The sequence below is a fragment of the Actinosynnema sp. NPDC023794 genome (assembly GCF_040639675.1).
Taxonomy (GTDB): domain Bacteria; phylum Actinomycetota; class Actinomycetes; order Mycobacteriales; family Pseudonocardiaceae; genus Actinosynnema; species Actinosynnema luteola.
In genome coordinates this window covers 38,103-95,773 of sequence record NZ_JBFAFR010000027.1, presented here as the reverse complement: position 1 = coordinate 95,773, position 57,671 = coordinate 38,103, and the positions used below count along the sequence as shown (strand labels likewise).

The 57,671-nt window shown below is 71.2% G+C and carries 50 protein-coding genes and 2 pseudogenes (1 of these 52 only partly in view); 27 read left to right on the top strand and 25 right to left on the bottom strand.

The window, feature by feature from the left end; genetic code table 11:
• The 7 genes from AB0H12_RS35345 to AB0H12_RS35315 all read left to right on the top strand — a co-directional run.
• Positions 1-438 carry the end of an MMPL family transporter gene (locus AB0H12_RS35345; protein ID WP_499628754.1) on the top strand. The gene continues 1,683 nt to the left of window position 1, outside the view, so the window shows 438 of its 2,121 coding nt (coding positions 1,684-2,121); the start codon falls outside the window, past its left edge; it ends in the stop codon at positions 436-438.
• Between the two features lie 44 nt (positions 439-482).
• Positions 483-2,222 (top strand): glycoside hydrolase family 13 protein, encoded by a 1,740-nt coding sequence (locus AB0H12_RS35340; protein WP_499628753.1) that lies wholly within the window; start codon positions 483-485, stop codon positions 2,220-2,222.
• A 581-nt stretch (positions 2,223-2,803) separates the two neighbouring features.
• Positions 2,804-3,085, top strand: a complete 282-nt coding sequence (locus tag AB0H12_RS35335) for a hypothetical protein (protein WP_499628752.1) — start codon at positions 2,804-2,806, stop codon at positions 3,083-3,085.
• Positions 3,082-3,513: an SgcJ/EcaC family oxidoreductase gene (locus tag AB0H12_RS35330; protein WP_499628751.1), complete on the top strand. Its 432-nt coding sequence runs from the start codon at positions 3,082-3,084 to the stop codon at positions 3,511-3,513. The genes AB0H12_RS35335 and AB0H12_RS35330 overlap by 4 nt, the downstream gene beginning before the upstream one ends.
• Positions 3,514-3,729: 216 nt before the next feature.
• Complete coding sequence (locus tag AB0H12_RS35325; RefSeq protein WP_499628750.1) at positions 3,730-5,145, top strand: FAD-dependent oxidoreductase; 1,416 nt, start codon at positions 3,730-3,732, stop codon at positions 5,143-5,145.
• Entirely contained in the window at positions 5,142-5,285 is a 144-nt protein-coding gene (locus AB0H12_RS35320) for a hypothetical protein (protein WP_499628749.1), read from the top strand. Before AB0H12_RS35325 ends, AB0H12_RS35320 begins: the two co-directional genes overlap by 4 nt.
• A 45-nt stretch (positions 5,286-5,330) precedes the next feature.
• The gene (locus tag AB0H12_RS35315; RefSeq protein ID WP_499628748.1) at positions 5,331-5,480 is read left to right on the top strand and encodes a hypothetical protein; all 150 of its coding nucleotides are present in this window, start codon (positions 5,331-5,333) and stop codon (positions 5,478-5,480) included.
• Positions 5,481-5,692: 212 nt separating this feature from the next.
• Here the strand turns inward: AB0H12_RS35315 and AB0H12_RS35310 are convergent, their stop codons facing one another.
• Positions 5,693-6,853 carry an epoxide hydrolase family protein gene (locus tag AB0H12_RS35310; RefSeq protein ID WP_499628747.1) on the bottom strand — a complete coding sequence of 387 codons (1,161 nt, stop codon included), beginning with the start codon at positions 6,851-6,853 and terminating at the stop codon, positions 5,693-5,695.
• A 563-nt stretch (positions 6,854-7,416) separates the two neighbouring features.
• Between AB0H12_RS35310 and AB0H12_RS35305 the strand changes: the two genes are divergently transcribed.
• From AB0H12_RS35305 to AB0H12_RS35285, 5 genes are all read left to right on the top strand, one after another.
• A complete protein-coding gene (locus tag AB0H12_RS35305) occupies positions 7,417-8,595 on the top strand; it encodes an acyl-CoA dehydrogenase family protein (RefSeq protein WP_499628746.1) in 1,179 nt (392 codons plus the stop codon).
• A gap of 449 nt (positions 8,596-9,044) precedes the next feature.
• Positions 9,045-10,427, top strand: coding sequence for an aminotransferase family protein (locus AB0H12_RS35300; protein ID WP_499628745.1), 1,383 nt, complete (start codon positions 9,045-9,047; stop codon positions 10,425-10,427).
• Positions 10,428-10,480: 53 nt separating this feature from the next.
• A complete protein-coding gene (locus tag AB0H12_RS35295; RefSeq protein WP_499628744.1) occupies positions 10,481-12,070 on the top strand; it encodes a GMC family oxidoreductase in 1,590 nt (529 codons plus the stop codon).
• Positions 12,071-12,161: 91 nt separating this feature from the next.
• The gene (locus AB0H12_RS35290; RefSeq protein WP_499628743.1) at positions 12,162-12,362 is read left to right on the top strand and encodes an alpha/beta fold hydrolase; all 201 of its coding nucleotides are present in this window, start codon (positions 12,162-12,164) and stop codon (positions 12,360-12,362) included.
• Entirely contained in the window at positions 12,359-13,540 is a 1,182-nt protein-coding gene (locus AB0H12_RS35285; protein ID WP_499628742.1) for an epoxide hydrolase family protein, read from the top strand. Before AB0H12_RS35290 ends, AB0H12_RS35285 begins: the two co-directional genes overlap by 4 nt.
• Before the next feature lie 403 nt (positions 13,541-13,943).
• Here AB0H12_RS35285 and AB0H12_RS35280 read toward each other — a convergent pair whose 3' ends face one another.
• Entirely contained in the window at positions 13,944-15,329 is a 1,386-nt protein-coding gene (locus AB0H12_RS35280) for an FAD-dependent oxidoreductase (RefSeq protein ID WP_499628741.1), read from the bottom strand.
• A gap of 319 nt (positions 15,330-15,648) precedes the next feature.
• Here AB0H12_RS35280 and AB0H12_RS35275 point away from each other — a divergent pair, with 319 nt between their 5' ends.
• The 3 genes from AB0H12_RS35275 (at position 15,649) to AB0H12_RS35265 (ending at position 18,110) form a co-directional block, all read left to right on the top strand.
• On the top strand, positions 15,649-15,924 hold the full coding sequence (locus tag AB0H12_RS35275; protein WP_499628740.1) for a hypothetical protein: 276 nt from the start codon (positions 15,649-15,651) through the stop codon (positions 15,922-15,924).
• A 179-nt stretch (positions 15,925-16,103) separates the two neighbouring features.
• The gene (locus AB0H12_RS35270; protein WP_499628739.1) at positions 16,104-17,330 is read left to right on the top strand and encodes a glycosyltransferase; all 1,227 of its coding nucleotides are present in this window, start codon (positions 16,104-16,106) and stop codon (positions 17,328-17,330) included.
• Positions 17,331-17,369: 39 nt separating this feature from the next.
• Entirely contained in the window at positions 17,370-18,110 is a 741-nt protein-coding gene (locus AB0H12_RS35265) for a VOC family protein (RefSeq protein WP_499628738.1), read from the top strand.
• 282 nt (positions 18,111-18,392) lie between these two features.
• Here the strand turns inward: AB0H12_RS35265 and AB0H12_RS35260 are convergent, their stop codons facing one another.
• On the bottom strand, positions 18,393-19,376 hold the full coding sequence (locus tag AB0H12_RS35260; protein ID WP_499628737.1) for a cyclase family protein: 984 nt from the start codon (positions 19,374-19,376) through the stop codon (positions 18,393-18,395).
• Positions 19,377-19,518: 142 nt separating this feature from the next.
• Here AB0H12_RS35260 and AB0H12_RS35255 point away from each other — a divergent pair, with 142 nt between their 5' ends.
• Entirely contained in the window at positions 19,519-19,857 is a 339-nt protein-coding gene (locus AB0H12_RS35255) for a YciI family protein (RefSeq protein WP_499628736.1), read from the top strand.
• Between the two features lie 51 nt (positions 19,858-19,908).
• On the opposite strand, the gene AB0H12_RS35250 is transcribed toward AB0H12_RS35255, so the two are convergent.
• The 3 genes from AB0H12_RS35250 to AB0H12_RS35240 form a co-directional block, all read right to left on the bottom strand.
• Positions 19,909-21,693 carry an ABC transporter ATP-binding protein gene (locus tag AB0H12_RS35250; protein WP_499628735.1) on the bottom strand — a complete coding sequence of 595 codons (1,785 nt, stop codon included), beginning with the start codon at positions 21,691-21,693 and terminating at the stop codon, positions 19,909-19,911.
• Complete coding sequence (locus tag AB0H12_RS35245) at positions 21,690-23,564, bottom strand: ABC transporter ATP-binding protein (RefSeq protein ID WP_499628734.1); 1,875 nt, start codon at positions 23,562-23,564, stop codon at positions 21,690-21,692. The genes AB0H12_RS35250 and AB0H12_RS35245 overlap by 4 nt, the downstream gene beginning before the upstream one ends.
• Positions 23,565-23,746: 182 nt before the next feature.
• On the bottom strand, positions 23,747-25,012 hold the full coding sequence (locus tag AB0H12_RS35240; protein WP_499628733.1) for an RNA polymerase sigma factor: 1,266 nt from the start codon (positions 25,010-25,012) through the stop codon (positions 23,747-23,749).
• Between the two features lie 487 nt (positions 25,013-25,499).
• On the opposite strand from AB0H12_RS35240, the gene AB0H12_RS35235 reads away from it, so the two are divergent.
• Positions 25,500-25,820, top strand: coding sequence for a hypothetical protein (locus AB0H12_RS35235; RefSeq protein ID WP_499628732.1), 321 nt, complete (start codon positions 25,500-25,502; stop codon positions 25,818-25,820).
• A 60-nt stretch (positions 25,821-25,880) separates the two neighbouring features.
• On the top strand, positions 25,881-27,416 hold the full coding sequence (locus AB0H12_RS35230) for an APC family permease (RefSeq protein WP_499628731.1): 1,536 nt from the start codon (positions 25,881-25,883) through the stop codon (positions 27,414-27,416).
• Between the two features lie 136 nt (positions 27,417-27,552).
• Here AB0H12_RS35230 and AB0H12_RS35225 read toward each other — a convergent pair whose 3' ends face one another.
• The 4 genes and pseudogenes from AB0H12_RS35225 to AB0H12_RS35210 all read right to left on the bottom strand — a co-directional run bounded on the left by AB0H12_RS35225 (position 27,553) and on the right by AB0H12_RS35210 (position 30,075).
• A complete protein-coding gene (locus tag AB0H12_RS35225) occupies positions 27,553-28,044 on the bottom strand; it encodes a hypothetical protein (RefSeq protein ID WP_499628730.1) in 492 nt (163 codons plus the stop codon).
• Positions 28,045-28,182: 138 nt separating this feature from the next.
• Positions 28,183-28,848, bottom strand: coding sequence for an RNA polymerase sigma factor (locus tag AB0H12_RS35220; protein WP_499628729.1), 666 nt, complete (start codon positions 28,846-28,848; stop codon positions 28,183-28,185).
• 628 nt (positions 28,849-29,476) lie between these two features.
• Positions 29,477-29,824, bottom strand: a pseudogene (locus AB0H12_RS35215) (DUF8189 domain-containing protein); the annotation flags it as partial.
• Positions 29,731-30,075: a hypothetical protein gene (locus tag AB0H12_RS35210; protein WP_499628728.1), complete on the bottom strand. Its 345-nt coding sequence runs from the start codon at positions 30,073-30,075 to the stop codon at positions 29,731-29,733. The gene AB0H12_RS35210 and the pseudogene AB0H12_RS35215, both read right to left, overlap by 94 nt.
• Before the next feature lie 303 nt (positions 30,076-30,378).
• On the opposite strand from AB0H12_RS35210, the gene AB0H12_RS35205 reads away from it, so the two are divergent.
• Together AB0H12_RS35205 and AB0H12_RS35200 are read left to right on the top strand one after the other, a co-directional pair.
• Positions 30,379-31,353 carry a hypothetical protein gene (locus tag AB0H12_RS35205; RefSeq protein ID WP_499628727.1) on the top strand — a complete coding sequence of 325 codons (975 nt, stop codon included), beginning with the start codon at positions 30,379-30,381 and terminating at the stop codon, positions 31,351-31,353.
• A gap of 96 nt (positions 31,354-31,449) precedes the next feature.
• Positions 31,450-33,786: an ATP-binding protein gene (locus tag AB0H12_RS35200; protein WP_499628726.1), complete on the top strand. Its 2,337-nt coding sequence runs from the start codon at positions 31,450-31,452 to the stop codon at positions 33,784-33,786.
• Between the two features lie 386 nt (positions 33,787-34,172).
• On the opposite strand, the gene AB0H12_RS35195 is transcribed toward AB0H12_RS35200, so the two are convergent.
• Entirely contained in the window at positions 34,173-35,042 is an 870-nt protein-coding gene (locus AB0H12_RS35195) for a helix-turn-helix transcriptional regulator (protein ID WP_499628725.1), read from the bottom strand.
• Positions 35,043-35,168: 126 nt separating this feature from the next.
• On the opposite strand from AB0H12_RS35195, the gene AB0H12_RS35190 reads away from it, so the two are divergent.
• Entirely contained in the window at positions 35,169-36,074 is a 906-nt protein-coding gene (locus AB0H12_RS35190; RefSeq protein WP_499628724.1) for an oxidoreductase, read from the top strand.
• 147 nt (positions 36,075-36,221) lie between these two features.
• Here the strand turns inward: AB0H12_RS35190 and AB0H12_RS35185 are convergent, their stop codons facing one another.
• From AB0H12_RS35185 to AB0H12_RS35145, 9 genes and pseudogenes are all read right to left on the bottom strand, one after another.
• Positions 36,222-36,866: a hypothetical protein gene (locus AB0H12_RS35185; RefSeq protein ID WP_499628723.1), complete on the bottom strand. Its 645-nt coding sequence runs from the start codon at positions 36,864-36,866 to the stop codon at positions 36,222-36,224.
• 124 nt (positions 36,867-36,990) lie between these two features.
• Positions 36,991-37,578, bottom strand: a complete 588-nt coding sequence (locus AB0H12_RS35180) for a DinB family protein (protein WP_499628722.1) — start codon at positions 37,576-37,578, stop codon at positions 36,991-36,993.
• Positions 37,579-37,664: 86 nt separating this feature from the next.
• Positions 37,665-39,437: an arginine--tRNA ligase gene (gene argS, locus AB0H12_RS35175; protein ID WP_499628721.1), complete on the bottom strand. Its 1,773-nt coding sequence runs from the start codon at positions 39,435-39,437 to the stop codon at positions 37,665-37,667.
• A gap of 94 nt (positions 39,438-39,531) precedes the next feature.
• Positions 39,532-39,696: pseudogene (locus tag AB0H12_RS35170) on the bottom strand (hypothetical protein); the annotation flags it as partial.
• Positions 39,697-40,303: 607 nt separating this feature from the next.
• Positions 40,304-41,356, bottom strand: a complete 1,053-nt coding sequence (locus tag AB0H12_RS35165) for a medium chain dehydrogenase/reductase family protein (RefSeq protein ID WP_499628720.1) — start codon at positions 41,354-41,356, stop codon at positions 40,304-40,306.
• A 98-nt stretch (positions 41,357-41,454) separates the two neighbouring features.
• A complete protein-coding gene (locus AB0H12_RS35160) occupies positions 41,455-42,513 on the bottom strand; it encodes an ABC transporter ATP-binding protein (RefSeq protein ID WP_499628719.1) in 1,059 nt (352 codons plus the stop codon).
• Positions 42,510-43,316 carry a molybdate ABC transporter permease subunit gene (modB, locus tag AB0H12_RS35155; protein ID WP_499628718.1) on the bottom strand — a complete coding sequence of 269 codons (807 nt, stop codon included), beginning with the start codon at positions 43,314-43,316 and terminating at the stop codon, positions 42,510-42,512. The genes AB0H12_RS35160 and modB overlap by 4 nt, the downstream gene beginning before the upstream one ends.
• Positions 43,313-44,053 (bottom strand): molybdate ABC transporter substrate-binding protein, encoded by a 741-nt coding sequence (modA, locus tag AB0H12_RS35150; protein WP_499628717.1) that lies wholly within the window; start codon positions 44,051-44,053, stop codon positions 43,313-43,315. Before modA ends, modB begins: the two co-directional genes overlap by 4 nt.
• Positions 44,053-44,451 carry a TOBE domain-containing protein gene (locus AB0H12_RS35145; protein WP_499628716.1) on the bottom strand — a complete coding sequence of 133 codons (399 nt, stop codon included), beginning with the start codon at positions 44,449-44,451 and terminating at the stop codon, positions 44,053-44,055. Before AB0H12_RS35145 ends, modA begins: the two co-directional genes overlap by 1 nt.
• Positions 44,452-44,759: 308 nt before the next feature.
• Here AB0H12_RS35145 and AB0H12_RS35140 point away from each other — a divergent pair, with 308 nt between their 5' ends.
• Positions 44,760-45,011, top strand: coding sequence for a hypothetical protein (locus tag AB0H12_RS35140; protein ID WP_499628715.1), 252 nt, complete (start codon positions 44,760-44,762; stop codon positions 45,009-45,011).
• Here the strand turns inward: AB0H12_RS35140 and AB0H12_RS35135 are convergent.
• From AB0H12_RS35135 to AB0H12_RS35120, 4 genes are all read right to left on the bottom strand, one after another.
• Entirely contained in the window at positions 45,008-45,919 is a 912-nt protein-coding gene (locus AB0H12_RS35135) for an NAD-dependent epimerase/dehydratase family protein (protein ID WP_499628714.1), read from the bottom strand. The genes AB0H12_RS35140 and AB0H12_RS35135 overlap by 4 nt on opposite strands.
• Before the next feature lie 21 nt (positions 45,920-45,940).
• Positions 45,941-46,762 carry a tyrosinase family protein gene (locus AB0H12_RS35130; protein WP_499628713.1) on the bottom strand — a complete coding sequence of 274 codons (822 nt, stop codon included), beginning with the start codon at positions 46,760-46,762 and terminating at the stop codon, positions 45,941-45,943.
• Between the two features lie 34 nt (positions 46,763-46,796).
• Complete coding sequence (locus tag AB0H12_RS35125; RefSeq protein ID WP_499628712.1) at positions 46,797-47,225, bottom strand: tyrosinase family oxidase copper chaperone; 429 nt, start codon at positions 47,223-47,225, stop codon at positions 46,797-46,799.
• Between the two features lie 203 nt (positions 47,226-47,428).
• Positions 47,429-48,601, bottom strand: a complete 1,173-nt coding sequence (locus tag AB0H12_RS35120) for a metallophosphoesterase (RefSeq protein ID WP_499628711.1) — start codon at positions 48,599-48,601, stop codon at positions 47,429-47,431.
• A 106-nt stretch (positions 48,602-48,707) separates the two neighbouring features.
• Between AB0H12_RS35120 and AB0H12_RS35115 the strand changes: the two genes are divergently transcribed.
• Together AB0H12_RS35115 and AB0H12_RS35110 are read left to right on the top strand one after the other, a co-directional pair.
• On the top strand, positions 48,708-48,902 hold the full coding sequence (locus AB0H12_RS35115; protein WP_499628710.1) for a hypothetical protein: 195 nt from the start codon (positions 48,708-48,710) through the stop codon (positions 48,900-48,902).
• 150 nt (positions 48,903-49,052) lie between these two features.
• Positions 49,053-51,194, top strand: coding sequence for a putative bifunctional diguanylate cyclase/phosphodiesterase (locus AB0H12_RS35110; RefSeq protein WP_499628709.1), 2,142 nt, complete (start codon positions 49,053-49,055; stop codon positions 51,192-51,194).
• 157 nt (positions 51,195-51,351) lie between these two features.
• Here AB0H12_RS35110 and AB0H12_RS35105 read toward each other — a convergent pair whose 3' ends face one another.
• Entirely contained in the window at positions 51,352-52,008 is a 657-nt protein-coding gene (locus AB0H12_RS35105) for a thiaminase II/PqqC family protein (protein WP_499628708.1), read from the bottom strand.
• A gap of 280 nt (positions 52,009-52,288) precedes the next feature.
• Here AB0H12_RS35105 and AB0H12_RS35100 point away from each other — a divergent pair, with 280 nt between their 5' ends.
• The 3 genes from AB0H12_RS35100 to AB0H12_RS35090 all read left to right on the top strand — a co-directional run.
• Complete coding sequence (locus AB0H12_RS35100) at positions 52,289-54,349, top strand: diguanylate cyclase (protein ID WP_499628707.1); 2,061 nt, start codon at positions 52,289-52,291, stop codon at positions 54,347-54,349.
• Positions 54,350-54,353: 4 nt separating this feature from the next.
• Positions 54,354-54,812 carry a pyridoxamine 5'-phosphate oxidase family protein gene (locus AB0H12_RS35095; RefSeq protein ID WP_499628706.1) on the top strand — a complete coding sequence of 153 codons (459 nt, stop codon included), beginning with the start codon at positions 54,354-54,356 and terminating at the stop codon, positions 54,810-54,812.
• Positions 54,813-55,037: 225 nt separating this feature from the next.
• The coding region (locus AB0H12_RS35090; RefSeq protein WP_499628705.1) for a discoidin domain-containing protein at positions 55,038-57,671 on the top strand (2,634 nt) is incomplete at its 3' end.

The following is a 57,671-nucleotide window of genomic DNA, read 5'->3' as shown; positions in this document are numbered from 1 at the left end:
ACCATCGGGGTGGCGGCGCTGGTGTTCAACGACCTGTTCGGGTTCGCCGACGCCGACCCGAGCCTGCCCGTGCTCGCCTTCGTGTTCATCGCCGCCCTGGGCACCGACTACAACATCTTCCTGATGCACCGGATCAGGGAAGAAGCCGCCGGGGAGGGCGCCCGGGAAGGCGCCCGGCGCGGTCTGACGCTGGTCGGCGGGGTGATCGTGTCCGCGGGCGTGGTGCTGGCCGCCACGTTCGCCGCCCTGGCCGTGCTGCCGCTGGTCGGCCTGGTCCAGATGGCGTTCCTGGTGTCGTTCGGCGTGCTGCTGGACACCCTGCTCGTGCGGTCCCTGCTGGTGCCCGCCCTGACCGTCCACATCGGACCGAGGTTCTGGTGGCCGGGGCGTGCGTCCGGACGGGGGACGGCGGTGTCGGGTGCGGCGCCGCGCGGGTAGTGGTGGACTGGGACGACGTCCGACGAACCAGGTGAGGATGGAACATGGCTCTGGAGCAGGCCCGGGCAACGACCCCGACCACGGCGCCGTGGTGGACCTCGGCGGTGGTGTACCAGGTGTACCCGCGCAGCTTCGCCGACTCGAACGGTGACGGCGTCGGTGACCTGGCGGGACTCGCGTCGCGCCTGGACCACCTGGAACGGCTCGGCGTGGACGTGATCTGGCTGTCGCCGGTGTACGCCTCCCCGCAGGCGGACAACGGCTACGACATCTCGGACTACCAGGCGATCGACCCGGTGTTCGGCACGTTGGCGGACTTCGACGCGTTGTTGGCGCAGGTCCACGCCCGGGGGATGAAGCTGGTGATGGACCTGGTGGTCAACCACACCTCCGACGAGCACCCGTGGTTCGTGCAGTCCCGGTCGTCGCGCGACAACCCCAAGCGGGACTGGTACTGGTGGCGTCCGCCCCGCGACGGTTTCGAAGCCGGTCAGCCGGGCGCGGAGCCGACGAACTGGGGGTCGTTCTTCTCGGGCCCCGCGTGGACGCTGGACGAGGCCACGGGCGAGTACTACCTGCACCTGTTCGACCGCAAGCAGCCGGACCTGAACTGGGAGAACCCCGAGGTCAGGGAAGCCGTGTACGAGATGATGCGGTGGTGGCTGGACCGGGGCGTGGACGGCTTCCGGATGGACGTCATCAACCTCATCTCCAAGGACCCCGACCTGCCCGACGGCGCCACCACCGGCGTCGGCGGCCTCGGCGACGGGTTCCCGCACGTCGCCACCCGCCCCGGCGTGCACGACTTCCTGCGCGAGATGAACCGCGAGGTGTTCGGAGGACGGGCCGGCGAGTTCCTGACCGTGGGGGAGATGCCGGGCGTGACGTGGGAGCAGGCCCGGCTGTTCACCGACCCGGCGCGGGGCGAGGTGGACATGGTGTTCCAGTTCGAGCACGTCTGGCTCGACCAGGGGCCGGGCGGGAAGTTCGACCCGAAGCCGCTGGACCTGCGCGACCTGAAGGCGTCGCTGGGCCGCTGGCAGACGGCGTTGGCGGAGGTGGGCTGGAACAGCCTCTACTGGAACAACCACGACCAGCCCCGCGTGGTGTCGAGGTTCGGTGACGACGGCGAGCACTGGCGCGAGTCGGCGACCGCGCTGGCGACCGTGCTGCACCTGCACCGGGGCACGCCCTACGTCTACCAGGGCGAGGAACTGGGCATGACGAACGCGCCGTTCGCCGGCGTGCACGAGATGCGCGACGTCGAATCGCTCAACCACTACCGCCAGTCCGTCGCCGCCGGCGCCGACCCCGAATCGGTGCTGCGCGGTCTGCGCGCGATGGGCCGCGACAACGCCCGCACCCCCGTGCAGTGGGACGCCACCCCCAACGCCGGCTTCACCACCGGCGAACCGTGGCTCGCCGTGAACCCCAACCACACCTGGCTCAACGCCCAGACCCAGTACGACGATCCCCGCTCCGTCTTCAACCACTACCGCGAGCTCATCCGGCTGCGCCACGAACTCCCCGTCGTGGCCCTCGGCGACTTCCGCATGCTCCTGCCCGACCACCCGCACGTCTACGCCTACGAACGCACCCTGGACGACACCCGCCTGCTCGTCGTGGCCAACCTCGGCGGCACACCGCAGACCGCCGAACTGGACCGCGAGTGGTCCGCCGCCGACGTCGTCCTGACCAACACCGGCGAGGCGCCGATCTCGCCCGGGCGGGTGGACCTCCGGCCGTGGGAGGTGCTGGTCCTCACCCGGTCACCCGCGGCCTGATCGCGCGGATCGCGGGGAAGCCGCCCGGCAAGTTCGTTTCCGCCGACAGGCCTCCTGCCGGGCGATCACAATCGCCTCGCCCGCCGGTCGGCAGCGCGACGGAGGGGACGGTGGAGGCGTCGGACGTGCCACGCGCGGTGGCCGCGAGCGCCTCCACGTCCGCCGCGCTCGGTCTGGCGGTCGACGACACGGTCGTCCTCCAGGCCTCGAACACGCTCGCCCTGCGCCTGCTGCCGTGTGACGTGCCGGCCCGGGTGGCGCACCAGGTCGCGCGGTTCGAGACCGACCTCGCACAGCGGAGAACAGCGACCTGCCGGCCGTCCACCACCGCTCGGGTCACGTGTGCCGCGACGGTCACCTGTTCCGCGGCAACGTTCCGAACGCGAAGTTCCGCACTGGGAGTTCAAGGACGCGAAGAAGACCGAAAGCGCCGGCCCGAATCGCCGCTTCCTCCTACGAAGTCGTCGTGGGCCGAGCTGTGAAGAACCTTCCTCGCCGCTCGCGACCCGGTCGCCGAGGCGAGAATCGTGATCCGAGATGCCCGCCGACGCACCCGCGGTGACGGCTGCTGAAGTTCCGTCTTGCGCAGCCTGCACGTGGTCGAGGAACGCGGCGAGGAGCCGCCGCCTGATCAGGTCGGCCTAGGAGGCGTGGCGCGCTGCCTCGCTCGGCGCCGTTCCCGCGGCGACGCGCTGCCGCGCGGCTTCAAGGCGCGCGGCCCGTCGTTCCGCGCGGTCCGCGTTCGACTCCCGGTCGAGCATCCTCCGAGAAGACTTCCCCCCAGCCTGTGGGAAAGATGGTCGGTGTGGGCACACCGTGACCCGCACGAGACGATGGCCATCGTCGAAAGCGAGCAACAATGAGCACCACATCACCAGACGCCACCGAAGCCGCCGCGGCCGAGCAGGCACTGATCGCGGGCGTTCCCGCGCGCATGGTCGCGGCCTGGGCCGCACACGACGCGGACGCGTTCGCCGACCTGTTCACCGAGGACGGCGCCCTGATCCTGCCCGGGGTGTACAAGAAGGGTCGCGCCGAGATCCGTGAGTTCATGGCGCACGCGTACGAGACCCACTACAAGGACACCACTGTCACCGGCCGGCTGATCGACATGACGCGACTGGCCCCAGGCGCCGTCGCGGTGCTGACCGTCGGGGGCGTGCTGCCAAAGGGCGAGTCCGAGTTGTCGGCGGAGAACGCCATCCGTGCTTCGTGGATCCTCGTCAAGCGGGACGGCGACTGGAAACTCGCCGTCTACCAGAACTGCCCGCGGGACACAGAGACCTCCTGACGGGCGTCCACAAGAGCGTTGTGGCCCTGAAGAACGACATCCGTGTGCGTATCAAAGGAGAACTGTCGTCCCGGTTCAACCAGGACGGTGCGTGAGTGCTCCTGGACCGTTCGGTGCGTCGGGCACCTCGGCAATCCAAGAGAAGCTCGGCGTGACAGGTGACTGTGACTCTTACCCGAAGGGCTGAATCCAGGTCCCGGGAGAAGGAGGACCGTCGTGGCTACGACGTCACCTCGCGAGCGTGCCGTGGTGCTCGGCGGGAGCATCGCCGGTGTACTGGCAGCCAGGGTGCTCGCCGAGTTCTACCGGGAAGTCGTGGTCGTCGACAGGGATCCGGTCGTCGGAGTGACTGTTGCCCGGCGCGGAACACCCCACACCCGGCACGCGCACGGCCTGCACGCCCGCGGGCACCTCATCATGGAGGAGCTGTTTCCCGGCTTCACCGAGGATCTCATCGCGGCCGGCGTGCCGACCGGCGACCTGGGCGAGATGCGCTGGTACTTCAACGCCCGCGAGCTGCGTCCCAGCCACACCGGGCTGCTGTCGGTCACCGCGCCCCGCCCGCTGCTGGAAGGACACGTCCGGCTCAAGGTAGCCGCACTGCCCAATGTGGAGTTCCTGGAGGAGCACGACATCCTGGGGCCGGTGACCAACGAGGAGGGCACCCGGGTCAGCGGCGTGCGGGTCCAAGCGCGCGTCGACGGCTCCGAGGAGCGGACGCTGCACGCCGACCTGGTGCTCGACGCGACCGGGCGCGGCTCCCGCACCCCGGCGTGGCTGGAGCGGTTGGGCTACCCGCGTCCGGTGGAAGAACGAGTGAAGGTCGGCCTCGCCTACACAACCCGTCTCTACCGCACCCAGCCGCAGTGGTTCGGCGGTGTGCAGTCGATCAACCCGGTCGCATCGCCCGCGCACCCGCGCGGCGCGTTCTTCGGCCAGATCGGCCGCGACACGTGCATCCTGTCGTTGACCGGCATGCTCGGCGACCACCCGCCGACCGACCCGGAGGGGTTCCTGGAGTTCGCCCGGTCGCTGCCCGTGCCGGAGATCTACGAGGCCGTCGCCGGGGGCCAACCGCTGGACGATCCGGTGAGCTTCGGGTTCCCGGCCAGCGTGCGCAGGCACTACGAGCGGTTGGCCCGGTTCCCGGCCGGCCTGCTGGTCATGGGGGACGCGGTGTGCAGCTTCAACCCCGTCTACGGACAGGGCATGAGCGTGGCCGCGCTGGAAGCGCTCACCCTGCGCGACCACCTGCGTTCGGCGCCGGGCGAGCCGGACGCCGCCGCGTTCCTGCGCGCCGTCTCGAAGGTCATCGACGTCCCGTGGGAGATCTCCGCGGGCGGCGACCTCGACTTCCCGCGGGTCGAGGGTCGCCGCACGCTCAAGGTCCGGGCAGGCAACGCCTACATGGCGCGACTCCAGTACGCCGCCAGCCGGGATCCCGAGGTCACCGGCGCGTTCATGCGGGTTGCCGGGCTGATGGACCCACCGACCGCGCTGATGAAGCCGGGCATGGTCGTCCGCGTGCTCCGGCACAGCCTGCGCCGCCCGCGGCCGGGGCCGTCCAGGTCCGCCGCACGGCGGGTGCACACCCCGACACCAGAGATCATCAACCGGGATGACGGTTCGTGAACGTGGGTTCCGCCCATCCCGAACCGCAGTCGCTCAACAGCACCCTGCGCGACGTGGGCGTGCGCGCCCTCACCGAGGCCGGTCACGACGTCCAGGTGTCCGACCTGTACGCGATGAAGTGGCGGGCGGTCTTGGACTAGGACGACTTCGGCGAGCTGACCGAGGAGCGGCCGGCCCTGCCCAACGTGCTGGTGCAGGCGTGCCAGAACGGCACGCCGAGCCCGGACATCCGCGCCGAGCACGAGAAGATCGCCTGGGCCGCCGCGCTGGTGGTGCACTTCCCGCTGTGGCGGCCGGGCATGACCGCGATCCTCAACGCAGCGGCCCCAGGCTGATCCCGGCGATCAGCCTGGCCTTCATCGTGGGCGGACTCCGCTGTTCACCGGCGTGTCCACGGACGGCACCTACATGGGTGACATCTACTGAGGTCTGAAGGTCCTGGCCTCGGTGCGTGCTTCGTCGCCGGCGCCATCGCGTCGCCGGGCGGCGTCGGAGATCGTCTCCGACCCAGTGCTCCGCGTGCGGTCCGGAGAACCGAGGGCCGCGCTCAGCCGTCCTTGAGCGCCCTGCGGTAGGCGCGGAGGTCGTCCACGAACAGGTCCGGCTCCTCCATGGCGGCGAAGTGGCCGCCGCGATCGAACTCCGCCCAGTGCACGATGCTGGTGAAATCGCGTTCGACGAACCGGCGGATCGGCTTGAACAGCGCCCCGGGGTACACCGCGACACCCAACGGCGCGGACACCGTCGGATAACGCCCGGTGGTCACGTTCACCGGCAAGGCGTCGGCCACCTCGTAGTACAGCTGGGCGGACGACCCGCCGGTGCCGGTCAGCCAGTAGATCATCGCGTTGGTGAGGATCCGGTCGCGGTCGATCGCGTCCTCCGGCACCTCCGCGGAGTCCGTCCAGTCCTTGAACTTCTCCACGATCCACGCCAACTGGCCGACGGGGGAGTCGGACAGGCCGTAGGCGACGGTGTGCGGCCGGGTCGCCTGCAACTTCATCGACCCGGACAACTCGCGGATGAAGCGCGCGTGCAGGTCCAAACGGGCCTGGTCCTCGTCGCCGAGCCCGACCAACTCCTCCGGGTCGCCGCTCGGCGTGGTCACCAGCGTGTTGAGGTGCACGCCCGCCACGTGCTCCGGGTCCACCAGGGCCAGCACGATCGACGCCCCCGAACCGAAGTCTGCACCCTGCGCCACGTACCGGTCGTAGCCCAGCTCGCGCATCAGCGTGGCCCACGCGCCGGCGATCCTGGTCAGGTCCCAGCCGGTCTGCGAGGTCGGCCCGGAGAACCCGTAGCCGGGGAACGAAGGGATCACCAGGTGGAACGCGTCGGCAGGGTCGCCGCCGTGCGCGCGCGGATCGGTCAGCGGGCCGATCACGTCCAGGAACTCCGACACCGAGCCCGGCCAACCGTGGGTGATCACCATCGGCAGCGCGTCCGGCTCGGGCGAGCGGACGTGCAGGAAGTGCACGTTCGCGCCGTCGATCGTCGTGGTGAACTGCGGGAACTCGTTGAGCCGCGCCTCGGCGGCACGCCAGTCGTAGTCGGTGCGCCAGTAGTCGACCAGCTCGCGCAGGTAGGCCGGCGGCACGCCGCGTGTCCAGCCGACGTCGGGCAGGTCCACAGGCCAGCGGGTGTGGTCGAGCCGACGGCGCAGGTCGTCGAGAACGGCGTCGGGAATGTCCACCCGGAACGGTTGCATAACGACTCCTGTCAGCGTGGAGAATGCCGGTCACGCGTATCGGCGTCGCAGTGCGAGTGGCGGTGGATGCGCGCCGCGTGTGCAGCGCATGGCGATCCGATGGCGGCCGATACCCACTTGAGTGATCCTCCCTTCGACCGCTTCGGGTACGCATCTCCGGGGTTGCGGAACACTCCTCGACCGAGCGCCCCTCGCGCGGCTCGAACAGCGCCGCCCCCGACAGCGCGAGCGCGTTTCCGCTCCGGTGCCAACACCGGACACCGCAATCACGGACAACATGCGGTGCCGACACGGTGCCACGATGGGACGTCGTCCTGCGGGAGGTAGTAGGGGCAAGACCCGTGTCAATGCCCTACAGGACCACACCCGAGGCCGCTGAGGAGAACCAGCGGCTCAGCGCGCAGGTGTTCGCCGAGCCGCGCGTCGTGCCGGAGTCACGCCTGTCCGCAATCCGGAAGATGCAGGGACCGACGCGTGGTGCGACGGTTCTAACGCCGGCACGGTGCCCTGACCGTGCACGCGGAAGCACAACTCGAACTTCGCGGCCGGTTTCTTAGGAGGACATGGTGTGGACCACCACCAACGCTCCGACACGGGAGCAACTCGTCCAGCGAGTGTCGGAGGTGGGTCCGCTGCTGCGCGGTCACGCCGCCTGGGCAGACGAGAACCGACGCCTGCACGAGGAGTCCATCGAGGCCCTGGCGGACGCCGGTGTGTTCAAGATGCGCGTGCCCAAGCGCTACGGCGGGTACGAATCGGACACTCGCACGCTGGTCGACGTGGCCGCGGAGATCGGTCGCGCCGACGGCGCGACGGCGTGGGTCACGTCCGTCTACTCCATCCCCACGTGGATGACGTGCCTGTTCCCCGACGAGACGCAGGACGAGGTGTTCAGCACCCCTGACGTGAGGGTGTGCGGGACGCTGAGCCCGACCGCGATGGCCACGCCCGCGGAGGGCGGCGTCGTGGTCAACGGCAAGTGGGGGTTCGTCAGCGGCGCGCTGCACAGCCACTGGCAGGAGATCCTGTGCGTCCTGGTGACCGGCGAGGGTGAGCCCATGCCGATCATGGCGCTGGTGCCGATCTCGGAGTTGCAGATCGTCGACGACTGGCACACCTCAGGCCTGCGCGGCACCGGCAGCGTCACCACGGTCGCCGAGAACCTGTTCGTGCCGCAGCACCGCGTGGTGCCGCTGCCGGCGGTGCTCCAAGGCCAGGGTGCGTCCAAGGCGAACGCAGACAACCCTGTCTACAAGGTGCCGCTGATGCCGGTGGCGTCCGCGTCGTCGGTCGGCAGCGTGCTGGGCATGGGCCGCGCGGCGCGGGAGGCGTTCCTCGAACGGCTGCCCGGCCGCAAGATCACCTACACGTCGTACGAACAGCAGAGCGAGGCTCCGCTCACGCACTTCCAGATCGCCAACGCCACCATGAAGCTGGACGAGGCGGAGTTCCACGCCCATCGGCTGGCCGGGCTCGTCGACGCGAACGGCACCGAGTGGACGATCGAGGAACGGGTGCGGGCCCGCGCGGACCTCGGTGCCACGTGCGCGCTCGTGAAAGAGGCCGTGGACATCCTCAACGCGGCCAGCGGCGGCTCGTCGATCTACCAGGACGTGCCGATCCAGCGCATCCAACGCGACGTGCACGCGGTCAACCTGCACGCGCTGATGAACGCGAACACCAACGCCGAGCTGTACGGTCGAGTCCTCTGCGGACTCGAGCCCAACTCCCTCTACATCTGACACACCACGATCCCGGCCCCGATCTGGCTGCTTCGCGCGAGCCGTCCGCGCGGCGCGGTCGGGCACGCGGTCGGGCACGCGGTCGGACCAGCTACCACCCGAGGTCCAAGGGAGCCCACCGCAGCGCACCACCTCGAAACCTCCAGGCTCCTCCGCACCCGGATTCCGGGCGGCTCATCAACGAGTGCAGACGTGCCGCGTGCACTGCGGCGACGACTTCTCGGGCGGCACACGGGCCGACGGCGCGATCAACCGAGTGCCACCTCGCCAACACGCGCGACTACACCGCCCGCGATATGCGTGCCACTCCCAAAATGCGCTCTCGGATGCAATTCCGACTGTCCCGAAAATATGATCTTACCTGGGGCAATCTAAAAGATGTAATGGTTCAACCGTCGTCGAATAATAGGCCACGAGCTGTCCACTCACCACCGTGAGGAGCTGCAGTCGTGACGACTTCCGAGGCGAAACCGAATTCCGGATCAGCGGGCGTGCCGTCCGCGCAGGAACTGGTCGAACTCGACCGCCGGCACTTGGTCCACCCGCACCAGCGCCGTGACCGTCCGGAGCGGTACGTGGTGGTCCGCGGCCGGGGCTCGACGGTGTGGACTGCGGACGGCACCGAACTGCTGGACGCCGCGGGTGCGGCCAACTGGCTCGCACAGGTCGGCCACGGCCGCCCGGAGCTCGTGCAGGCGGCGGCCGACCAACTCGCCGAGCTGGCCTACTTCACGAGCTTCGACGTCTTCTCCAACGACAAGTCGATCCGGCTCGCGGCCAGGCTGGCGGCGCTCGCTCCCGAAGGCATCAACAAGGTGTTCTTCACCAGCGGCGGCTCGGAGGGCGTCGACACCGCCATCAAGGCGGCGCGGCTGTTCCACAACCGGACGGGTCAACCCGACCGCACCTGGATCATCGCCCGTACGATGGGCTACCACGGCGCCACCTACGGCGGCGGCACCGCGACCGGGTTCGAGATGCTGCACCACGGCACCGGTCCGCACCTGCCGCACGTTGCGAAGGTGACGCCGCCCTGGGTGTATCGCGCGCAGGATTTCTGCGGCGACAGGAACTTCACAGATCACCTCCTCGACGAGCTGGCCGCGACCATCGAGGAAATCGGGCCGGGCAACATCGCCGCGATGATCGGCGAACCCGTGATGGGCGGCGGCGGCATCCTGATCCCGCCGGACGACTACTGGCCGCGCGTGCGGGAAATGCTCGCCGCCAACGGCATCCTGCTGATCGCCGACGAGGTCGTCACCGCGTTCGGCCGCACCGGCGTGTGGTTCGACTCGGTCCGGCGCGGCATGGATGCCGACATCATCGTCACCGCGAAAGCGCTCACCAGCGGGTACCAACCGCTCGGCGCCGTGCTGATGCGCGACGACATCGCCGAGGCGCTGGTGGACGAGCAGTTCGCGCACGGCTTCACCTACTTCGGCCACCCGGTTGCCTGCGCGGTCGCCCTGACAAACCTCGACCTGATCGAGCGGGAGGGCCTGGTCGAACGGGCCGTGGAGATCGGCGAGTGGTTCACCGAGCACCTCGCGCCCCTGCGGGACCTTCCCGTCGTCGGCGACGTCCGGGTCGCCGGCGCGACCGTCGGCATCGAGCTGGTCGCCGACAAGGCCACGCGCGAGCCCCTGATGGCGGGCGACGCGGCGCGGGAGATCCGGGACGCGCACCGGGTGGTGGTGCGCGACTACGGCCCCACCCTCGTGCTCGCTCCTCCGCTGGTTTTCGAGCAGCACGAGGCCAAGCGCGTCGCGGACGCCCTGCACGAGGTGCTGTCCAGGCTCGACGGCGACGGCCGGCTCGCGCCGCGTTGACGGCGGCTCGGGATGTTCCGCCAGTCGACCAGGACCAACGGAGGCAATCGTCCATGTACGACTACGTCGTCGTCGGCGCGGGCTCGGCGGGCTGCGTGCTCGCCGCCCGGCTCAGTGAAGACCCCGACGTGCGGGTGTGCCTGATCGAGGCCGGCCCCACCGACGCACACAACAACATCCGGGTGCCGCTGCACACCGGGACGCTCATGCGGAGCAAGTACGACTGGGACTACGACACCCACCAGGAGCCATGGCTGGGTGGGCGGCGGCTGTACCTTCCGCGCGGCCGGATGCTCGGTGGCACCAGCTCGATGAACGGCATGGTGTACATGCGTGGCAACCCCTTGGACTACGACGGGTGGGGCATGCCGGGGTGGAGCTACGCCGAGATGCTGCCGTACTTCACGCGCGTCGAGGACAACGAGCGCGGCGCGTCGGAGCACCACGGCGTCGGCGGGCCGCTGTCCGTCTCGGAGGGTCGTTCGGGCAACCCCATGTCGACCGCGTTCCTGGCCGCCGCGGTGGAGGCGGGACACCCGGAGAACGACGACTTCAACGGCCCGCGACAGGACGGGTTCGGCCTCTACCAGGTGACTCAGCGCGACGGGCGGCGGTGGAGCAGCGCGGACGCGTTCCTGCGGCCCGCGCTGGGCCGGCCGAACCTGACCGTGGAGACCAACCTCCAGGTGCACAAGGTCCTGCTTGAGGGAACCCGTGCGGTCGGCGTGCTCGCCGGGCGGCTGGACGAGCTGGTGGAGATCCGGGCGGACCGCGAGGTCGTGCTGTCCGGCGGGGCGTACAACTCGCCGCAGTTGCTGATGCTGTCCGGGATCGGACCGGCCGACCTGCTGACCTCGCTCGGTGTCCCGGTCGTGCTCGACCAGCCCGAGGTGGGTGCGAACCTCCAGGACCACCCGACGGCCAACCTGGTGTTCGCGCACTCCGAGCCGGTCAGCCTGATCACCGCCGACACGCCGGAGAACCGGCGGTTGTTCGCCGAGGAAGGCCAAGGGCCGCTCACGTCGAACGTGCCGGAATCCGGCGGGTTCGTCCGCTCGCGCGGCGACCTGCCCGCGCCCGACCTCCAGTTCCACGTGTGCCCGCTGATGCTCGTGGACGGCGGGCTCGGCGTGCCGACCGGGCACGGCCTGTCCTACGGGGCCTGCCTGCTCACACCGGAGAGTCGCGGCACCGTGCGGCTGGCCACCGCCGAACCCACCGCCAAACCCATGATCCTGCACAACTACTACGAACAGGAAGCCGACCTGCGCGCGATGGCGCAAGGGCTGCGCATCGGCCTCGACATCGCCCGGCAGCAGGCCCTCAAGCTCTACACCGAGAGCCCGTTCGACGTGCCGGACAGCGAGTCGGAGGCGGACCTGCGCGAGTTCCTGCGCCGGAGCACGCAGACGTTGTTCCACCCGGCGGGAACCTGCGCGATGGGCACGGTCGTGGACGCCGACTTGCGGGTCATCGGTATCGACGGACTCCGCGTGGCCGACGGCTCGGTGATGCCGACTGTGGTGCGCGGCAACACCAATGCGCCGATCATGGCCATCGCCGACAAGGCGGCCGACCTCATCCTCGGCAGGCCCGGCCCGACACCGGCGCCGCCGGCGGCTCTCCCGCACGGTGCCGCTTGACACGAGGCACGCACGAGGAAAGGGCACGCGCAGAAGGCCGACGCACGAAGCAAGAGCACGCACGACGAGGGGCGCGCATGAAGGAGACGCCATGAAGACGGTCACCTCGACCGACGGCACGACGGTCGCCTGCGAGCGATCGGAGGACGGGCCACCGGTGGTCCTCATCGGTGGCGGCCTGGCCGAGCGGTCCACGTACGCCGAACTCGCCGACCTGCTCTCTCAGGACTCCACGGTCTTCAACCACGACGCCCGCGGGCACGGAGTTCCTGTCGGCCGAGGTCTGACATGAGGCCCTTCGCGGTAGACGTCCCGCAAGCCGACCTCGACGACCTGAGGCTGCGGCTCACCCGCACCCGGTGGCCGGACGCGCACGCCGGCGGCTGGGAGCGCGGCGTGCCGCTCCCGTACCTGCGGGAGCTGGTCCGGTACTGGTGCGAGGACTACGACTGGCGTGCCGCGGAGGCGCGGATCAACGCGCACCCGCAGTACATCACCGAGATCAACGGCGCCACGGTGCACTTCCTGCACGTCCGTTCCCCCGAGCCGGGCGCGGTGCCGTTGCTGCTCACCCACGGCTGGCCGGGATCGGTGGTCGAGTTCCTGAACGTGGTCGGCCCGCTGACCGACCCGCGCGCCCACGGCCTGGATCCGGACACCGCGTTCCACGTCGTGATCCCGTCCCTGCCCGGGTTCGGGTTCTCCCAGCCGCTGACGCCGGGTTGGGAGGCCGGGTCGATCGCGTCGCTGTGGGCGGAACTGATGGCCCGGCTGGGGTACGGCCGGTACGTCGCACAGGGCGGCGACGTCGGCTCGGTGATCTCCATCGAACTGGGCCGCCAAGCGCCCGAGCACGTGCTCGGCGTGCACGTGAACATGCTGCTCACCTACCCGCCGGACGACTCGGCCGCGTTGGCGGAGCTGGACGGCGCCGACCAGGCCCGACTGGCCGCGCTCGGCCGCTTCGAGTCCGAACTGTCCGGCTACATGAAGGTGCAGTCGACCCGGCCGCAGACGCTGGCCTACGCGCTCACCGACTCCCCGGTGGCCCAGCTCGCGTGGATCGTGGAGCGGTTCAAGGACTGGACGGACTGCGCCGAGGTGCCGGAGGAGGCCGTGGACCGGGACGCCATCCTGACGAACGTGTCGCTGTACTGGCTCACCGCGTCGGGAGGCTCGTCGGCCCAGCTGTACTTCGAGGGCGCGAAGCGAATGGAGCGGGCGATTTCCGGGGCCGCCAGCCCGCCGTTGACGGTGCCGCTGGGCGTGGCGGTGTTCCCCAAGGACATCTTCCTGCCGGTGCGCAGGCTGGCCGACCGCCAGTACGACACGATCACGCGGTGGACGGAGTTCGAGCGGGGCGGGCACTTCGCGGCGCTGGAGCAGCCAGCCGACTTCGTGCGCGACGTGCGGGCGTTCGTCGACTCGATCCCGGGCGTCCGGCAGTCCCGGGTGCCGCCGGCCACCTGAACCCTCGCACGACATCCGCCGTGCCAGAGGCGATGTATGAGCCTCGTTGTGGGCGATGTTGCGCTGCGCCGTTCGTGAGTGCCCGTTCCCGAGCTTGAGCAGATGAGGGACCTTTGGCGCGGAGACAAGGGAACTCCTGGTAGGTCGGACGGTGTTCATGCGCCGCTCTGCCAGGAGTTCCGTTGTCATCGTGCCCGATCCCGCGGGCGGTTCCGCCGTGGATACCCTGTGCTGCCGCCTGAACCGCCTCCCGCCCTGGCCCACGGTCCACAAGCGCTTCGCCGCCCGGGAGAAGGTCGGTGTCACCCGGCGGCTGCTCGACGCCGGCCCGCCGAGCCTGATCGGTCGGTCCCGATCAGGCTCCGCGAGCGCCAACTTCTCGCGAAGACGGGCTGCCGGGACCCTATCGAGCGGTGCTCGGGAGTCCCGTGCCGGCTTTGCGGGCAGATCGTCCTCTCGCTACTCGACGTGCTGTGCGCAGGGCGTCGAGCATGAAGCCTGGCCGCATGAGCGTCTGTGGCGGGTCGACGAGGCCGGCCACCCTGAAGAATGCCGCGGTGAACCTGCCGCCTACCTGCGCGGCGGTGTGCAGGCGCGACATGAAGATGTTCCCGATCCGGACCTGCAGGTTCCGCTTTCCGACGACCTCGGGAAAGGCGAGGTCACCGCCTGCGGAAATGCTCCAAGGTGCGTCGATGATCGGTTTGATCTCACGGAAGAACTCGACCGGCCGCGGCTGTCCCTTGGCAAGGTGTTCGGTGAGCGCGACAGCCTCCATGGCGGCCACTGTCATCCCTTGTCCGTACACCGGGTTGAAGGCGCACACGCCGTCGCCGATGACCAGGAAACCAGCCGGGAATCGATCCAGCTTGTCGTAGCGCCGACGAACGCTGGCCGGCACCCGGAACGTCGTTGCCTCGCCCGACGGCTTCGCCTTGCGCACCGCGTCGTGGATTTCAGGCGCGGACAGCGACTGCGTGTAGTCGAGGAAGCCCTCGATGTCGCCGGGTGGGCGGTCGCCGAGGATCCCGGTCAAGGAGACCAGCGCCTTGCGGTCGCCCAGATTGACGAAAAAAGCGCCCCGCGGGTTTGCCGGGAACGCGACCGGGTTGATCGCCAGGTCATCCCCGAAGGGGTCGTCGGCTAAGGTGAAATTGCGTGACGTGTAGGTCAGGTCTATCTTGATGCTGTCTTCGTCCGGGCGTTCGTAACCGAACTCCTCCAACCAGGCGGGAGCTCTGCTGCCTCGACCCGTCGCGTCGACGACCAGGTCGGCGGCGATGACGTCCTCGGCGTTGGCGTCCGTGTCCGCGCCGGTGACGCGGACGCCGGTGACCTTGGTCTTGTCACCGGACACCACCAGACCGCGGATCACCGTGCGCTGGAGGATCTCGACATTCGGCAAGGCCGAAACGCGATCGCGGATGTACGCCTCGAGCTGTGGCCGGGTCGCCGATACGCTGAGCAGGCCGCAATCCTGCTGCGCCAGCCTGGCGCCGTTGAAGTACCACCGCAGTCGTCCTGCCATGTCGCCGATGGGGACGCCGTCGTCTTGCATCTCTTTGAGCAGACCAGGGAAGAAATCCTCCAGGATTTGCTGTCCCCGCGCGAGCAACGCGTGCGCGTGGGAGCCCTGCGGTATGCCGCGACGGGTGCCGGTCACCCCGATGATCTCATCGCGTTCGATGACAAGGACGTTGCGATAGCGATTCGCCAGTGCCCGAGACGTCAGCAGTCCGGCGATACCCGCGCCGAGAACAACCGCTCGTTCGCCTAGATGATCGGCCACGTGAAGCCTCCGTTTCAGGGACTGCTGCTAGAGGCGAGCGACGGCCCGAAGGATCTTCATGACAGCTTCTCGCACTCGTGGAGCGGGAAAGGGGCTCGGACGCGGCGGACCGGGAGGACCCCGGCGCCGGCTTCGTGGAACCGGGTGCCGAGATGCTCCTGACCATCGCCGACCGCGTCAGAGTCTCCGGCGTTCCACCGATGCCACCGCGCAGCACGATCGCACGTCCCTCGGTCACGCTACTCACGGCGACAGGCCCTTTCTCGTGATCAGCTCATGTGATGCTCCCAGTCGGCAGAACAGCGGTGCATCTTCCAAGGTGCGGGGATTCGCCCAGCCCGCTCAGCCCCACGCACGCGACCCCGCCGTCCTCGGCCAGCTGCCCACCACCCCCGCCCTGTCCGGCGCCGAGTCAGGCTTCTTCGTGGGGACGGTGGTTTCCGGACTGTCGGCAGTGGTCGTCCAGGACGTGGCGGGGCACCACCACCGGGCGGTGACCGACGTGCCGGTCGACGGCGGCATCCGCGTCTGCTTGGCCGGCGTGGCGGAGGTGTGCCCGAGCAGTTCGACCCGGTTGCACGTCGGAAACGCGTGACACGCTCACGATGTCTTCTCCTGCCGGGCCTGGGCGACGTCTTGCCACGTCACCCAGCCGCCACCGGGGGAGCACCTCCATGAATGCGACACGAGCAGCACGCTGAGAGGTGCACGTGGACGGCTCACCGGCATACTGATGGGGTGGCCGCCAACAGGACAGCAGGCACGGTGCCCCGGGTGACCGTGGTGATCCCGACCTACAACCGACAGGACATGTTGCGCGAGACGCTGGGCAACCTCGCCCGGCAGACCATGCCGGTCGACGACTTCGAGGTCGTGGTCTCCGACGACGGCTCCTCCGACGAAACCCGCGCCGTCGTCGAAGAGGCGTCGCGCAAGCTGCGGATCAAGTACCACTTCCAGCCCGACGAAGGCTATCGCGTGGCCCTGGCCCGCAACGCCGGCGCCCGGCTGGCCTCGGCGCCGCTCCTGGTCTTCCTCGACACCGGCGTCTACGTGGGGCCGAGTTTCCTGGACGAGCACGTCGCGGCCCACGCCGGCGGTGACCGGCTGGTCGTGGTGGGCTACACCTGGGGCTACGACTTCGAGAACGAGCCCGTCGCCGGCCTGGCCGAGGCGGTCGCCGAGGTGTTGCCCGAGGACGTCGTCGCCCGGTTCTCCGGTGACGAGGCCTTCTACGACGCCCGGCACGCGGCGTTCGCCAAGGCCGGCTTCGACCTCGGCAGCATGGTCGCGCCCTGGGTGCTGCTCTGGGCGCTCAACTTCTCGGTGCGCACCGAGGACTACTGGCGGGTCGACGGCTTCGACGACGGCATGAGCGGCTGGGGCTTGGAAGATATCGACATGGGCTTCCGGCTGTTCAAGGCGGGGCTCCGGTTCCAGCTCAGCCGGACCGCCTGGGCGGTGCACGCGCCGCACGAGCGGTCCGCCGTGGCCGATGCCCTGGCCAGCACCATGCTGAACATGCACCGGATGATGGCCCGGTTCCCGGAACCGGCGACCGAGCTGGCGTGGAACCTGCTCAACAACGACGACGACCTGCTGGACGTGGACGAGCACTGCCGGTTCCTGAACGAGTGGACCGATCAGGCCAAGTCGGTCGACGTGGCGGCCGAGGTGGCCGAGCTGCTGCCGCTGCTGCCGCCCGGCCGCCTCGTGGTGTTCGGCGCGGGACGCCATCTGCCGGACGAACTGGCCGACGCGGTGACCCTGGACTTCGACGCCGACGCGGTGCGCGAGCTCGGCGCCACGTACCACGCGATCGGCATCCGAACGCCGCTGCCCGACAAGGCGGTGGACGTCGTGGTCCTGACGTCGCGCTTGGCCGGGCTGTGGCCCCGCTGGTCGGCCGAGATCCTGGCCGAGGCCGCCCGGGTCGGCGGATCGGTGAAGCCCACGCCCGCGTTGATGCGGGAGACGACCACGTCTTTCTCGTTAGGCTAGGAAATCCACGCCGATCGATCGAAACATGGAGGACTCTGGATGCCCACGCCACGACTCGGCAGCATTCTGCTCGGTTCGGCGGATCCCGAACGGCTGCGCGCGTGGTACACCGACGCGTTCGCCCCGGTGCTGCAACCCTCCGGCTTCCTCGACTTCGACGGGTTCGACGTGCTCGTGGACGGTCGCGACGACGTCGCCGCGACGACGGCCGAACCCGGTCGCGTCATCCTCAACTTCGAGGTTCCCAATGCCCGGGAGGTGGCCGCTCACCTCGACGGCCTGGGCGTGTCCTGGGTCGTGCCGCTGGAGGAGCGCAAGGACGGCCTCTTCGCCACGCTCAAGGACCCGGACGGCAACTACGTGCAGATCATCGAGCTCAACGCGGCGTACCGGGCCGCCTCCCGCGGTGGTTCGGGGCTGCTCGCCGGTTCCGTGGCGTTCAACGGCTTCTCGGTGGACGACATCCCAGCCGCGCAGAAGTTCTACGGCGAGACGCTCGGGATCCCGGTCACCGAGGAGTACGGCATGCTGAACCTGCAGCTGGCCGGCAACCGGCACATCCTCATCTACCCGAAGCCCGACCACCAGCCGGCCACCTACACGATGCTCAACTTCCCGGTCGACGACATCGACGAGGCCGTGGCCTGGCTGCGCGAACGCGGCGTGGAGATGGAGAAGTTCGACGGCGTGGACGACGACGGCGTGTTCCGGAAGGGCGGTCCGCTGATCGCCTGGTTCCGCGACCCGGCCGGCAACATCATGTCGGTCATCAAGGAATGACGCCGGCGGCCGAGCTGCACGGAGGAAGGTGAAGCACGCTCGTACCTGCCCGAGAACCCGGGTACCGGCCGGTTCGCGTTCCGGACGCCTGGCTCAGGACTGGGTGGACATCGTGCGGCGTGCCGGCGGGCACAGCCCAAGTCCGACCTCGAGCTGTGCGGTCGGGTGCTGAGCGGGCTCGAGCCGGACACCCTGTGTCTGTAAGGGCATTCGCGATCGGGCTCCCCGGCCCGCGGCCGGGGAGCCCGGTTTCCGTGCGCCGGGAGTCATCCGGCCGAACGGTTACTTGATGGCCAGCGGGTTGATCGGCGACGCGACCGCGCGGCTCACCTTCAGCGGCGGCGCGATGAAGAAGAACTCCCAGACGCCGCTCTCCGCGCAGTCGGCCGCGAGCGCCTCGAAGTCCATGATCTCGCCGAGCGTCATGCCCATGTCCCGGATGAGGACCATGTGCACGGCCAGGTCCGCGTCCGGGTTCTCCTCGGGGAGCACCTCGATGGCCCAGTTGTCCGAGCAGACCGCGGCGACGTCCCGGTCACGCAGCCAGGCGCAGCACGCTTGGCCGAGACCCGGCTCGTCGCCCATGAACGCCTGCCGGTCGCCGTCGCGCAGGAACTTGAGGCGCCAACCGGTGCGGACCAACAGGACGTCGCCCGGGCCGACCTCGACGCCGCCCTGCCGCTCGGCGGCCGCGTCGAGGTCCTCGGGAGTGATGACGGTGCCGGCCTCGAGCCAGTCGACGCCCTTGAGCGCGGCGATGTCGAGCAACACGCCCCGGCCGGCGATACCCGGGCTCTGCTGGTCGATCGCGCAGTGCGCGGCCCCCCGGACGGTCACACCGGCGGCCGGGAAGCCGTTGTACATCTGGTCGTCGTAGTGGACGTGCGACAGCGCGTCCCAGTGCGACGAGCCCTGCAGCGCCATGAAGACGTAGTCGTCGGCGAACTGGAGGCCGCCCCGGAACACCTGCCCGGCGCCGGTCTCCGACATCAGGTGGACGGGGTTGATCCGGCCGCCACCGCCGGGCTGCGGCCCGTTCTCGTCGAGCGGGATGCCGAGGTCGAACACCTTGCCCCGCCGGACCAGCCCGGCCGCCGCCACCAGCCGCTCCGGCGTGATCAGATTGGTGGTGCCGCGCTGGTCGGCGGGACCCCAGCGGCCCCAGTTGCTCAGCCGCGCGCCGAGTTCCCGGAAGTCCTCCACCGTGACCGGCTGCTGGGTCGCGTCATTCCTTGACTCGGGCATCTCTGCGCGCGGTGCTTGCATACCGCTACGATCGGTGCGACGCGCGGCACGGCGCAACTCCTCACTTGCCGTTGTCCGCGCCGGTGCTCGTCGCTCCTGCTGTCCATCCGTGGACTCGCCAGTCGTCGTACTGTCGGAGACGGATTCGCCCGGAGGAGGATTGATGAGGTACCTCATGCTGGTGTGTGTGGACGAGTCGCTGGTCTTGGGGCCGCAGGAAGCGGCGGCCATGCTCGATTGCCCCGGGCAGTGGTCGGAGCTGGACGGGCGCAACGTCTGGCGGTCCGGCGGTCAGCTGCAGGGCGTCAGCGACGCCACCACGGTACGGGTCCGCAACCGCGAGGTGCTGATCGCGGACGGCCCGTTCGCCGAGACCAAGGAACAGATCGCCGGCTTCGACGTCATCGAGTGCGCCGACCTGGACGAGGCGATCGAGGCGGCGTCCCGGCACCCGGTTGCCCGGCTCGGCGTCGTGGAGCTGCGGCCGTTCCGCGAGGGATGAGCGGGGCGACCGCGGCACGGTGGGCACCGTGCCGCGGTCGCGTTCCTGCGCCTATCGGTAGGCCTCGGCCTGCAGGTTGAACAGGTCGGCGTAGAGCTCGCCACGTCGCATCAGCTGGTCGTGACTGCCGACCTCCACGACCCGGCCGTCGCGCAACACGATGATCAGGTCCGCCATGCGCACCGTCGAGAAGCGGTGCGAGACGAACAGGGTGATCGCGCCGGTGCCCGCTCGCAGCTGCGCGGCCTGCTGGGCGTACGACTCGAACAACCGGTGCTCGGCCTGCGGGTCCAAGGCCGACGTGGGTTCGTCGAGCACCAGCAGCAACGGCTTCTCGCGCATCAGCGCCCGGCCCAGGGCGAGCTTCTGCCACTGCCCGCCGGAGAGCTCGGCACCCTCGGTGTAGCTCTTGCCGAGCTGGGTGTCCAACCCGTGCTCGAGCTGCCGCAGGACGTCGCTGCCCTGCGCCCGGTCCAGTGCGCTGATGATCGCGTGGTCGTCGCCCATCCGGGGCACGTCACCAATACCGACCGCCTGGCCGGCGAGCAGCTCGAAGCGGACGAAGTCCTGGAAACCCGCGGCGAGGTGCTCGCGCCAGGACTCGGCCGGGATCCGGCGCAGGTCGGTGCCGTCGACCAGGATCTGCCCGCTGGTCGGCCGGTAGAGCCCGCAGAGCAGCTTGACCAGGGTGGTCTTGCCGGCGCCGTTCTCACCGACGATGGCCACGCTCGCCCCGGCCGGCAGGCTCAGCGACACGCCGCTCAGCACCGGTTCGCTGGTGCCCGGATAGGTGAAGTCCACGTCCCGCAGCTCGATCCCGCCGGTCAGCCGGTCCGGCGGCTGCTGGTCGACCGGCACCTCGTGGTCGACCGCGACCAGATCCCGTACGAAGTCCAGCCGTCGCAGCATGCTGCCCATCCGCTGCAGGGTGGCGAGCAGCGTGACCGCCGCGGTGACCTGCTGGTTGACCTGGGTGGCGAGGACGATGACGGTGACCACGTCCCCGATGCTGCGGCGGCCGGAGATGGTCTCGCGCACGACCAGCAGCACCGCGCCCACGTAGGCCAGCCCGAAGATCACCTGCCCGACGGTCCGGACCGCGGCGGCCAACCCGTACGAGCGGACCAGCCCCCGGCTCGCCCGGTTCCACTCCCGCAGGTGCCGCCGGCGCAGCTCGTCGCGGAGCCGGAAGACCCGCAGCTCGCCTGCGAACCTGGCCGAGGTGGACAGCCGGAACAGGTTGAGGGCGATCCGGGTCGGCGTGGCGGTGTCGGTCTTGGCCCGGTCGATCCTCGACTCGGCCCAGCGCCCGCAGAGCAGCGGCGGCACCGCGGCGGCCGGCAGCAGCAACAGGAACGGGTTGAGAGCGGCCAGCAGGACCGCTGTGAACACCACGGCCAGGGCCAGGCCCAGCATCCCGAACAACGACTCCAGGGCACCGATGAGCCCTCGGCTCTCCCGGTGCAGCACCGTCAGCTCGTCGGCGTACTCGGCTCGTTCCTGGTGCTCGATGCCCTCGGAGCCGTTGGTGAGCAGGATCAGGTCCCGCACCACCTCGAGTTCGGCCAGTTCGGCCAGTTCGGTGTAGAAGATGTGCGAGAAGTGCGCGAAGGTCAGGTTCACGATGGCCAGCGCGGCCACCGCGACGCCGTACCAGACGGCCGCGCCGGTCTGCCCGGAGATGACCGCGTCGGTCATCAGTCCGAGCACCAGAGCCAGCATCGGGCCGCCCACGGTACCGATGACCATCAGGACCGTCGCCGCGGTGGTCTTGCGGCGGTCGGCCCGCCACGACATCGCGAGCAACCGCCAGGTACCGCTCAGCGTCGTCCTCATGCCGTCCTCTCCGTCTCGTCGGTGAACCGGTCGGCCTGCAATCGGAACAGTCGTGCGTATTCGCCCTCCCGGGCCATCAGCTCGTCGTGACTGCCGTGCTCGGCCACCCGGCCGCCGTCGAGCACCACGATCTGATCGGCCTGCCGCACGGTGGAGAACCGGTGCGAGATCAACAGCGTCGTGGCGCCCTCGGTGAGCTGGGTGAACTCCCGGAAGAAGCCGGCTTCGGCGCGGACGTCCAGGCTGGCCGTGGGCTCGTCGAGCACCAGGATCGAGGCGCCGTGGCGCAGGCCGAACAGGGCCCGGGCGAGCGCCACCCGCTGCCATTGCCCGCCGGAGAGGTCGGCGCCGTCCACGAGGTGCCGGGCCAGCGGAGTCTCCAGGCCGCGCGGCAGGGTGTCGAGTGTCTCGTGCAGGTTCACCGCTTCGACCGCCGACCGGATCCCGTCCCGGTCGTCGAGGTGCTCCACCGCGCCGAAGCCGACGTTGTCGGCGGCGGACACCTCGAACCGGGCGAACTCCTGGAAGATGATCCCGAGCCGGGCCCGCCACTCGCTCAGCTCGTACGAGCGGATGTCGACCCCGTCCAGCCGGATCGTGCCCGCGGTCGGCTCGTACAGCCGGGCGAGCAGCTTGACCAGGGTGGTCTTGCCCGCGCCGTTGACGCCGACGATCGCCGTGCAGCGATCGAGCGGGATGGTGAGCTCCAGCTCCTCGAAGATCATCCGGTCATCGCCCGGGTAGCGGAAGCTCACCCGGTCGAAGTGGAGCATCCCGGTCGGCGCGACCGGCGGGGCCGCGACCTCCTCGGCGGCCTGACCGGCGTACCCGGCCACGCCCTCGCGGAACAGCTCGACCTCCTGGTAGCCGTGCATGCCGAGAGCCGTCTGCAGGTCCGACTCCGGGTAGTACTCGCCCAGCCGCAGCGCGCCGAGCGCCGCCTGCATGACCATCGCGAACCCGGCCAGGGTCAGCCCGGCCGTCACGCTCGTCGCCGCCCAGCCCGCGAAGGCGAACACCACGCCGGAGATGACCAGGCCGAACGCCGTGATCCGGAGGAACTGCCACAGGTAGATCCGCCGGCGGGCCTCCCACACCGGCACCAGCCAGTCGAGGTAGCTGCGCCGCCAGAAGCCGACGAAGAAGTTGTGCAGCCCGAAGACGCGCATCTCCTTGGCCGAACCCGCCGCGATGGCCACCTCGCGCAGGTAGTCGTTCCTCAGCTCCTGCGGGTCGAGCAGGAACCGCTCCTCGGCGAACTTCCGCAGGCCGCCACGCTGGGCGTACCGCTGCAGCACCACGGCGGCGGCGAGCACGACCGCCGCGGGCCAGGACAGCACCACGCCGACCACCACGGCATAACCGATCAGCTGCGTGTACCGCCCGATCAGGGCGATGAGGCCGGCGCACGCCTCTCCAGGGCTGAACAGCCAGTTCTCCAGCTCCCGGGCGCCCACCCGGAGGTGCTCCACCAGGTCCGGATCCTCCAGCGGGGCGATCCCGGCGGTGCTGGTCGCGGCCGCCATCAGCTCGTCGCTGACCAGGCCGTCGACGCGCCGCGCCACGAGCTGGCCGAGCAACTCCCGCACCGGCGCGACGATCTGCTGCCCGACGAAGGCCGCGGCGGCCAGCAGGAAGGCGGTCACCAGGTCGTCCCACTCCGGCGATCCCAGGCCGGCGGTGACCGCGGCCGGCACCTCGCCCAGCAGGATCGAGGAGGCCACCACGAACGCCGGCGGCAACACCCCGACGACCAGGTTCACCAGCACCGCGGTGCCGATCAGCGGGCCGCCGGCGCGACCCGCCAGCCGGACGATCCCCAGCCGGTCGCGGGTCAACCGGACCAGGGTCTGCCCGCGAGTCTCCGTCATCGCGGCCCTCCGGTGGCGAAGGCGCGGCTGAGCAGGGTGGTTCCGCGGTTGCGGGTCCGCTCGACGTCGCTGCACGTGTACTGTCCGGTCACCGATCCTCCAGTTCGAAATCATGGGGGTTCGGGAGAACGACGAACACGGAGCCCGCGGATGGACCGTCGACCCGCACTTTTCTCGGCCGGTCACAACCGGGCGCCGGTCACCTCTTCCAGCCGACGGCTCAGGTAGCGGCGCTCGGCGTCGTTGCCGGTGAGCCCGAGCGCGCGCCGGTAGCTCGCGGCGGCGTCGTTCCGGCGGCCGAGGCGGCGCAGCAGATCGGCGCGCAACGCCGGCAGCAGGTGGTAGTCGCGCAGCCGGCCAGAGGCGTCCAGGTCGTCGACCAGCCGCAGGGCCGTCTCCGGCCCGTCGACCATGGCGACCGCGACGGCCCGGTTCAGCTCCACCACCGGTGACGGGGTCAACTCCGCGAGACTCCCGTAGAGGGCGGCGATCCGGGCCCAGTCGGTGTCGGCGGCCCGGGACACCTCGGCGTGACAGGCCGCGATGGCGGCCTGGATCTGGTACGGGCCGATCCGCCGGCCGCTCAGCGCCTGGTTCAGCAGGCCGATCGCCTCGTCGATCTCGGCCCGGTCCCAGAGGGAACGGTCCTGGTCCTCCAGGGTGATCATGTCGCCGGCGGCGTCCACCCGGGCGTGGCGACGGGAGTGCTGCAACAGCATGAGCGCGAGCAGCCCGGCCGCCTCGGGCTCGGCGGGCAGCAGTCCGACCAGCGCCCGGGTCAGCCGGATCGCTTCCGTGCACAGGCTGTCGCGAGCGAGCTCGGCGCCGCCGGAGGACGCGTAGCCCTCGTTGAACAGCAGGTAGAGCACCGCCAGCACCCCCGACGTGCGCTCCGGCAGCAGGTGCGGCGGCGGCACCCGGAAGGGGATCGCCGCGTTGGCGATCTTCTGCTTGGCCCGGACCAGGCGCTTGGCCATGGTCGGCGTGGGCAGCAGGAACGCGTTGGCGATCTCCGCGGTGGTCAGGCCGGCCAGGGTGCGCAGGGTGAGCGCCACCCGGGCCTCCAGCGGCAGCGCCGGGTGGCAGCAGGTGAACACGAGGCGGAGGCGGTCGTCCGGGATCCCGGCGTCGTCGAGGTCGTCCGAGCCGGTGTCGGTGGTCAAGGCGGCCAGCTCGCGCAGCTTGCTGCTCTCGGTGGTGGCGCGCCGCAGCCGGTCGTAGGCCCGGTTGCGGGCCACCGTCGTGAGCCAGGCGCCGGGACGGCGTGGCACCCCGGACTCGGGCCAGGTGCGCAGCGCCTCCATGAAGGCGTCCTGAGTGCACTCCTCGGCCAGGTCCCAGTCGCCGGTCAGCCGGATCAGCGCCGCGACGATGCGCCCCGACTCCTCCCGGAACGCGCGAACCAGGATCTCCTGGTCCTCCGGGCCCAAGGCGGCAGGCTGCCCCATGACGTCCCTTCCTCCCGCGCTACCGCCCTCCCGAGCTACCGCCATGATGACCACTGGCACGGGCCGCGACAAGGCTAGTTTGTCGGCGCTGCGGGCAATCGACCGGTTCCTGCGGATCCGCTCGAGCGGAGTACCACTTTTTCTCGAAGCGCGCACAATGGAAGATGAGTGGACGGCCGTCCACCTCTAGCTTGTCGGCATGACCCCTCCGACCGAGCCGATCGGGGCTTCCCGCGGCCCCGGGACCGCCGGCCGCCATCGACGACCACGCGGCCGGGCGGATCGGAGGAGACACCCTCGAGGCGCGGTGCAACGACGCGCTGCGGGACACTATCACCACCCTCGAACGGCGTCGTCATCCCTTCGCCGACGGCCACACCCGGCAGCTTCCCCACCCCGCGGTCGGGCCGCTGCCAGACCCGACCTGGTCGGCCGGGCCGAGGCCGGCATCCGCGGCGCGCTGGACGCCGGCGCGCGCACCGTGCAGGTGGATCTCACCGAGGGCCGGCTCTCCATCAAGCCCGGCCCCTCCACGAGCTCGCCGAACGTCGTCGCCACCCTGAACGACCGCGTGCTCGCGCGGTTCACCGAGCCGGAGCGGGCGAGCACCGGCGTGCGCACCTGTCCCGGCGGCGACCAGGGCTTGACCCACGCCCTGGATCAGCGGATCTTCATCGGCGTGATCGATCCGGTCGATCCGGTGGTGGAGACCGCCGGCCAGGTTCGCGACCGGGTGCTGCGCGCGGCCGGCGCGCTGTCGCCCGAGCGGCTCGGCACGTGCATTCCTGGAAGCTGGTCCGCCGCTTAGCGCAGCGCCGTACTCGACGGCCGCACGACACCTCTCATCACTCGGGAAAGGCAGCTCGCCATGGCCACCAATGATCCGCTGTCGACCGAGGAATCGAGCCCGGACACCACGACCGGACTCCGCGCCGGCGCGGTCTCCGGGCTCGGCGTCTTCGCGCAGGGCCTCGCCGCCGCCGCTCCGAGTGTCACCATCGCCGGCATCCCCGGTGCGCTGTTCCTCATCGCCGGCAAGGGCGCCCTTTGGGCCGCCGTCATCGGTGGCGCCCTCGTCTATCTCATCGCCCTCCTGATCGCCTTCCAGGCGCGCCGCACCGTCTCGTCCGGCTCGCTCGGCACCTACGCCGGCAACGGGCTCGGGCCGGTGGCCGCCTTCGTCACCGGCTGGGCGCTGATCGTCGGCTACATCGGCTTCGCGGCCGCCGGGATGCTCGGCGCGGTGCTCTACTTCAGCGACTTCCTGCACGAGATCGGCCTGCCCACCGACCACGTGGCGGTCAAGATCGTGCTGCTGGTGCTGGCGTCGGCGGCCGCCTTCTACATCCCCTTCCGAGGGGTCAGCATCTCGGTGCGACTCGGTCTCTGGTTCGAGATCCTGTCCCTGGCTGCGATCGCCGTCGTCCTGGTCGCCTCCTACGTCCACTACGGCGCGCACTTCGACAGCGGCCAGTTCAGCCTGCACCACCTGAGCACCAGCACCACGCTGATCGCCGCGGTGACCGCCGTCGGGTCGTACGCCGGGTTCGAGAGCGTCGCCTCCCTCGGCCACGAGGCCCGCAACGCCCACCGCAACGTCCCGCGGGCCGTGCTGCGCCTGGTCATCGTGCTCTCGGCGCTCTACTTAGTGGCGACCTACCCCCAGGTCCTCGGCTTCCAGGGCGCGATCCCGCTCGACCCGGACAGCACGCCGCTGCCCGTCGTGGCCCAGAACGCGGGCGTCCACTGGATCACCTACGTGGTCAACCTGACCCTCGGCCCGGCCATGATCGTGTTCTCGGCCGCCGTGATCAATTCGGGGGCTCGCAGCCTGTTCACGCTCTCCCGGGAGCACGCGCTGCCCGCGGCGCTGGGCCGGGTGCACACCGCCTTCCGGACCCCGAACGTGGCGATCACCCTGGTCAGCGTGATCGGCTTCGTGATCAGCCTGATCGGCACGGTCATCTCGGTCGGCCGCTTGCAGTGGAACACCTACGTCGTCATCGCCTCCAGCTACGCCTACCTGTTCGCGTACCTCCTGGTGGCGATCGCGACGCCGCTGTGGCTGCGCCGGATCCGGGCGGTGACCCCGGCCGCCGTCGTCATCTCGGTGCTCGCCAGCCTCGGCATCCTCTACGTGATCTACAAGAACCTGGTCCCGGTGCCGCCGGGCGCCTACAAGTACCTGCCCTACGTGTTCCTCGTGCTGCTGCTGATCGGGCTGGTCCGGTTCCTGCAACTGCGGGCGACCCGGCCGGAGGTGGCCGCCCGCGTCGGCTCCATCCAGACGCTGTCCGAGGCCGAGCAGGAGCGCCTCGCCGACCTGGGGATCCTCGACACCGTCAACGGCAGCCATCGCGCCGATCGGGCCGTGGACGCCATCGTCGACCGCTCCGCGAACTGAGGCGGGTCGGCGTGGCGGCGGAGGCGCGGACTGCGAGGTAGGGGTCCTGGGTGAGCACGGTCAGGGTGCCGACCGTGGCGGGGACAGGTAGGTGGACGACCGCTGCGGTAGCTGCCACGGCGGCCCTTCACATGCGTCAACTGGGGGTGCGGCTGGACAGGTGGACCTGTCCGACCTGGCGTTTCGTCGTGTTGCCGCTCCTGTCGGCGGCCGTGGCGGTCAGGGTGACCGGGCCGGACTTCCCGGTGTGGTGATCGATGTCGTAGGAGATCCGCGTCTTCCAGGTGGCATTCCCGGATGGCTGCATGACCCAGGTTCGGGTGCCTCCGGCGATGGTGCCCTCCAGTACGACGTCGGCGACGCCGGACCTGTCGCTGACCTGTACAGAGATGTCGATGGTGGTGGGCCGGCCGCCGCATGCCTGGCCGTTCCACACCTGCGAGAGCGTGGTGCCGCTCAACGTCGGCGCGGTGACGACCGGCCCTACGACGTCCACGTCGACCGGGGTCGTCGCCGGCGGAGTGGTGAACGTGGTCGCGGTGGCGACGGCCGGGGGCTCGGCCTGCGGCGCCACCACGGTGTTGAGATCGACCGGATCGCGCCACCACCAGGCAAGGGCTCCCGACAACGCCAGGACGAGCAGCAGCGCGGCAGCCGCCGATAGCCTGCGTGAGCACCCGCTTGAACGACACGGGCGTGATGTCGGCCGTGCGCACGCCATCCGGGGCTGGGAGAAAGGGGATCGCCGTCAGCAGACCTGCGGTGATCAGCGCGCGTTCGCGGTGGCTACGGCAGGCTTCGCGGCCACGGATGTGGCGTGCGACGGCCTTGCGCAGCCGGGGGTGATCTGTTCGCCGACCCGGCGCACCTCCTGCCCGAGGCCGGCGCACTCCCGTCGGCGCGAGGGAACCAGCAGCACCAGGACGATGGCCTCGTCGAGGCGTTGCTTGAGCCGTGACAACGACACGTTGAGATGGTCGGTGGAGAGGCCGCGGCTCAGCGCCACGTCCCGGCGGCTGATCCGGTCGGTGACGATCAGCTGGAAATCGGGCAGCAGGTCGCGGTCGGAGCTCTCCAGTGCGGTGGAAGCGGCGGCGAGCACCTGCTCCGCCCACCGGGGATCGACCTCGGCGGCGTCATCGTGCCAGGGCCGGTCGGGCACCTCGGCCATCAGCACGGTCCGGTTGTGGGGGTACTGGCGGATGGCCATGCGCTTGGACACGGTCCACAGCCAGGCGGTGAGCTTGTCCGGATCCCGCAATCCCTTGAGCCTGCCGCTGAGCGCGACGCGGAAGGTCTCGGAGGTGGCGTCCTTGGCGGCTTCGTCGTCGCCTGCCAGGTACTGCCTGCACCGGTTGAAGACCAGGCGTTCGTAGCGTTCGTACAGTGCGGTGAACGCCGCCGTGTCCCCGGCGCGGATGGCGGCGAGCAAGTGCTCGTTGTCCACGTGATCTCCCTTCGACAACAGCTCTCGGCAGGCGGGGGCGGGAACTTGTGGCTCCCGCCCCCGAGGCGTCAGACGTTGTTGCCGATGAGGTGCCAGGTCGACCAGGTGCGCTGGTGGGTCCCGGTCTCGTGGCTGACGAAGATCTGCCGTTGAGGCCTCTGCCGAACACGAAGTGCTCGCCCGAGACCGCGAAGAGGTACGCGGTGGGAGGGGCGGTGAACTCGCCGTCGCCGACGCGTTCCCAGCCGTCGGTGAAGCCGTTGGTCAAGCGCTGGCGGTAGTAGCCGCGATCGGTGAACCGGCCGTACATCACGGCCGCACCGTCGCGTGGGTCGTCGGCGCCGGAGAGGCCCTCGACGTGCAGGTTGCCCCCGGTCTCGAACCACGGGTCGAAGCCGCCTGTGGCGTGCAACCTGGTGGCCGGCCCGCCGACCGGGGTCGAGGTCATCACGACCGGGAAGGGCAGGCCGTCGCGTTCGCGGTAGGCGGCCACGCCGAGGCGTCCCTCGTGGGTGCGGTCGATGCGGCCGACCGCCGTGGCGGTCGCGTACACGCCCGGTGCCGTGCGGACGGTCCGCATCACTTGCCGGTCCTGGCCGTAGTAGTAGACCTCGGGGTTGTTGTTGACGGCCCTGGCGATGGGGCCGCCGTGCATCCGCTGCGGGGCCGGGACGCGTCCCCATGCCCGCCAGTCGCGGAACCCGGAGCCGGTGCTGCCGGTGTGGAAGAGCATTCCGTCGTTGCCGTGCACGAACACCTCGGGGCGGCCGGCGCCGTCGTAGGCGACGGTGGGGGAGGCCGGGGTTTCGCCGTGGACGAGTTGTTCCCAGGGTTCCCAGTGCCCACCGGGCTGGATCCGGGTGTGCATCACGCGGTTGTCGACGGCCCGGCCGAAGACCTCCACACCCACGCCTCGGTGGTGCGCCGCGGCGAGGGTGCCGGTGAAGCGGGTGCTGCCCAGCCGGTGCCAGCCCTCCCAGGTCCGGGGGTTCTCGGCACACGATTGAAGGCGTAGTAGGCGAACTGGTCCTCGCCGATGGTGAAGACGACGAGGCCGGGCCAACCGTCGTCGCGCTGGTAGGTGGTCACGGCGGGCTGAGTGACAGCGGAGGCGCCGGGGCTCAGGGTGGCGGCCTGGGCGGGCCGGCTGAGCGTCAGCAGGGCGGCTATCGCCAGGACGGCGGCGATGAGGCGTTGTCTGCGCCGGGTCATGGGTGCACCAGCTTTCGTGGTTCGAGGCGGCTCTTCCGCCTTTGGTGTCCACTGGTGCGGTGCGGGGTCGTCGGACTGACAGAAACCGGCGAGATTCTTGGCGGCTCCCGCAACGCGGCTCGGGCTCGGGCGGGAGCAGCCGTCGCCGACTGTCAGCGACAATCCTGACACGTGGCCGATCTTCTCCCGTGCCCCGACGACCCCCACCCTTGGCGGAAGGAACCAGAGGGGAGTGGAGCCATGACAATCCACGGAGAAGCGCGAAGACGAATCACGAGGTGGTGCGGGAGTCTCGGTCTGACCTTGCTCCTGGTCGGGGGGATCGTGCAGGCCCCCGCCACGGCGGCCGCGGTGGCGGACACCGGTCGGCCGGGTGAGGTGTCGGTCAACTCGGCGCCTTACAACTGGGCGGTCGTGGACTACAGCGGCAACCTGGTCCGCAGCAACAGCGTGACGAGCTACCTGCACCAGGGCGTCGGTCACTACGAGATCACCTTCAACCGCGACATCGTCTACTGCTCGTGGACGGCGACCATCGCCGACCCGGGCACGGGGCTGGTCTACAACCCCGGCCTGGTCTACGCCTCCCGGAGCCGTGCGAGCACGTGGGCCGTGCACGTGGAGACCCGCAACCTCGCCCAGGGGCTGCAGGACTACCCGTTCCACCTCCAGGTGGTGTGTCCGGGCGAGGGTGATTACGCGGTGGTCACCGGCGGCGGCGTGCTGGCCCGCGGGAACAACGCGACCTCGGTCCAACGGTACGGGCCGGGACGGTACGAGGTGCGCTTCAACAAGCACCTGACCAACTGCTCGTTCATCGCCACCGTCGGCCTGCCGTTCACCGGCGTGGACATCGCACGCGGGTTGGTCTTCACGGCGGGCGGCCACGCCGGCTCGACGAGCGTCTACGTGGAGACCAAGAACCTCGGGTACGGGTTGCAGGACTACTCGTTCCACCTCCAGGTCCAGTGCTACGACGGCGGGTACGGCGAGTGGGGCGTGATCGACGCGTCGGGCGGTGCCGTCCGCGGCAACATGATCGCCGGCTCCGCCCGGCTCGGTGTCGGCCGGTACGAGGTCTACCTGCACCGCAGCGTCTACTGGTGCTCGTTCGTCGCCACCGTCGGCGATCCCCACAACGGCCTGGTCTACGCGCCCGGCCTGGTGTTCACCGCGACCGGCCATTCGACGACCAACGCGGTCTACGTGGAGACCAAGAACATGGGCGGCGGCCTCACCGATCTCCCCTTCCACCTCCAGATCAGCAGCGGCTGCTGACCGGGGACGCCCCGGGCGGGCTCCTGGCGAGCCCGCCAGGAGCCCGCCCGGGAATTCCGGTCGACAGGACCGGGCCGCGCGCTGCATCGTGAGCACGTGGCCCAGCTGCGCAAGCCGTTCGTCCCGGACGGGCCGGTGCGCGCCTTCTACGACCGGCTGCACGAGCTGCACGTCGCCGCCGGTCAGCCCAGCACGCGGGAGCTCCAGCGCCGCACCCGGTCCCCGCGTCGGCCGCGCGGGGTCAACCCGACCACCATCCACGACGTCTTCTCCTCGACCTCCTTCCCGCGCGAAGAGGTGCTCGGTGCCGTCGTCGACGCTCTGGGCGGCGACGTCGAGGAGTTCGCCGCCCTGCTCACGAACGCCCGGATCGCGCGGATCGACCCGGCACGATCCGCCGAGGCGGCCACGCCCGCGCCCGTTCCGCAGGAGCTGCCGCCGGATCTGCCGGCCTTCGCCGGCCGCGGGGACGAGCTGCGCCACCTCGACGGCCTGCTCGACCGGCACACCGCGGTGACCGTGGCGCTCGTCGGCACGGCAGGCATCGGCAAGACCACCCTCGCCGTGCGCTGGGGGCACCGGGCCGCCGCCCGGTTCCCCGACGGCCGGCTGTACGTCGACCTGCGCGGGTACGACCCGGCCGGCTCCCCGGTCGCCGCGACCGAGGCGCTTCGCGGGTTCCTGGTCGGGCTCGGTGTGGCCGCCGACGGCATCCCCGCCGACCTCACGGCACGCGTCGGCCTCTACCGCAGCCTGCTCGCCGGCCGACGCGTCCTGGTCGTCCTGGACAACGCGGCCAACGCCGCGCACGTCCGGCCGCTGCTGCCCGGCGCACCGGGCAGCATGGCGCTGGTGACCAGCCGCGACCAGCTCACCGGGCTGGTGGCCGCGGACGGCGCCCTGCCCCTGGTGATCGACCTGCCCACCGCCGACCAGGCCCGCCACCTGCTCACCCGCAGGCTCGGCGCCGACCGCGTCGCCGCCGAGCCCGACGCCGTGGCGGCGATCGTCGCCGAGTGCGCCCGGCTGCCGCTGGCGCTGGCCGTGGTCGCCGCGCGCGCCGCGATCCACCCGATGTTCCCGTTGGGGAGCATCGCCCGCGAACTCGGCGACGCCCGCGGTCGCCTCGACCCGTTCACCGGCACCGACCCGGCCACCGACATCAGAGCCGTCTTCTCCTGGTCGTACCGACAGCTCGGACCGGCCGCCGCGGCCCTGTTCCGACTCTCCGCGCTGCACCCCGGTCGGCACCTCACCGCGCCGGCCGCCGCCAGTCTGGTCGGCGAACCGCTCTCGGCGGTCCGCGCGGCACTGGCCGAACTGGCCGGCGCCCACCTGTTCGCCGAACCCCTGCCCGGCCGGTTCAGCAGCCACGACCTGCTCCGCGCGTACGCCGCCGAGCTGGCTTCGACGCTCCCGGACGCCGAGCGGCAGGCCGCCCTCGGGCGGCTGCTCGACCACTACTCGGCCACCGCCCACGCCGCCGCGAAGCTGCTCAACCCGCACCGCGACCCGATCGCCGTCGACACGCCACTGCCCGGCGTGACGGTCGCCGAACTCCGCCACCACGACGAAGCGATGGCCTGGTTCGCCGCCGAGCACACCGCCGTGCTCGCCCTGGTGGACCACAGCGCGCGCCACGGGTCCACACGCCACACCTGGCCGCTGGCGTGGACGTTGCAGGACTTCCTTGACCGCAACGGCCGCTGGGAGGAACAGGCCGCCGCCCAGCGGACCGCGCTGGAGGCCGTGCGCCTCCTCGACGACCGCCCGGCGCAGGCCCTCGTGCACCGCGCGCTGGCCGGGGCGTACACCTCCCTCGACCGACGCGACGACGCGCGCCGGCACTACCAGGAGGCGCTGGCCCTGTTCGACGCCGTCGGCGACCGCGTCGGCCAGGCCAACACCCACCTCAACCTCGGCAACCTGCACGAAGGCGCGGGCCGGTACGAGGACGCCCTGCACCACGCCCGGCAGGCCCTCGCCGGATACCGGTCGGCGGCACACCGAGCCGGTGAGGCCAACGCGCTCAACGCCATAGGTTGGTGCCACTCGCGACTGGGCGACCACCGGCAAGCCATCACGTGGTGCACCGAAGCCCTGGCACTGCACCAGGAGATCGACGACCGCTGGGGCCAGGCCTACACCTGGGACAGCTTGGGAGCGGCCCACCACCACACAGGCGACCACGACCGCGCGATTGCCTGCTACCGCATCGCGACAGGACTCCAGGCCGGACTCGGCAACCGGTACTACGAAGCCGCCGCACTGACCTCGCTCGGCGACGTGCACCGCACGGTCGGGGCGATGGACGACGCCCGACAGGCATGGCACCAGGCTGCACGGATCCTGCGCGATCTCACCCACCCCGACCTGGCCGACGTGGAGGCCAGGTTGAACGACACCCGGCCCGACCATCACGTCGCGGGTTGACGAAGCGCAGGTCGTGCGGCGGGCGTGGACCGCCGGCACGTCCTCCGCGCGGGCGGCGAACTCCGCACCGGTTCCGGCGAACCTCCTGGCGACCAGCCGCAGCGTCCCACCCGAGACCCCGAGTCGGGCCACGATCACCTCCGTGGGGTCGATCTCTCCAAGGGAGTTGTCCAGCGCGAGCAGCATCCGCGCCCGCATGATCGTCGATGCCGGACGTGCACCGTGGTGGTCAGCCGGATCGACTCTTCACGATCCCCGCGCCGGCAACGTGGCCGGCCGCTTCATCGGCGAGGCGGCCATGGCAGAAGTCCCGGTCCGGCAGGGAAGGGGCTTGCCGGACAACAGCCTCCCCGCCACATGCACCACAACCAAGCAGCGACGCGCTCCTAGTCCGCGGACGCCGACCGGGTCGCGTGCAACGACGCCAGGAGCCGCAGCCGGTCCGCGTCGGCGCTGCCCGGTTCGGCGGTGTAGACGAGCATGACCGGTCCGGGGTTGCCGGGCAGCGGGTAGCTGTCCCAGTCCAGGACGATGTCGCCCACCTCCGGAACCCGGAAGGTCTTGGTGCCGCTGACCGACTCGCGCACGTCGTGCCGGGCCCACAGCCGGCGGAACTCCTCGCTGCGGATGCTCAGCTCGCCGACGATCGCGGTGGCCCGGGGGTGGGTCGGGTCCGTGGCGACGGCGGCGCGCATCATGCCGATGTAGTCCAGTGCCTGCCGCTCCCAGTCCGGGCAGCTCCGCGCGCCGGTCCGCGCGTCGTCGAACAGCAGCAGGAGCATGTTGAGCCGGTCGGGCGGGTAGTCGTCCGGGTCGCCGAGCAGCGCCTGCGCCATCGGGTTCCAGTCGAGCAGGTCCAGGTGCCTGCCGAGCACCACCGCCGGCGTGTCGGTCACCCGCAGCAGCCGACGCGTCCCGGCCGGCACCCGTTCCGGATCGCGGTGCACCCGGGCGGGCACCGGGCGGCGGGCGGCGCGGGCCAGGGTGAACAGGTGTCGGCGTTCCTCGTCGCCGAGGCCGAGCGCGCCGGCGAGCGCGTCCAGGACGTCGTCGGACGGGCGCACCTCCCGGCCCTGCTCGATCCGCTGGTAGTAGTCGGTGCTCAACCCGGCCAGCAGGGCCAGCTCCTCGCGCCGCAGCCCGGAGACCTTGCGCCGGCCGCCCGGCTCCAGGCCGACGTCGTGCGGGCGCAACCGGCTGCGCCGGGCGCGCAGGAAGTCGCCGAGCTCGCGAGCGTGGGGATGAGGGCTGCTCATGCCACCAGTGTGTCGTCCCGCCGGGCGCCCGAGGTAGGTCTCGCAGACCCAGGAAAACGACACCGACCGAGCCGGCCCGAACCGCTCCTAACGTCGTCGGGACACCGACACCTCCAGGAGCAGCAGATGACCGGATGGACCGCCGACCACATCCCCGACCAGCGCGGCCGGGTCGCCGTCGTGACCGGTGCGAACTCGGGCCTCGGCCTGGTCACCGCGACCGAGCTGGCCCGCCGCGGCGCCCACGTCGTGCTCGCCGTCCGCGACACCGCCGCCGGCGGGCAGGCCGCCCTGCGCATCGGCGGTGACACCGAGGTGCGCGAGCTGGACCTGGCGTCCCTCGACTCGGTGCGCGCGTTCGCCGCCGAGCTGGCCGTCGACCACCCGGTGATCGACCTGCTGGTCAACAACGCGGGCGTGGTCCTGCTCGGCCCGCGCCGCACCTCCGCCGATGGCTTCGAGCTGCAGTTCGCCACCAACGTGCTGGGCCACTTCGCGCTGACCGGCCTGCTGCTCGACAACCTGGCCGCGGCCGGGGCAGCCCGCGTGGTCAACCTCAGCTCGATCACCCACAGGAACGCCCACCTCGACTTCGACGACCTGATGTCCGAACGCCGCTACCGGCCCGCCACCGCCTACGGCCGGTCCAAGCTCGCCACCACGGTCCTCGGCGTCGAGCTGGACCGCCGCCTGCGCGCCGCCGGATCGCCGATCGTCGGCGTGCTGGCCCACCCCGGCCTCACCCGCACCAACCTGACCCCGCGCGCCTGGGCGCACCGCGGCCGGTTCGGCCAGGTGATCGCACGGCTCGGACTGCTGGCCACCCAGTCTGTCGAGCAGGGCGCGCTGCCGCAGCTGCACGCCGCGACCGGACCCGGGGTGCGGGGCGGCCAGTTCTTCGGGCCGTCCAGGCTCTGGGAGACCATGGGCCCGGTCACCGAAGCCCGATTCGGCCGCGAAGCAGCCGACCCCGCCATCGGCAAGCGACTCTGGGCGGCGGCCGAGGAACTGACCGACGTCGCCTACCTCTGAGCCCGACTGCCACCGACCCGGTCGGCGGCAGTCGCGACCCGCCCAAGAGCACCCGCGTCCTCGCCCGAGACCGCCGACCGGGCTTCCTGCCGTGATCGGGAGACGGGCCGTCCCGCGCGAACCGGCCGACGAGCTCGCAGGAGCCCGTCAGCCGCGGTCGGGAGTCCCGGTGGCGCTCGCCCGCCGGGACGGGCGCGGCGCGGTCCCGTTCTGCGCTTCGTCACGGCGGTGGATCTCGACCAGCTCCTCGCGGTAGCGGTGATCCGCCGAGGGCAGTTCGTCGCGCACCTGAGCACCGTTCTCCCACCACTGCACCAGGCCGCGGCCCAACTCCTGACCCGCGCGCGTGTGCACGCAGTGGGCGTAGTCGGGGACCTCGACCAGCGCTTCCCCGAGCGCGACCTTCGTCGCGACCCAATCGGCGTGCTCGGAACCGGTGCGGTCCTTGGGCGCGGAGGCGAGCAGCCGCACGGCGTGGCACGCCATCATCCAGTCCCCACCGGGCGTGGCGTCGGAGTTGCGGTGGAGAACGTCGACCAGCACCGGCCCGAGGGGCAGGCCCATCCCCACGTCCTCGACCGCGATGATCCGCAGCCGCCGCCACAGGTGCTGAGCGACGTCCGGCGAGGTCGTGAACATCTCGTAGGCGGCCAGCACGGCGTTGTCGACGCGACCGCGCCTGATGTCCTTCTGGAGGACGGAGACGAGGTCGTCCACCGGAATGCCGCGGGGCGAAACGACTTGTGAGTACGGGTCCTCGGTGAAGTGCGCGGGACCGTGAAGACGTGGCACGAGTCGCCTGTCCTTCCACGTGACGACGGCAGACGCGTCCGACGTGCGGAAGGGGTCTCCAACACCCTCAGCGTAGCACCGCGCAAGCCGACCGGGCCGACGGTCGCAGCGGGTGCTCGACCGGTCAGGACATCGCCACCTCGGCTGCCTTGGCTGCCCTCTCGACCTCCGCGCGCCGGTCCGCCCAGAAGGCGGCGTCCCGCCCCTGCCCGGCCATCTCCACCGCGCCGTCCAGCTGCTCGCGCAGGATGTCGGCGTGCCCGGCGTGCCGACTGGTCTCGGTCAGCACGTGGACCAGGACGTTGAACAACATCACGTCCGGGCGCGGCCACCAGGGGACGTGACCGGGCGAGTCGATGGCGAGCGCGGTGATCGTCGCGTCGGAGTGCTGCCCGACGCGCAGGTACAGGCCGATGATCTCCTCGCGCGTCTCGTGCTCGGTCGCCCACATGTCGGTTCCGCGTTGTGCGAGGTCGTCCCACCGGGGGAGGGCCTCGGGGAACGGCCGGTCGAAGACCTCGCCGAAGTACCGGGACTCCGACACGGACAGGTGCTTGACCAGGCCGAGGAGGTTGGTCCCGGTCGCGGTCAGGGGACGGCGGACGTCGTACTCGGACAGCCCGTCGAGCTTGCGGAGCATCACCTCGCGGATCTCTTGCAGGTCGCTGTGCAGGTACTTCTTCGCGAAGTCGTCGATCACGGCTACGAGCATGCACCAACGAACCGGTCTGCAGCACCGTGCCCGCGACGCGGGACGTGGTCACCGCGCGGACGTCCGAACGTCGCGGGCACGGTCGGCTACATCCGTTGCGGCGCGGTGATCCCCAGCAGTTCGAGCCCGTGGCCGAGGGTCCGCGCGGCCAGCCGGCACAGGGCCAGCCGGTTGCCGCGCACGGGCTCGTCGGCTTTGAGGACGGGGCAGACTTCGTAGAAGGTGGTGAAGGCGCGGGCCAGGTCGTAGAGGTAGCCGCAGAGCCGGTGCGGTTCGAGGGTGGCGGCGACCTCGGTGACGACGGCGCCGTAGGCGTCGAGCACCAAGCCGAGCTCCCGTTCGGCGGAGTGCAGCGGGACCGCGCTGTCGACCGTCATGCCCGAATCGCCCGCGTGGCGCAGGATCGAACTGATCCGGGCGTGGGCGTACTGCAGGTAGACCCCGGTGTTGCCGGTGAAGGACACCATGCGGTCGACGTCGAACGAGTAGTCCTTCACCCGCGAGGTCGACAGGTCGGCGTACTTGACCGCGGCGATGCCCGCCGACTCGGCGATCCGGTCGAGCTCGGCCGCGTCGAGGTCCGGGTTCTTCTCCGCCACGATCGCCCTCGCGCGCGACACCGCGTCGTCGAGCAGGTCCATCAGGCGGACCGTGCCGCCCGCGCGGGTCTTGAACGGCGTCCCGTCCGGACCGAGGATCGTGCCGTAGGCGGCGTGTTCGGCGGTGACGCCGTCGGTGAGCCAGCCGGCCCGCCGGGCCGCCTCGAAGACCAGCTGGAAGTGCAGTGCCTGCCGCGAGTCGGTGACGTAGACCAACCGGTTGGCCTTGAGGTCGCGCAGGCGGTAGCGGATGGTGGCCAGGTCCGTGGTGTCGTACCCGTACCCGCCGTCGCGCTTGCGGACCATCAGGGTGACCGGCCTGCCCTCGGGCCCGGACACCTCCTCCGAGTAGAAGACGAGCGCGCCGTCGCTCTCCACCACCAGGCCCGCGTCGACCAACTCCTGCACGGTCTCGCCCAGCATCGGGTTGTAGAACGACTCCCCGACCGAGTCCTCGGGCGTCAGCAGCACGTTCAACCGGTCGTAGATCGCGCTGAACGACCGCTCGGACTCCGCGACGATGTCCTGCCAGACCGCGACCGTCGCCGGGTCGCCCGCCTGGAGGGCGACGACCCGCGAGCGCGACCGGTCGGCGAACTCCGGGTCGGCGTCGAACTCCGCCCGCGCCGACCGGTACAGACCGTCCAATGCCGACACCGCCGAGGCGCCCTCGGCCAGCTCGTCCTGGTGCCACGCGGCGTCGGGGTGCTCGTCGAGGTACTGGATCAGCATCCCGAACTGCGTCCCGAAGTCGCCCAGGTGGTTCTGCCGGAGCACGTCCGCGCCGAGGAAACCCGCCACGCGCGCGAGGCTGTCGCCGATGATCGTCGTGCGCAGGTGCCCGACGTGCATCTCCTTGGCGATGTTGGGCGCGGAGTAGTCGATCACCACCCGACGGCCCGGTTCGGCCACGCCCACGCCGAGGCGCGCGTCCGCCAGGCGGGCGGCGACCTGCTCCCAGACCGCGCCACCGGTCACGGTGACGTTGAGGAATCCCGGACCGGACGGTTCCACCGCCGCGATCACCGCGTCGCCCTCGACGTCGAGCCCGGCCACGACCTGCGCGGCCAGGTCGCGTGGCGGCACGCCGACGCGCTTGGCCAACGCCAGGGGAGCGTTGCACTGGAAATCGGCGCGATCGGATCGTCGCACCACCGGATCCGCGCCCGCCAGGTCCTCACGGACCCGGCCGATCGCCTCCGACATCGTCGTGGCGATCCGTTCCAGCAGCGACGGCACCTCCTGGTGGTGGACACTCACCTGACACAGCCTCCTTCGTAGGCAGGCGATTGTCCCAGGCTCCACCGGCCCTCGGCCGACCAGGGTCGGCGCCGGCGCCACCGACGCGCGAGGGCTACTCCCGGGCGACTTCCACGTCCTCCAGCACACCGAGCGCGTCCTCCCCGGTGCGCACCAGCATGATCGAGCTGGTCCTGGTCTGGCCGACCGGGATCTTGCCGCACGGGAAGATGGGCACGCCGCGCCGGCCGGGGATCTGGTGGCCGTTGTGGTCGGCGCCGCTCGGGCAGACCCGCTCGGGTAGACCCCGCGTTTACCGCGTCGTCGAGCCTCGCGCCCGCCCGCTCGGACGCGGTCGGCCGCGATGAGCAGGTGTGGAAGCTGCCCTCCCGGTACGCGGTGAGGAAGGCCTCCTCGACCCCGGTCGCCACGGAGGACCCGCGCAGCTCTAGGCGGGGGACCGTCGCCGCGGTCAGGTCGATCACGTTGATCGGGACGAAATCGTTGGCCGCGAGCGCCTTGAAGCACTCGGCGCAAGTGGCGCCTCACCTTGTCGGCGACGCCGCGCTTCCGGACCTGCGCGTTGGCGAACTCGACCTGCTCCTCCGGGATGGACACGCCGTCGACCCGGCAGCCGAAGCGCTGGTCGGCCATGATGCTGGTGCTGCCCCGGCCGCAGCCCGCGTCGAGCAGCCGGTCGTCGGGCCACGATGTCGCCCAGGTTGACCGGATCCGTTTCGTTGTTCCGGTACGTGGTGATCGGTTCCGCGACCCGCGCCTGGTCTGGCCCTCGGCGACACCGCCACCGCGCTCTGTGCGGGCGCAGTTGCCCATCTGAGTGGCATGGTGATGGAAAGGACACCCGGAGTGGGCGTATCGGCGCGCGACTAGTCCGTCCAGGGTTGCGGGAGGAGGATCACCTTGCCGGTGACCGTGCCGGACTCGGCCAACCGCACGGCGTCCGCGACCCGCTCCAGCGGCACGCGGGCGGCGATCCTGGGTGACAGGGAGCCGTCGGCGAGCAGGGCGAACACCGAGCCGAGGTCGCGGGCGAGCCGGGCGCGGAAGCGGGCGGGGTTGCGCCTGCCCGCCCAGACGTTGAAGAACGTGGCGCGGCGCCCGTTGGGCAGCGCGTTCCACCACAGGAGTCGCACGACCAGCTTCAGCACGGGCAGCATGGCCGAGCCGGGCTCGTCCTTCGTGGACGCGCTGCCGTACGCGACGAGCGCGCCCCGCCGGGCGAGCAGGCGGTAGGAGTCGACCAGGCCGGGGCCGCCGACGTGGTCGAACACCGCGTCCACACCGTCCGGGGCCAACTCGCGGACCTTGCCGGGCACATCGGCGTCGCGGTAGTCGATCGGGATGGCGCCCAGCGCCCGGACCGCGTCGTGGTGCCGGGCCGAGGCGGTGCCGATCACCCGTGCGCCGGCGAGCACGGCCAGCTGCACCAGCAGCGACCCGACGCCGCCGTTCGCGCCCAGCACGAGCACCGTCTGACCGGCTCGGACCTTGGCGAAGCCGTGCGCCATCTGCCACGCGGTGACCCCGTTGACGACCAGCGCCGCCGCATCGGCCGCGTCGACGCCCGCCGGCACCGGCACCAGGTCGGCCGCGTCCACCAGCGCGTGGCTGGTCCAGCCGCCGGTCTTGGTCAACGCCGCGAACCGCCCGCCGACCAGGCCCGGGTCCACTCCGGCGCCGACCGAGGCCACCGCGCCGACCACGTCGTAGCCGGGCACGAACGGGAATGAGGGCTGGTCGAAGTACTTGCCCTTGCGCATCTGCTTCTCCGCGAAGGAGACGCCGGACGCCTCGACCCGCACCAACGCCTGCCCCGGCCCGGGGGTCGGGCGCTCGCGGCGGCGCAGCTCCAGGCCCTCGGGCTCGACCACGCCCGGCAGCACGACTTCCAGGACCTGCTCGGCGGACTGCTCGCTCATCGCTTCCTCCAGTATGTGAGTGGTCAGTCACTCATGCAAGAGTCAACGCTGGTGTACGAGTCTTGTCAAAGCGGGCAAACAGAGGAGTGGTTGGTCACTCACAATTGTTGCGACGGGTACGCGTGTGCCTCGGTGGCCTTCACGGCGGCCCACAGCTCGTCACCGGGCCGGAGCCGGAGGTCCGCGACGGTCGCGGTGGTGATGTCGGCGAGCACGGGCGGCACACCGTCCAGCCGCACGCGCGTGGTGTGGGCGTGCTGCTCGATCCCGGCCACGGTGACGCGCCACGCGTTGCGCGGGCTGCCGGCCGGGCGCTCGGGGTGCAGGCCGACGGCGGTCGGGGGGAACACCACGTGCACCGGCCCGGTCGCCGGCGTCGCCACGGTGAGCGTGCCGCCGGCGTCCAACGACACGGTCGTGCCGCGCGCCGTGCCGCGGTACAGGTTGAGGCCGACCAGGTCGGCGACGTAGTCCGTGCGCGGGCGGCGGGCCACCTCGGTCGGCGTGCCCTCCTGCACGACCTCGCCGTGCTCCAGCACCACCAGCCGGTCGGCCAGCACCATCGCGTCCAGCGGGTCGTGCGTGACGAGCAGCGTGTGGCCGGGGTAGTCGCGCAGGTGCCTGCCGAGTTCGGCGCGCACGTGCAGGCGGGTCGCGGCGTCCAGCGCGGCCAGCGGCTCGTCCAGCAGCAGCAGGTCTGGGCCGGTGGCCAGGGCGCGGGCCAGCGCGACGCGCTGCGCCTGCCCGCCGGACAGCGCGCGCGGCTTGGCCTTCGCGTGCGCCGCCAGCCCGACGCGGTCCAGCCACCGTGCCGCCTCCGCTCGCGCCGCGGCACGGCCCGCACCCCGGGCCCGCAGCCCGAAGGCGACGTTCTCCAACGCCGACAGGTGCGCGAACAGCAGGTAGTCCTGGAACACCACGCCGATCGGACGCCGTTCGGCGGGCCGGAACACGGCCGGCGGCACGTCCCACGCCTGCCCGCCGAGCCGGATGTGCCCGCCGCTCAACGGGAGCAGTCCCGCCAGGGCGCGCAGCGCGGTGCTCTTGCCCGCGCCGTTCGGACCGAGCAGGGCGACCACCTCACCCGGCTCCACCACCAGTTCCGCGCCCAGCCGGAACGCGCCCCGGGCGACCCTCAGGTCGGCGTGCAGCGTCATGACGGCCCGCTGATCCACCGGTCGCGCAGCGCGGCCAGCACACCCACCGACACCATCAGCAGCACCACGCTCAACACGATCGCCGCGTCCGGATCGGTCTCCAAGGCCAGGTACACGGCCAGCGGCATGGTGGTCGTCTCGCCCGGGAAGTTGCCCGCGAACGTGATGGTGGCCCCGAACTCGCCCAACGCCCGCGCCCAGCACAGCACCGTGCCCGCGACCACCCCCGGCAGGATCGACGGCAACGTGACCCGCCGGAACGCCAGCCAGCGCGACGCGCCCAGCGTCGCGGCGGCCTCCTCGTAACGCGGATCGGCCGCCCGCAGCGCGCCCTCCACCGAGATGACCAGGAACGGCATCGCCACGAACGCCTCCGCCAGCACCACCCCCGCGGTGGTGAACGGCAGCGAGACGCCGAACCACGCGTCGAGGTGCTGCCCGACGAGCCCACGCCGGCCGAGCACGAACAGCAACGCCACCCCGCCCACCACCGGCGGCAGCACCAGCGGCACCGTCACCAACGCCCGCAGCACGCCCCGCCCCGGCACGTCGCCGCGCGCCAGCAGCCACGCCAACGGCACCCCCAGCACCAGGCACACCACCGTCGCCAGGCTCGCGCACACCAACGACAGCCGCAGCGCCTCACCGACCGACGGGCTGAACAGCCGCGACGGCAGCGTGCCCCACGGCGCGCGGATCAACAGGCCCACCAACGGGACCAGCAGGAACGCGAGCCCGAGCACGGCCGGCAGCACGAGCGCCACCGGCAGGCGGCCCCCGGTCCGACGACGGGTCGACGTCACGGCGCGTCGAACCCGGCCTCGGCGAGCACCGCCCGACCCCGGTCGGACCGCACGTGGTCCACGAACGCCCGCGCGCCGGCCGCGTTCCGGGCCTTGGCCAACGGCGCGATCGGGTAGTCGGTGACCGTCCGGTCGGCTTCCGGGAACCCGATGCCCTCGACCTGCCCGGCCGCGGACCCCACGTCCGTCCGGTACACCAGCGCGGCGTCCACCTCGCCCAGCCGCACCTTGGTCAGCACCGCTTTCACGTCCTGCTCCACGGTGTCCGGCCGCGCCGTCACCCCGGCGGCCTCGAACGCCCGCTTCGCCGCCGCGCCGCACGGCACCTGCTCCGCGCACAACGCGATCTTGGCCCGGTCGTCCGCGAAGTCCGCCGGCCCGGTGATCCCCGCCGGGTTGCCCGCGGGCACCGCGATCACCAACCGGTTGCGCGCGAACGTGACCGGCTCGGCGGCCGTCCCGCCCGCGTCGACCACCTGCGCCATGTTCGCGGGCGCGGCCGAGGCGAACACGTCCGCCGGCGCGCCCTGCCCGATCTGCTGCGCCAACGCCGAGCTGCCGCCGAAGTTGAACACGACCTCCACGCCGGGTTCGGCCGCCTCGAAGTCCTCGCCCAGCCTGGTGAACGCCTCGGTCAACGACGCCGCCGCGAACACCGTGACCCGGCCGGCCGCGGTGGTCCCCGACGCGCCGCAACCGGCCACCACCAGCAGCGCCACCAGCGCCAGCGCGCGCATCACGCCTCCGGGATCTCGACGACGACGTGCGTGGACTTGATCGACGCGACCGCCACGCCGCCCACCTCGAGGCCGAGCTCGTCGGCCGAGTCGCGGCTCATCAGCGAGACCACCCGGAACGGCCCGGCCTGCAGCTCGACCTGCGCCATGACCCCGTCCTTGACCACGCGCGTGACGATCCCGCGCATCCGGTTGCGCGCCGACGCGGCCACCGTGACGCCGGGCTCCGGCGCCTCGGCCAGGCGTTGGGCGAGCTCGGCCAGCTCGCGACCGTCGACTCCCTTGCGCCCGCTGTCCAGCTGCACCTCGGCCAAGCGGCCCTGGTCGATCCACCGGCGCACGGTGTCGTCGCTCACCCCGAGCAGGGTGGCGGCATCACTGATCCGCAGATTCGGCACATCGAGCAGTGTAACTCCGCACCTGCGGAGACATGTGATCTTCTGCACCTGCTGTTCGGCGTGGCCGGGATCCTGGCGGCGTCCTCGCGAGGCGCGTCACGCCTGTTCCCGGTCGCCGGCCGACAACCTGCCGCACCTCGGCTACGGAGCCGGCATGATCATCTCGGCCGTGCTCGCCACGGTCTCCGAACGCGCCCGAGGCCGGTACCCCGGCCGCGAACAACGCGGTGCGTGACCGCCCGGCTGGAGGCAGCGCGGACCACGTCGCGTAAGTTCACCTGGGGAGGCGCTTGACTGGGAGGGCGTAGATGGCGAGTTCCGGAGGACGGCGGCAGTTCGGGCGGGTGGACCCGTTCTGCCTGTTCATGGTCCTGCCGCTGGTGCTGATCGCGGGCATCCTGTTCTGGGGTGGCCTGGCGTGGGTCGGCGTCGTCGTCATCGTCTGCGCGGCCATCGTGGTGCTCATCGACTCCTGGACCAACCGCCCGCTCCCGTTCGACGTGCCCGAGGACGACGACTACGACTACGACCCGCCCGAACCCCGTCGGCGCGCGTACTAGTCCCGGCGGAACGTCTCGGCGACGGCGCCGTCCACCGAAACCGGTCGGATCGGTGTGACGAACAGTTCGCGCAACAGCAGCGAGGCCGCGTGCGCCGGGTCGATCCCGGACTGCTTGCCCGTCAGCCGCTGCACGAGCCCGGTCAGCCGCAACGCCACCCGCACCACCGCGCCCGGCAGGCGGCGCACCTCGCGCGGATGACCGGCGGCGGTCGCGATGCGGCCGATCATGTCCGGCCACGTCAGGTTCTCGGCTGCCACGGGGATGTCCTCTCCGGACGCCCGCTCCAGCGCGTCGACCGCGACGTCGGCCACCTGCGCGGCCGTCGTGGCGGCGCTGCCACCGGGCGGCGCCAGCAGCGGGGACCGTGAGCGGACCCACTTGTCCAACGGGCCCGCCCAGTTCGGCAGCCGGTCACCGGCCCGGCCGAACACGAACGGCAGCTCCAGCACCGCCACCGGCAGGTCCGGCCCCGCCGCCGCACGGCCCGCCCGTGCCTGCTCGACCCGGCTGCGGACGTACGGGTGGCGGTCGACCAGCCGCCACTCGGGGTGCAGCCGGTGGAAGTGCGTGTAGTACGACCCGAGCACCACCGCCCGGCTCAGCCCCTCCTCGCGCGCGGCGGTGAGCAGCCGCACGACCGGCGCGACGTTGCCCCGGTGGAACACCGGGTACGCGGGCCCGCGCGGCACCTCCCGGTCGTCCGCGCCGGCCGCGAACACCACGCCGTCGTGGCCCGCGAGCAAGGCCCGGAACTCCGCCTCGGTGGCCTTCGTCGCGTCGAGGGCGTGGTCGAGGTCGTCGCGCGCGGTCCGCGCCACGGACGTCACCTCGTGCCCCCGTGCCCGCAACCGTCCGACGACGTGCTGCCCGACCAACCCGCTCGCACCCACCACCAGGACCTTCACGGGCCGATCATGCCCGTCCCGTCACGCGTAGGTGTAGCTGCCCCGGTGGTCCAGGGTCGAGGACACGGTGACGCCGAAGGGCTCCAACGCCTCGTCGACGTCGACCACGTTCGCCACGCCACCGCCTGGCCGGTACTGGGCGGCACCGAAGCCCCAGCGCTCCTGCCACCGGGACCAGATCCGGTCGATGTTGCAGTGGTGCAGGAAGAACACCGGGTCGTTCGGCGAGTCGACCTGCGCCATGTGCCCGCCGACCCAGACGTGGACGCGGTTGTGCAGGTTCGGCGACAGTCCGCCCTCCGCGCGGTTGCGCATGCCGCTGCTCGACGAGGAGTTCCACGGCGACACGTCGTAGGTCGACACGCCCATGACGGTGTCGACGTCGGAGGTCGTGGGCAGCGAGCCGCGCAGCGTCATCGCCCGCCGCAGCGACGTCGAGGTCGTGGCGCTGACGTTGATCCGCCACCTCGTGGAGCCGGCGAACGGGCCGCTGAGGACGGCGCCGTTGCCACCGGAGCCGTTGCCGCCCATGAAGTCGGAGGTGAAGGGCGCGCCGGTGGTGGAGCGGTTGGCCGTCCAGTTCCAGTACGGCAGGTTCACCGCCGGGTTGATCGCCTTCAGGCCGTTCTCGAGTTCCAGCAGGAACCGCCGGTGCCACGGCAGGAACGAGGACGACATGTGCGCGTAGTTGTGGCTGTTGACGGCGTTGAAGTACGTCATGTGGGTGCGCACGAACCAGTCGTAGTTGCGGCCACTGGCCTGCGCCTTGAGCGCCTTCACGGCGGCGACGAAGTCGGACTTCTCGGTGGCGGTCAGCGCGGCCGCGCTCTTGCGGGTGCCCATGGGCTCGTTCCTTTCGCGGGCGGTCGGCCGCCGATCACGGGTGCGGGTGGTCGGCGTCGTGGGTCAGCTCCTGGTCGCCGAGCTGGTCCACGGCGAGCTTCGCCAGCTTCTTGAGGCCGTCCCGGTTGGTCCCCTCGTCCAGGGGGACGGGGTCGAAGTGGTTGAGCGTGCTGAGCACCGCGGTGTAGGTCGCGGTCGAGTCGGGTCCCACGGGCAGCTCGACCTGCATGACGCCGAGCTTCCTGCCGTTGATGTGGACCTTGTGCTTGCCCTTGTCCTTGTCGTGCTCGCCCTTGATCTTCTTGCCCTTGTAGGTCTCCTCGAAGTCACGGGGATCGGCCAGGGCGGCGACCCTGCTCGGACCGGCCGTGGCGCCGGAGGAGGCGAAACCGGCGGCGGTGACCGCGATCAGGGCGGCGGTCGCGCCGTGCCGGAACACGTCTCGACGGGAGATGTCGTTCATGGGAGTCCTTCGGCGGCGTCGGGTGTGTCGAGGTTTCCCCCAACGGCGTCGTGACTGCGACCGCGACCGACCGAACCTCTGTTGCCGAGCGTGCGACTGCTCCCGCCGCCGAACAACGGCGCTCACCCGTTCGTGTGAGGCGTACACCCGTGTGGGTAGGGCCGAAATCCCCTCGGTGCACGCCTCCGCGCACGGGCGGTGGATCAGGCGGCGCGCAGCGTGAGCAGGGAGATCTCGCTCGGCGCGAAGACGCGCAGCGGCGGACCCCAGAAACCCGCGCCCCGGCTCGTGTACAGCCGGGTGCGCTCGCCGTGGCGGCTCAACCCCGCCAGCACCGGCTGCTGGAGCCGCACCAGCAGGTGGAACGGCCAGATCTGGCCGCCGTGCGTGTGGCCGGACAACTGGAGGTCGACGCCCGCCGCGACGGCCTTGGGGATCTCGCTGGGCTGGTGGGCCAGCAGCACCACCGGGTCGTCGGCCCGCGTGCCCGCGAGGGCGGCGTCGAGGTCCGCGCCGTGCCCGGTCTCGCCCGAGTGCGCGCCGGTGACGTCGTCCACGCCCGCGAAGACCAGCCGCGCGTCGCCGCGTTCCAGCACCCGGTGCTGGTTGTGCAGGCTCGTCCAGCCCAGCTCGGTCATGTGGTCCAGCCACGCCTGGGCGTTGCTGATGTACTCGTGGTTGCCCGACACGTAGAACCGGTGCCGCGCCCGGACGTCGCCCAGTGCGGCGGCCTGGCCGCGGCGTTGCGCCACCGTGCCGTCCGCGATGTCGCCGACGTGCACGACGACGTCCGGGTCGAGGGCGTTGACCGCCGCCACCGTGTCCGCGGACCACTTCGTGCGGTCGATCGCGCCGTAGTGGGTGTCCGCGAGCACCGCGATGGTGAGGCCGTCGAACGCCCCGTCCAGCCGGGGGAGCGGCACGTCGGTCCGCTTCACCCGAGGCACGCGGCGTGCCTCGCGGAGGCCGTGCGCGACCAGCGCCAGGCCGAGGACGAGCAGGGTGACCGCGACGAACCGCGCCCGCAACGGGTTCTCCACGCCCGCCACCGCCAGCACGATCCGCAGCACGTGCGTGATCAGGGTCCAGGCGAAGAACACCCACGCGACGCCCAGCATCAGGTGCGCGACCCGGGACGCCCGGTCGGAGTGCCGGCGGCCGTGCGCGCGGACCAGCAGGAGCGGGAACGCCACCGACGTGACGACGAAGAACGCCGTGCCGACGACCTGCACCGGCCACGGCCACCGCGCGCCCGGCGCGAGCAAGCCCGTCCACGGCACCCAGAACAGCAGTGCGGTCACCGTCAGCAGCACCGCCGTGAAGATGACGCGCCGCCGCGCGGACGGGCGGGGTGGCGCGGTCGTCGTGCTCGACATCGGGTCTCCTCGGCGGCTTTACGAACCAGCGGGCTCTTATCGACGGTAGCCCGCCGTGCGGCCGGTGTCCAAGTTTGCCGCCGGGGTGGGCGGAAACCCCGGTCACATGGCTGACGAGCGCGAACGCGAGAGTCACTCGCCGGAGGACTTCCGGGTCGAGACGCCGGAGGAGGACGAGCGGCTGGCCGCGTCGCGGCGCAAGATCGACGAGGCCAAGGCGGTCGCGGCGGACCTCGCCACAACCACGCCGGACCCGCTGCCCGACAGCGAGCCGCCGCAGGAGTCCACCCCCGGATCGTGACCCGCGCTCGATTTCCGCCCCTGTTTCGGCCGGTCCACAGTGGACTCACCCGAATGGCGGTTGCGTACCGGGAACATTGGTATGGATAGTGCGTTCTCCCCCGCGAGGGGACGTTCAATCGATCACCGCTTGACTTGGGGGTAACGGGGCGTGGCACGTCCAACGCGCGCCGTGGTGGACCACCTGCCCGCGTCACCCGCCCAGGCCGGGTTGCGACGGATCCGGCGACTGACCGAGGTGTACGCCTACCTCAGCGTCACGGTGTTCACCCTGCAATTGCTCTTCGTGGGCACGGGGCACGAGCGGCTGGTGCCCATCCTGCTCGTGCCGGTCATGCTCGCGGCCTGGCGACTGTGGCCGAACCGGGGCGGCTGGGCCGTCGCCCTGGCGGAAGGCGTGATCGTCCACGGCGCGGTCTTCGTACTCCCGAACCCGGCGCCCGTGATCAACTTCCTGTTCGCGGTGACGATGCGACGCGCGCTGTTCGGCAGCCAGGAGCGGTTCCCGGTCAAGGTGGTGCCCGCGATGCTGGGATACGTGTCCGGCTTCGTGGCGTGGATCGCGTTCAAGCCGGTCGTGGTGACGGGTCCGCTCGTCGCATCCGTCGTGATGCCGTTGATGGGCTTGGCGGTCGCCGCCCTGGCGCTGCACGAGACGGTGCGCTCGGTGCGGCTGATGGAGGACGCGCACCGCACTGTCGAGGCCGTGGTGCGGGCCAGCCCGATCGGGCTCGTGCTGCTCGACGTCGTCGGCGCGCCACGACTGCACAACGACCGTGCGCGTGAGCTGCTGGACTGGCGCGGAGACGAGTCGGGGCGGGTGCCGTGCCCGCACGGTCCGGACATCACGAGCTGCGAGCACGGCTGCCGTGCGGGCGACGACCCGGTGGAGGTCCGCGTGACCCGCGCGGACGGCACGATCGGCGTGCTCGCCGTGCAGGCGGTGCCGGTCGAGCACGTCTCCGAACAGCACACCCTGGTCACCGCGCTGGACGTGAGCAAGCGCCGTGAGCTGGAGGACGCGTTGCGCACCCGTGCCGAGCGGGACGAGCTGACCGGGCTCGCCGGGCGCGCGCACTTCCTGCACCTGGTGGACGAGGCGCTGCCGTCCGGCGAGGCGGTGGGCCTGCTGGTGATCGACCTCGACGGGTTCAAGGAGGTCAACGACGCCGAGGGGCACGAGGCGGGCGACTGGTACCTGGTGTCGGCGGCCGAGCGGATCGGCCGGGCCGTCGGGCCCGTGGCCACCGCCGCGCGGCTCGGCGGCGACGAGTTCGCCGTGCTCGCGCCCGGTCACGACGTGCGTGAGTCGGCACGGCTGGCCACCCGCATCTTGTCGGAGCTGGCGCGGCCGTTGACCGGGTTGGGGCACGACACGGTGATCCGGGCCAGCGTCGGCATCGCGGTGTCGTCACCGGGGGTGGGGACGGCGGAGCTGCTGCGTGACGCGGACACCGCGATGTACGTGGCCAAGCGCGAGGGCGGCGGGCGGGTCCGGCTGTTCCGGCCGGAGATGGGCGAGCGGGTGCTGGCCCGGCAGCGCGACAAGGCCGACCTGCGCACGGCGGTGTCCGACGGGCAGCTGGTGCTGCACTACCAGCCGATCGTGGACCTGGCGACGTCGGAGGCGGCGGGTGCGGAGGCGTTGGTGCGGTGGCAGCGGCCGGGGCACGGGTTGCTCGGGCCCGGCGAGTTCATCGGGCTGGCGGAGGAGACCGGCCTGATCGTGGCGCTGGGCAACAAGGTGCTGGCCGGGGCGTGCGAGCAGGCGATGCGGTGGCGCGAGCAGGGGCGTTCGCTCGGGGTGACGGTGAACGTGTCGACCAGGCAGCTGTCCGCGCCCGCGTTCCTGCCGTCGTTGGACCGGGTGCTCAAGACCACGGGCCTGCCGCCGGAGCGGTTGACGATCGAGGTGACCGAGTCGGTGTGGGCCGACGGCGCCGCGATGCGCGGGCTGATGGAGGTGCGGGAGACCGGCGTGCGGGTGGCGTTGGACGACTTCGGCACCGGCTACTCGTCGCTGAGCTACCTGCAGCGCTACCCGTTCGACGTGGTGAAGATCGACCGGTCGTTCACCAACGCCCTCGCCGAGACCGGGCGCACCGCCGGTGTCGTGCGCTGCATCATCGACCTGGCGGAAGTCCTGGGCGCGCACACCGTCGCCGAGGGCATCGAGACGCAGGCCCAGGCGGACTGGCTCCGCAACGCCGGCTGCGCCTACGCCCAGGGCTACCTCTTCGGCCGCCCCGACCTGGCCGAGAACTGGGACACCCAACCCTCCGTCCCCCACTAACCCGAGAGTCCTACCTCCAGCGCGCGAGAGTCCTGCGTTCGCGCACCCCGAGTTGAACGCTCAGCGATGCCTGAACGTAGAACTCAGTGGTCCTGAACGTAGGACTCTCGGGGTCTGAACGTAGGACTCTCGCGACGTGGACGTAGGACTCTCGGGGTCAGGGGAGGTCGGCGAGGGTGTTCCAGAACATCAGCTCGTAGGAGTGCAGGAGGCGGGCGGCGGGGAGGGCCGAGTCCGGGGTCCAGCCCGTGGCGAGGACGTCGGTCAGGGCGCGCAGGCCCAGGGCGTCCAGTTCGGGGGCGGGTTCGGCGAAGAAGTCGAAGAACGCGCAGCCCGCGTCGTCGAAACCGTAGTGCTCGCGCAGCGCGGCGGCGATCGTCGCGCAATAGCCGCCCCATTCCGCGAAGTTCGCCAGAATCGCGAGGAGCGCGTCTTGCGGATTGCCGTCCAACGCCAGCCTGGCCACGTACGACGGATATGCCTGGCACCCCGGCAACGGCCGGTACTCGGCCACGTCGTCCGGTGTCAGGCCGCACGCGGCGGCGAAATCGGCCAGTTTGGCCAACGCCAGCCCCTCGCCTCCCGAGACCGTCGCGAAGAACTCGCGCTGCGCCGGCACCGGAGACTGCGCGGCCAACGTGAGGAACGCTCGCCAATCGCTCTGCACGATGCGGTGCTCTTCCGCCGCCAACGCCTGCAACGTCGCGAGCGGCGCTTCGCCGGACGCGATCAACGGCACCAGCCGGTTCGTCCCGCCCTCGCCCTTCAACTCCTCCCGCACCCGCTCCAACAGGTCTTTCGCGTCCTTCGCCATCGTTCCCCCTCGTCCGGGCACCGCCCGTCACCGGCGACGGCGGCATGACCAATAGGCACTCTATAGAGCCCTCCGAAGCCGCGCGTATGGGCCATGCGCATCGTTCTGCGGATGAAGACTCGGCAACAGGGATTGACGCGGACTCCTCTTTACCGGTCTCATGGCCCCGCCTTGTCGAACGTCAGCGTCGCCTCAGTAGGGAGTGCCGGGATTGCGCGTCGCCGGAACAACGTCGGTCGAAAACGGCGAAATCCCGATCGGTGAACAGCATCGGCTGTGGATGGGATACCTGGTTTTCGGCCTGTTATCGGTCGGGGTCTACTACGCGCTGCCGATCTTCGTCGGCACGATTCCGCTCCGGGTGGTCGTCTACTGCGCGGTGAGCACGTCCGCCGCCCTCGCCGTGTGGTGGGGCGTGCGGCGCAACCGGCCCGAACCCCGCGCGCCGTGGATCGTGCTCGGCCTGAGCCAACTCGTGTACGCGCTGGCCGACACCACGTTCTACATCGCCCACTACGTGCTCAACGACGCCAGCTACCCGTCCGTGGCCGACGCCCTCTACCTGGGCCACTACCCGCTCGTCGTGGTCGGCCTGCTCATGCTGATCCGGCAGCGCCGCGCCGACCGCGACCTGCCCGGCCTGCTCGACGCGGTCTCGCTCACGGTGGTCGCGGGCCTGCTGTCGTGGGTCTTCGTGATCGGCCCCCAGACCCGCCTCGGCACGCCGGTGCTGGTGGAGATGGTGTCGCTGGCCTACCCGCTGATGGACCTGGTGCTGCTGCTGGTCGCCCTGCGGCTGCTGTTCGGCGGCGGACGGCGTGACGCGTCGTTCGTGCTGCTGGCCGTCTGGCTGGCCGCGATCCTCACGGCCGACACCGCGTACGTGCTGCAGCGCCTCGACCTCAGCTACGCGGCGGGCAACTTCCTGGACGCGATCTGGCTGACCGGCAACCTGGCCCTCGGCGCGTGCGCCCTGCACCCGTCGATGGGTCGGATGGCGCAGGCCGTCGACGTGCCCGCGCTGCGGCTGAGCTGGCCGCGGCTGGCGATCCTGTCCGGCGGCGCGTTGATCGGGCCGGCGTTGTTGCTGGTGCAGAACGCCCAAGGCGTGCGGCGGGACGTGCCGGTGATCGCGGCGGGTTGCGCGGTGCTGTTCGCCCTGACCGCCACCCGCCTCGCCGGCCTCGCGGTCGACCAGCGCAGACTCGCCATCACCGACAGCCTCACCCGGCTGCGCAGCCGCCGCTACTTCGAGGCACGTCTCGCCGACGACGTGGCACGGGCCAGGCGCACCGGGCTCCCGCTCGGCGTGGTGATCCTCGACGTCGACCGGTTCAAGTCGATCAACGACCGGTTCGGGCACCCGGCCGGCGACCGGGTGCTGGTCGAGGTGGCCAACCGGCTGCGCGCGATCGCGGACCGGGGCCGGGTGCTCGCCCGGTACGGCGGCGAGGAGTTCGCGCTGATCGCGACCGGTGTGGACGCCGAGAACCTCGGCCGCCTCGCGGAACGGTTGCGGCACGGGGTCTCCCACCATCCGATCGCCGTGAGCGGTCGTAGATCGGTGACGGTTACGCTCTCCGCCGGCACCGCCGCGTTCGCGCCGCACTACGGCACCGCGTCCGCGCTGGTGTCGGCGGCTGACCGCGCGTTGTACCTGGCCAAGGATCTCGGTCGGGACCGGGCGGTCGCCGGTGGCACATCGCTCACCGAGCACCGGGAGGACGTCGCGGTGGACTACCTGAACCAGGTCGCGGACCTGGTCGACCTGCGCGTGGCCAGTCCCGGGCGCAGCCTGGCCATCGCCGAGTGGGCGCGCACCGTCGCCGAGGACCTGAAGCGGGACCCGGCCGAGATCCACAACGCGCACCGCGCGGGACGGCTGCTCGACGTCGGCATGATCGTGCTGCCCGACGACCTGCTCACCGAGTCCGGCCCGCTCACCGACCAGCAGTGGCACCTGCTGCACGAGCACCCCGACAGCGGCGCGCGCATGGTCGGCGTGCTGCCCGACCACGGCGAGGTGGCCGAGGTCATCCGCCAGCACCACGAGCGGTGGGACGGTGCCGGCTACCCGAACGGCCTGGCCCGCGAGGGCATCCGGATCGAGGCGCGGATCCTGTCGGTGTGCGACGCGTGGGCGGCGATGCGCGCCGACCGGCCGCACCGGCGCGCGCTGACCCACGAGCAGGCCGTGCGCGAGCTGCGCTCCGGCCGCGGCGCGCGGTTCGACCCGGACCTGGTCGACGTGTTCCTGGCCTTGTTGGAGAAGGGCGCGGTCGGCGACCTGTCGGCCGGACCCGGCGCGGCGGTGTCGCGCGAGGACAGCCGCCTATCCTGACGCCATGTCGCGCCGGGCCCTGATCACGATGACGACGGACGAGGTGCGCGCGTTCCTGGAGGAGCGGCGCGTCGTCACGGTGGCCACGATCGGCCCGAACGGCAGGCCGCACCTCGTGCCGCTGTGGTTCGTGGTGGAGGACGGCGAACTGGTCGGCTGGACGTACCGGTCGTCGCAGAAGGTGGCGAACCTGCGCCGCACGCCGGAGGCGACGCTGCAGCTGGAGGCGGGGGAGACCTACGACCAGCTGCGCGGCGTGGCCATGGAGTGCGACGCGCGGCTGGTCGAGGAGCGGGCCGAGGTGGCCCGCATCGGCGCGGCGGTGGCGGCGCGCTACTCCGGGCACAGCGGGCCGGAACTGGACGCGTTCGTGGCCGCGCAGGCGGTGAAGCGGGTCGGGCTGCGGTTCGCGCCCACCTCGGTCGTCTCCTGGGACCACCGCAAGCTCAGCGGCGCCTACTGACCGTCGCAAGACCGCCGAACGGCCCGCGCAAGCGAACGCAAGTTTCCGCAAGCTCAGCGCAAGCGGTCGTTTCGATGACCCCTGGCTTGCCGCAGTCGAGTTTTTGCGTGTTCCAGTAGACATCTTGCGGTCGGTTGATCGTGCTGCTTATGGTGTGCGCCACGCCACACCCGGTGACTTCCCCTGCCCGCAGTCCGAGGTCCCGTCCAACGAAGGGCTGAACCCATGCGAGTCAACCCCACCCCCCGGCGCCCCCTGGCGCTCGGCGCGGCGGCGGTGGCCACGTCCCTGCTCGCCGCGCTGACGATCGCCGCCGCGCCGGGCGAGGTCGCCGCCCAGGTCGCCGCGGCGGCCACGTCGCCGTTCGAGATCCCCGGCCGGGGCGCCGACGTGCCGTTCGTCGAGCACGAGGCCGAAGCCGCCGCCACGAACGGCACGAAGATCGGACCCGGCCGACGCCAGGGCACGCTGGAGGGCGAGGCGTCCGGCCGCCGCGCCGTGACCCTGTCCGGCCAGGGCAAGTACGTGGAGTTCACCCTCACCGAGCCCGCGAACTCGATCGACCTCCGCTACAGCGTCCCGGACGGCAACGGCGGCGCGGGCATCACCGCGCCCCTGTCGCTCTACCTCGACGGCACGAAGACCGGCAGCCTCACCCTGACTTCGAAGTACGCGTGGCGCTACGGCGGCTACCCCTACTCCAACGACCCGAACCAGGGCAAGCCGCACCACCTCTACGACTCGACCCGCGCCCTGTTCGGCCGCACGCTCGCCGCAGGCTCGAAGGTCAAGCTCCAGGTCGACGCGGGTGACACCGCGCCGTCCTACACGATCGACCTGGCCGACTTCGAGCTCGTCGCCCCGGCGGCCACGCGGCCCGCGAACTCGGTCTCCGTCACCGACCACGGCGCCACCCCCAACGACGGCACGAACGACAACGCCGCCTTCGACGCCGCGGTCGCCGCCGCGAAGTCGTCCGGCCGCGAGGTGTGGATCCCGGCCGGGCGGTTCACCGTCACCAAGCACGTCACCGTCGACCAGGTCACCGTCCGCGGCGCGGGCCACTGGCACAGCGTGGTCGCCGGCGACCGGGTCGGCTTCTACGGCCTAGGCGAGCCGTCGAGTTGCGGGCAGGGCGGCAACTCCGGCGTGAGCACGCGCGTCGGCCTGCACGACTTCGCGATCATCGGCGAGGTCACCAACCGGGTCGACTGCGACCAGACCAACGCCATCGGCGGCGCGCTGGGCGGCGGCTCGGTGATCTCCGGCATGTTCCTGCAGCACACCAAGGTCGGCCTGTGGCTGGACGGCCCGTTCTCCGGCCTCACCATCCGCGACAACAAGGTCGTCGACCAACTGGCCGACGGCATGAACTTGCACCGCGGCATCAGCGACGTGCTGATCGAGCACAACCTGTTCCGCAACATCAGCGACGACGGCATCGCGTTCTGGTCGGAGCACCAGGCCGATCACGGCAACACGATCCGGCGCAACACGGTGGTCGTGCCGATGAAGGCCAACGGCATCGCGATCTACGGCGGCCGGGACAACGTGGTCACGGAGAACGTCGTGGCCGACACCCAGGACCAGGGCGGCGGCATCCACGTCGGCAACCGCTTCTCCTCGGTGCCCCTGTCCGGCACGACCACCCTGTCGAAGAACACCACGCTGCGCGCCGGCGTGCTCGACTCGAACTGGCAGTTCGGCGTGGGCGCGCTGTGGTTCGACGCCCGCGACGGCGTGATGAACGGCCGGATCGACGTCACCGACACCGACCTGATCGACAGCAACTACGAGGCCATCCAGTTCATCAGCGGCACGATCACCAACGTCCACTTCAACGGTGTGCGGATCAACGGCGCGGGCACGTTCGGCATCCAGCTCCAGTCGCCGGGCGCGGCGTCGTTCACCAACGTCACCGCCACCGGGCTCGGCCGGGCGGGCGTCTACAGCTGCCTCGGCGAGAACGGGTTCCAGATCACCAAGGGCGCGGGCAACTCCGGCTGGGACGGCCCGTCGTACTGCGGCCCGTGGCCGGACCCGATCTACACCGATCCGACCAACCCGCCGACCACGACGACCACGACCACGACGACGACCACGTCCGTTCCGCCGGGTGGCAACCTGGCCAGGGGCAAGGCGGTCAACGCCTCCACCGCGAACGGCGGCTTCCCGGCCGCGCACTCCGTGGACGGTGACGCGAGCACCTACTGGGAGGGCGCGAACAACCAGTTCCCGCAGTCGCTGACGGTCGACCTGGGACGGTCGGAGAACGTCGGCCGCCTGGTGCTGAAGCTCCCGCCGGCCACGGCGTGGGAGGCGCGCACGCAGACGCTGAGCGTCTCCGGCAGCTCGGACGGCGCGAACTACGGCCAACTGGTGGCGTCGGCCGGGTTCCGGTTCGACCCCGCGTCCGGCAACCAGGTGAGCATCCCGGTCTCCGGAACGCACCGCCACCTGCGGCTGACGTTCACCGGCAACACGGGCTGGCCCGCCGCCCAGCTGGCCGAACTGGAGGTCTACGGCACGACCACGACCACCACGACGTCACCGCCGCCGCAGGGCAACGTGGCGCGCGGCAAGCCGGTCCAGGCCTCGGCCAACGTCGGTTTCCCCGGCGGCAACGCGGTGGACGGTGACGTCAACACCTACTGGGAGAGCCCGAACAACGCGTTCCCGCAGACGTTCACCGTCGACCTGGGCAGCCGGATCGCGGTGAACCGGATCGTGCTGAAGCTCCCGCCGGCCACGGCGTGGGCCGCCCGCACGCAGACGCTGAGCGTCTCCGGCAGCTCGGACGGCGCGAACTACGGCCAACTGGTGGCGTCGGCCGGGTTCCGGTTCGACCCCGCGTCCGGC

Coding starts and splice junctions, on each gene's coding strand:
- AB0H12_RS35340 (WP_499628753.1), top strand. CDS start 483: ATGGCTCTGGAGCAGGCCCGGGCAACGACCCCGACCACGGCGCCGTGG.
- AB0H12_RS35115 (WP_499628710.1), top strand. CDS start 48,708: ATGGCTGACGAGCGCGAACGCGAGAGTCACTCGCCGGAGGACTTCCGG.
- AB0H12_RS35120 (WP_499628711.1), bottom strand. CDS start 48,601: ATGTCGAGCACGACGACCGCGCCACCCCGCCCGTCCGCGCGGCGGCGC.
- AB0H12_RS35140 (WP_499628715.1), top strand. CDS start 44,760: ATGGCGAGTTCCGGAGGACGGCGGCAGTTCGGGCGGGTGGACCCGTTC.
- AB0H12_RS35265 (WP_499628738.1), top strand. CDS start 17,370: ATGCCCACGCCACGACTCGGCAGCATTCTGCTCGGTTCGGCGGATCCC.
- AB0H12_RS35100 (WP_499628707.1), top strand. CDS start 52,289: ATGGGATACCTGGTTTTCGGCCTGTTATCGGTCGGGGTCTACTACGCG.
- AB0H12_RS35285 (WP_499628742.1), top strand. CDS start 12,359: ATGAGGCCCTTCGCGGTAGACGTCCCGCAAGCCGACCTCGACGACCTG.
- modA (WP_499628717.1), bottom strand. CDS start 44,053: ATGCGCGCGCTGGCGCTGGTGGCGCTGCTGGTGGTGGCCGGTTGCGGC.
- AB0H12_RS35095 (WP_499628706.1), top strand. CDS start 54,354: ATGTCGCGCCGGGCCCTGATCACGATGACGACGGACGAGGTGCGCGCG.
- AB0H12_RS35210 (WP_499628728.1), bottom strand. CDS start 30,075: ATGACCCGGCGCAGACAACGCCTCATCGCCGCCGTCCTGGCGATAGCC.
- AB0H12_RS35290 (WP_499628743.1), top strand. CDS start 12,162: ATGAAGACGGTCACCTCGACCGACGGCACGACGGTCGCCTGCGAGCGA.
- AB0H12_RS35295 (WP_499628744.1), top strand. CDS start 10,481: ATGTACGACTACGTCGTCGTCGGCGCGGGCTCGGCGGGCTGCGTGCTC.
- AB0H12_RS35180 (WP_499628722.1), bottom strand. CDS start 37,578: ATGCTCGTAGCCGTGATCGACGACTTCGCGAAGAAGTACCTGCACAGC.
- AB0H12_RS35260 (WP_499628737.1), bottom strand. CDS start 19,376: ATGCAAGCACCGCGCGCAGAGATGCCCGAGTCAAGGAATGACGCGACC.
- AB0H12_RS35310 (WP_499628747.1), bottom strand. CDS start 6,853: ATGCAACCGTTCCGGGTGGACATTCCCGACGCCGTTCTCGACGACCTG.
- AB0H12_RS35250 (WP_499628735.1), bottom strand. CDS start 21,693: ATGAGGACGACGCTGAGCGGTACCTGGCGGTTGCTCGCGATGTCGTGG.
- AB0H12_RS35255 (WP_499628736.1), top strand. CDS start 19,519: ATGAGGTACCTCATGCTGGTGTGTGTGGACGAGTCGCTGGTCTTGGGG.
- AB0H12_RS35245 (WP_499628734.1), bottom strand. CDS start 23,564: ATGACGGAGACTCGCGGGCAGACCCTGGTCCGGTTGACCCGCGACCGG.
- AB0H12_RS35165 (WP_499628720.1), bottom strand. CDS start 41,356: ATGAGCGAGCAGTCCGCCGAGCAGGTCCTGGAAGTCGTGCTGCCGGGC.
- AB0H12_RS35195 (WP_499628725.1), bottom strand. CDS start 35,042: ATGAGCAGCCCTCATCCCCACGCTCGCGAGCTCGGCGACTTCCTGCGC.
- AB0H12_RS35240 (WP_499628733.1), bottom strand. CDS start 25,012: ATGGGGCAGCCTGCCGCCTTGGGCCCGGAGGACCAGGAGATCCTGGTT.
- AB0H12_RS35305 (WP_499628746.1), top strand. CDS start 7,417: ATGGTGTGGACCACCACCAACGCTCCGACACGGGAGCAACTCGTCCAG.
- AB0H12_RS35130 (WP_499628713.1), bottom strand. CDS start 46,762: ATGGGCACCCGCAAGAGCGCGGCCGCGCTGACCGCCACCGAGAAGTCC.
- AB0H12_RS35160 (WP_499628719.1), bottom strand. CDS start 42,513: ATGACGCTGCACGCCGACCTGAGGGTCGCCCGGGGCGCGTTCCGGCTG.
- AB0H12_RS35125 (WP_499628712.1), bottom strand. CDS start 47,225: ATGAACGACATCTCCCGTCGAGACGTGTTCCGGCACGGCGCGACCGCC.
- AB0H12_RS35105 (WP_499628708.1), bottom strand. CDS start 52,008: ATGGCGAAGGACGCGAAAGACCTGTTGGAGCGGGTGCGGGAGGAGTTG.
- AB0H12_RS35330 (WP_499628751.1), top strand. CDS start 3,082: ATGAGCACCACATCACCAGACGCCACCGAAGCCGCCGCGGCCGAGCAG.
- AB0H12_RS35190 (WP_499628724.1), top strand. CDS start 35,169: ATGACCGGATGGACCGCCGACCACATCCCCGACCAGCGCGGCCGGGTC.
- AB0H12_RS35230 (WP_499628731.1), top strand. CDS start 25,881: ATGGCCACCAATGATCCGCTGTCGACCGAGGAATCGAGCCCGGACACC.